Here is a 56,527-nt window from a genome sequence, read left to right on the forward strand (position 1 = left end):
AGCCTTACGCAACAAGCGGCCCAGCCCTACCTGGAACGGTGCACCGTTCACACAGCACAAACAGCCGCCAGCCACCTCGCCCAAGGCGATGCCGTCATCGTCTTGTGTGAGTAGGGCTGCGTCCAGGCCGATCTGGCCGAACTCGTTGATCAGCACCGCCCAGCGCTCGTTGGCCGGGCGCTGGGCAAGCAGGTGCTTGATCAGGCTGGTCTTGCCGGCGCCCAAGGGCCCTGCAATCACATGGGTAGGAATGTTCTGCAACATGAGAGGCATCGTTCAGGCCGTGTAGAGCGTTTGATCCTACGCGGTTATGTCAGCCAATCCAGCGTCAGGATCAACCGTCGCTCATCGGCCTTGAGCGCTGGCGAGCGGTGGATCAGCCCATGTCCTTCATTGCCGTGCCATTTGGTGCCTTTAAGCAGCGCCACTTCACCGCAATGGATCTGCTCGATGCGCTCAGTGGGCTCGGCATCCGCCTGGCTCAATCTGCGCCGGTCCATAACGCCTTCGCGCAACCATTGGCTTCCGATACCGGCGTAGGTGGTGATCAGCCGAACCGGCACGTGATCAACGTGAAAACGCGGACACATGGCCTTGTCCAATAGCCGTAAACGCACGCCGATGCGCTTGGCGCCCAACAGGCAGGCGAATGCACTGACCAGCCACGACACATCGGCGATAAACCCATCGTAGCCTTCAAGATCGCGACAGCTGGACGCAAAACCTTGCAAGTTCGGCACGGCGTCTTCGCTAGCCAACTCGACCACCAAGGACTCGGCCAACGGTTCATTGAGCGCCACCAGCAAAGCGCCAAACTCGGCGATATGCAGGGGCAATTGGCGCTGCCAGATCGCCAGGTTGACGCCATCATTGAGGATGTCGGACAGCGCCAGCGGCGTTTCTCCACAGCTTTGGCGGATGACAGGGCGTAGGGGAATGACCGGGGCCAGCATCAGGCGACCTGCTCGTACCAAGGGCCAAACGGGTCGGGTAGCTGGCGCCAACCTTCGACACCCAGGGCCATTTCTTCATCGGTGAGCAAGCAGGCGTCCAACTCGGTACGCATCTGGGCAAAGTCGATGTTTTGCCCGATAAACACCAGTTCCTGACGGCAGTCACCCGTGCTCAACTGCCAGTTAGCCATGATCGCCGCCACGCTTTCTTCGTCCTGAGGCCACTGGCTTTTCGGCACAAAGCGCCACCAACGCCCGGCAAACCCATGGCGCATCAACCCGCCCGCCTGGGACCAACTGCCCGCATCCTGATGTTTGCTGGCCAACCAGAAGAAACCCTTGGAGCGCAACAGCTTGCCGTTGACCCAGGGGCGGTCGATAAAGTCGAAAAACCGCTGTGGATGGAGCGGCCGGCGCGCACGGTAAGCCGTGGACGCTATGCCGTATTCTTCGGTTTCCGGCACATGCTCACCGCGCAATTCCTGCAACCAGCCCGGGGCCTGGGCGGCGCGTTCGAAGTCGAAACGGCCAGTGTTGAGGATTTTGTTCAGCGGCACTTCGCCCATAACCATCGGGATGATTTCCGCCTGGGCGTTGAGGCGCTCGAGGATGGCCATCAGTTCTTCGCGCTCACGGCTGCTGATCAGGTCGATCTTGCTGATCAGGATGACGTCGGCGAATTCGATCTGTTCGATCAACAGGTCGGTGACGGAACGTTCATCCTCCTCACCGAGGGTTTCGCCCCGTGAAGCCAGGCTTTCGGCGGCCTGGTAGTCGAGCAGGAAATTCATACCGTCGACCACAGTGACCATCGTGTCCAGGCGTGCAATGTCGGCCAGGCTTTGCTCGTTTTCATCGCGAAAAGTGAAGGTTTCGGCCACGGGCAAAGGTTCGGAAATACCGGTGGATTCGATCAGCAGGTAATCGAAACGACCTTCTTTGGCGAGTTTTCCCACCTCTTCAAGCAAGTCTTCACGCAAGGTGCAGCAGATGCAGCCATTGCTCATCTCCACCAGCTTTTCTTCCGAACGATTGAGCGTGACATCACGCTGCACCTCGCTGCCGTCGATGTTGATTTCGCTCATGTCGTTGACGATCACCGCCACCCGCAGGTTGTCGCGGTTGCGCAGGACATAGTTGAGCAGCGTGCTTTTACCGGCACCGAGAAAGCCGGACAACACGGTCACAGGGAGACGATTGGGCATCAGGTATTCCTCATCAAGGTTGGCCGGTCAAACTGCCCGTCTATGGCGTTCGCGCAGCTCTTCACGTTCTTTGGCTTCGATACATAAGGTGGCGGTGGGACGCAGCAGCAGGCGTTGCAGGCCGATGGGTTCGCGGGTTTCACGGCACCAGCCGTATTCGCCACGAGCCAGCAGCTCCAAGGCGTCGTCGATCTTGTCCAATAGCTTCTTTTCACGCTCCAGCAGGCGCAGTTGCCATTGGCGTTGCTCTTCGGCACTGCCGATATCCGCCAGATCGCTGTTGGTTTCCTGCTCGCGCAGCGCCTGGAACTCTGCGTCGATACGGGCTTGCAGGTCATCGCGCTGAGCCAGCAGCAGTTCGCGGAAAAAGCGCTGCTGGGCCTCATTCATGTAGTCGGCCGCTGGTTGGGCCAAAAGGTCGTGTTCGGTCATGGAAGCGGTTCGCGGGTCGGGCTGTGCATTTATGTTATAGTATAACAATACAAATAAGCCAATCCCTCTTGCTCGCCGCGACGAAGGGCGCAATGCTGGGTCACCTGCCTATGTTGAGAACCTCGATGAAATACCTGCTGTGCGCGCTGCTATTGGCAGTCGCCGGGCCTGCCTGCGCCCAGGCACCCAGCCTGTTGGCCAACTGCACACGCAGCGCCAACCTGCTCGCTTGTGTGGACCCGTTGGGCAATGCCTATAGCGTGGCAACCGTCGGCAGCACTACGTATCTGCGCGGTTTCGAAGTGATCGGCAAACGCTATTGGGCGCAGACCAACAGCCGTTATGGGCAACTGACGTTTTTTACCGGGTTGGCATCGGATGGCGAGGCGTGGGTCGGCTACACGCGGCGCGTGGGCTGGACCACCATCAACCGGTTTTCCAGCTCAGGGGGCGCCAGCGCCAAGTTCACTTGCAGCCGAATGACCGGCTGTTAGACCTGGCTGTTTTTCTGCGCCTGCACCCAGGCCATGTAGCTGTTCATGGGTGGGTTCTTCTGGAAGTAACGCTTGAGTCCTTCGAAAAGGCCATCCGCCACCGCCTGTTGATGGCGCGCCGTCACCAGCCGCTGGGCATCCCGAGGGTTGGAAATGAAACCCGTCTCCACCAGGATCGAAGGCACGTCCGGTGACTTGAGCACGGCGAACCCCGCCTGCTCCACACGTTTCTGATGCAGGCTGGTGATGTTTTGCAGGCTGCCCAATACCGAGCCACCCAGTTGCAGGCTGGAGGCGATGGTCGCATTCATCGACATGTCGAGAATGACCCCGGCCAGCATCGGGTCCTTGTCCTTCAGATTGAGCAAGGTGGTGGCGCCCAGCAAGTCGGCGCCATTTTCGCGCTGGGCCATGAAACGTGCCGTAGCCGAAGTGGCGCCCCCTTCCGACAACGCATACACCGAGGCGCCCGACGCGGTCAGCCGTGGCGCGGCGTCGGCATGCACTGAGATAAACATATCGGCCTTGTGCTGACGGGCGATGTCCACGCGCTTGCGCAGCGGCACGAAGAAGTCGTCGTTGCGCACCAGTTTTACGTCAAAACCCTTTTCGCGCTTCAAGCGTTTAGCCAACAACTGGGCAATCGACAGCACCACATCTTTTTCGCGCTGGCCCTTGGAGCCAATGGCACCTGGGTCTTTGCCGCCATGGCCGGGGTCGACCACCACGATGATGTCGCGCTTGGGATGCGCCTTATCTACCGGAGTTACCAAGGGTGCCGTCTCAGCGGCGATTTGACGGGGCACACGGGTCGCGTTGGTCAGGTCCAACACCAGGCGATGGCCTTGGCCATCCTGGGGCGGCAGCACGAAGCTGTTGAGCTGCATGGGCTCGATCAGGTCCAGCACGATGCGCGTATCGCTCTTGCCGAAATGCCCGGAACGGATCGAGGTAATCCCACTATTCTCCAACGCCAATTGGGAAAAGTCGCCGCTGAGCCCGGCGCCACTCAAGTCGATGATCAAGCGGTCCGGTGAGGTCAGGGAAAAGGTCTTGTATTGCACCGGGCCGCTGAGGTCGAACACCAGGCGCAGCTTGTCCTCCGAGCGCCACAGGCGTGCATTGCGAATCTGCGTGGCGTAAGCCCCCAAAGGCAAGGCGAACAAGGGGCTGACCAGCAGCAGGTTGAGGAGCTGACGTCGGTGCATGGCATATACCGCAGATAAAGGAGTGTCCCTACTCGATATGACTGAACAAAGGCTGGAGCAGAAAATTCATCGTAGCTCGTATTGTTATACTATAACATGTTGAATTATTTCCAACGATGGACCTGCTTATGAACGCGCTGACTCTGCCGGATATCGCCGCGCAGGCTTCACGCCAAGCCTTGCCACTCGACTGGGTGGGGATGTGCGGCATCGCCTTGCCGATCCAGATTGACGGTCAACGCCTGGCCGCCACCGCTGATGCGGGCGTAAGCCTGGACGACGGCACGGCCCGTGGCATTCATATGTCACGCCTGTACCTGGCTCTGGAAATGCTCGATCAACACCCGCTGACACCTGCACTGCTGCGTAATGTACTGCAGCGTTTTCTCGACACACATGAAGGTTTATCTAAGAACGCTTACTTGCGCATCAACACCCAGTTGCTGCTTAAACGACCCGCCCTGGTCAGTCCGCTAGCCGGCTGGAAGAGCTACCCGGTGAGCATCGAAGCGCGTCTGGAAAACCAGATGTTCCACGTGGAACTAAAAATTGACGTTACTTATTCCTCAACCTGCCCTTGCTCCGCCGCACTCGCCAGGCAGTTGATTCAGCAGCAATTTGTGGATGATTTCGCCAACACGCCGTTGCAGCACGAAGCGCTGTTGACCTGGCTCGGCAGTGCCAACGGCATCGTCGCCACACCCCATAGCCAACGCAGCAGCGCGCAGTTGCACGTTCAGTTGCAAGGTACTGACCTGCCGATAATCGACTTGATCAACGCTGCCGAAGCCGCGCTCGGTACCGCCGTACAAACCGCGGTGAAACGCGCAGACGAACAAGCCTTCGCCCTGGCCAACGGGCAGAACCTGATGTTCTGCGAAGACGCCGCTCGCCGCCTGAACCTCGCCTTGAAACGCTCGGATGCCATCAAAGCCTTCCACCTCAAAGTGATCCACGCCGAAAGCCTGCACGCGCACGATGCCGTGGCTGAAAGCCGCTGGACGAGAGACTTTGCATGATCACCTGTAACTCTTTGCGCTGGGGTGCCCCTGGGCAACCGCTCACCCCGGCACTGGATTTGACCCTGGAAAAAGGCAGCCTCACCGGCATCATCGGCGCCAATGGCACAGGCAAGAGCAGCCTGCTCAAAGTCATCGCCGGCCTGCAAAAGCCGCTGGCGGGAAAGGTCATTGTGGATGTTCCACGCCGTGGCGGCCTGGCATTCCTGCCCCAGCAGCAACACTTGGACCGCCAGTTCCCCATCAGCCTGCAAGAGCTGGTCGCTGCCGGTTTCTGGGGCACCCAACACACCGCGCAACAACGCAGCCAACGCCTGCACGCGGTACTCGAAGACTGGTGCCTGACTGGCTTGGAACACCGACCGTTGATGGCATTGTCCGGAGGCGAATTGCAGCGCGCCCTGCTGGCACGCATGAGCCTGGCCGACGCATCCGTCCTGCTGCTCGACGAACCTCACGCAGCCCTCGATGAGGACGGTCAGGCGCTGTGCTGGAAACACATCCACGCTTGGCACAACGAAGGCCGCACCTTGGTGATCGTCTGCCATGACCTGGCCTCCGTGCGTCACCACACCCAGCACGTACTGCAGATCAAAAACACCGGCTGCGTATTCGGCTCCAGCAAAGAGCTGATCCGCCCGCAACCGCAGATGCAGGTGGCCTGAATGCACTTCACTGCCCACTTATGGATGCCGTTTCATGAGTTCGTCTTTATGCGCCGCGCACTCATCGGCGGTTTGGTACTGGCTTGCAGCACCGCGCCGCTAGGTGTGTTTTTGATCCTGCGGCGCATGAGCCTGATCGGTGATGCGGTGGCCCACGGCATCCTGCCCGGCGCAGCCCTGGGTTTCTGGTTCGCCGGGCTGAGCCTGCCCGCGCTGACCCTCGGCGGCCTGGGTGCGGGCCTGAGCATGGCCGGCCTGGCCGCGTGGATCACTCGCCGCACCGGCCTGCGCGAAGACGCCAGCCTCGCCGCCATCTACCCCATCTCTTTGGCCGCCGGCGTGCTGATCCTGGGCCTTGCCGGCAAGCGTCTGGACCTGCTGCACCTGCTGTTCGGCTCCGCCCTGGCCGTGGATCAAACCACACTGACCGGCATGCTCTGGGTCTCGGGTTTTAGCCTGATCGCTATGGCGCTGATCTACAAACCGCTGCTGCTGGACACCCTCGACCCGCTGTTCCTGCAAACCGTCAGCCGCCTCGGGCCCCTCGCCCATGGCGTGTTCCTGACCCTGGTGGTGCTGAACCTAGTGATCGGTTTCCAGGCCATCGGCGCGTTGATGGTGGTCGGCTTGATGATGTTGCCGGCCATCGCCTCACGCTTCTGGAGTCGACGCCTGCCAGTGCTGATCGCGGTATCGGCGCTGCTGGGATGCCTGTCGGTGTGGTTGGGCCTGCTGCTGTCGTTCTACTACTCACTGCCCAGCGGCCCGGCGATCGTGCTGGTGGCAGGCGCTGGGTATTTGTTGTCCGTGGTATTCGGTCCGGTGCACGGTTTGTTGCGCCGCCCGCCTTTGCTCACATCCCAATGAGGTGTTTCCCGATGCGCGCTCTACTCGTGCTGTTCAGTCTGCTGTTGCCGCTTTCGATGGCCCACGCCGCCGACAAACTCCAAGTGGTCACCAGCTTCAGTATTCTCGACGACATCACCCACCAGATTGGTGGTGAGCATATCCAGATCAGCAACATGGTCGGCCCGGACGCCGACGCCCATACCTATGAACCCACGCCGGACGACGCCAAGGCACTGCTCAAGGCCAAGGTGATCATTAAGAACGGCCTCGGTTTCGAGCCGTGGCTGGACCGCCTGGTTACCAGCACCGAAACCAAGGCAACGGTGGTCACCGCCAGCAAAGGCGTGATTTCCCACACCATGGACGAGGATGGCGAAACCATTCCCGACCCGCACGCCTGGCACAACTTGGCCAACGCCGAGATTTATGTGAGCAACATCACCAAAGCGCTGGTAGCCGCCGACCCTGCCAACAAGACCGCCTACCTGAGCAACAGCCAGGCCTACCTCAAGCAAATCCATAGCCTGCTGGACGAGGCCAAGGCCAAGTTCGGCGCCCTGCCACCGGGAAACCGCCGCATCGTCACTTCCCATGACGCCTTCGGTTACCTGGGCCAGGCCTATGGCATCCAGTTCCTCGCGCCCCAGGGCTTGTCCACCGAACGTGACCCTTCGGCCGCTGAAGTTGCCGCGCTGATCACTCAGATTCGCAAGGACAAGGTCAAAGCCGTGTTCATGGAAAACATCAAGGACTCACGCCTGCTCAAGCAGATTGCTGACGAAAGCGGCGCACAGATCGGCGGCACGCTGTACTCCGACGCTCTCGCTGCAGAAGGCCCGGCCAGCACCTTTATCGGGCTGTTCGAATACAACCTCAACACCCTGTGCGCCGCACTGAGCCAACCATGATCCGCAAAAATCCTTCCGGCGACCTGCCGGTGATTGCCGAATCGGCCTACGTCGACAAGACCGCGATCATCTGCGGCAAAGTTATCATCGGTGAGAACGTGTTCGTCGGCCCTTACGCCGTGATCCGCGCCGACGAAGTGGATGCCAGCGGCGCCATGGACCCGATCACCATCGGCGCCAACTCCAACATCCAGGACGGCGTGGTCATCCACTCCAAGTCCGGCGCAGCGGTGACCATCGGCGAATTCACCTCCATCGCTCACCGCTCCATCGTCCACGGCCCCTGTACAGTGGGCAACCGCGTGTTTATTGGCTTCAACAGCGTGCTGTTCAATTGCGCCGTGGGCGATGGGTGCGTGGTGCGCCACAACTCGGTGGTCGACGGCCGTGACCTGCCCACCGCTTTCTACGTGCCCTCTACCACGCGTATCGGCCCCAACACCGACTTGTCGCACTTCCCGCCGGTGAGTGTCAGCGCCTCGGAGTTTTCCGAAGACGTGGCACGCACCAACGTCGACCTGGTGCGCGGCTACAAAGCCCTGCAAAACGAGTTCTGAACCATGAGCCGCCTGCTGATCCGCAACGCCCGCCTGGTCAACGAGGGCCAGGTATTCGACGCCGACGTACTGATCGCCAATGGTCGTATCGAGAAGATTGCCGCCAGCATTCAAGGCGATAACGAACCGGTGGAAATCGATGCCAACGGCCAGTGGCTGCTGCCAGGGATGATCGACGACCAGGTGCACTTTCGCGAGCCCGGCGCGCCGGAAAAAGGCAGCTTCTACAGCGAATCCCGCGCGGCGGTGGCCGGTGGAATCACCAGCTTCATGGACATGCCCAACACCCACCCGGCCACCCTGAACTTGGAAGCCCTGGCCGATAAAAAGCGCCGTGTCGCCCTGCACTCAGTGGCTAACTACGGCTTTCATTTTGGCGTGAGCAACGACAACCTCGACACCGTTGCCGCCCTAGACCCTCGTGAAGTGGCTGGGGTCAAAGTGTTCATGGGCCTCCACCGGCAATATGCTGGTGGACGACCCACGCATTCTGGAGCGCCTGTTTGCCGAGGTGCCAACCATTCTGCTCGCTCATTGCGAGCACACGCCCAGCATCCTGGCCAACGAGCAGCGCCTGCGCGAACGCTTCGGCGAGCATATTCCCGCCGTCGCCCACCCGCTGATCCGCGATGCCGAGGCCTGTTATCGCTCGTCATCGTTTGCCGTGGAATTGGCCAAACGCCATGGCACGCGTCTGCATGTGTTGCATCTGACCACCGCTCGCGAACTGGCGCTGTTCGAAGACAAGCCCCTGGCCGACAAGCACATCACCGCCGAGGTCTGCCTGCACCACCTGCTGTTCGATGACCGCGATTACCACCGCCTCGGCCACCAGATCAAATGCAACCCGGCGATCAAGACCCGCGCCGACCGCGACGCGCTGCGCCTGGCGTTATTGAGTGATCGTCTGGATGTGATTGGCACCGACCATGCGCCGCATACCTGGGCGCAAAAACAGTTGGGCTATCGGCAAGCGCCCTCGGGCTTGCCTCTGGTGCAGCATGCCCTGCCGGCGTTACTGGAGTTGGTGGCCGACGGGCATTTGCCCCTGACCACTCTGGTAGCCAAGACCAGCCACCGCGTGGCCGACCTGTTTGCCATTGCTGATCGCGGCTACGTGCGCGAGGGCTACTGGGCCGACCTGGTACTGATCAAACCGGAGCCTGCTGGCAAGCCGGTCAACAGCCAGCCTATCCTCGCCCGCTGCGGCTGGACACCCTTTGCAGAACGCAGCTTTCGCCACAGCGTGAGTACCACACTGGTCAGCGGCCACTTGGCCTGGCACAACGGCCAAGTGGTCAACAGTTGCCAGGGCTTGCCCCTGCAGTTTGGGCGTTAAGCGCGGGGTTTGACCGAACCGCAATCGTTGCCCAGCCACTGGGCGTGGCTGTCCAGGCTACCCTTCTGCTGGATCCCGGTGGCATTGAAGGTACCGTTGACGCTGGTGGTGAATTCTTTCTGGCTCTGGAACGTTGCCACGCCAGTGCCCTGGGCTTTCGGGCAACTGAAACGGAATTTCCACTGGTTGCCGCTCTTGTCGGTGACTTCCTGTTTGCAGCCCGATTGAGGGTCGGTCAGGGGGATCGAATCGGAGGCCACCTGAGCCGGGGTCAGGCACACCTGTACGCCTTTACCGGCCATGTTGATGCCTTGCTTTTCGAGCATGGCGCGCTGTTCAGGGGTCATCTGTTGCTTGAGTTGACCGAGGATCAGCGACAAGTCCGGCAGGTCCTGGTTATCGACTTTCATATTGCTGGTGGTCAATTCCCACAAGCCCGGCGCCAGCATCTGCGCCTGCGCCGCCACAGGCAGCGACAAACCAACAACCATGGCCAAACCAAGCAGACGAGCATTCATCGGGTAACTCCTGGGTAATTGTGGGCGTTAGACGTCGCAAAGCAGCCAGTGTTGCATGGCAAATAAAATAGCGACATTCACAGCCGTTCATGGTCTGTTACGCACTGGACTGCCTGGAGTTACGTCGTTCATGGATTTCTTTGGCCCGCACCTGCTCGCCTACGTCATTGCCACGCTGCACTTTCTCGGAACGCTCGCCGCGATCCACGCAGTACTGACCGTGCGCACCGCACAAGGCTCGATTGCCTGGGCGTTGTCACTGATGTTCATGCCCTACCTGACGCTGATCCCCTACCTGATTTTTGGCCGCAGCACCTTCGACGCGTACATCCAGGCCCGTCGCCAGGCCAACCAGGAAATGCACACGGCCATCACCGAACTGAACTGGCGCCCGTGGGTTGAGGAAGCGCTTGCGGCGCGCAACTCCAGCGCCTACGCCTCCTTGCGCGCCATGCCCAAGCTGGGCCGCATGCCCTGCCTGGCCAACAACGAAGTGCGCCTGTTGATCAATGGCGATGCCACCTTCGGCGCGATCTTCGAGGCTATTCGTAACGCAAAGACCGCCGTGCTGTTCCAGTTTTTCATCATTCACGATGATGAACTGGGCCGCCAATTGCAGGCCCTGTTGAAGGAAAAAGCCGCTCAGGGCGTGGCCATTTACGTCCTGTACGACCGCATCGGCAGCCACGCCCTGCCCCATCGTTATGTGCAAGCGCTGCGTGAGGCAGGCGTGCAGGTCAAGGCATTCGCCACCCGCAGTGGCTGGCTCAATCGCTTCCAGGTCAACTTCCGTAACCATCGCAAGATCGTCGTGGTGGACGGCATCACCGGTTTTGTCGGCGGGCATAACGTAGGCGATGAATACCTGGGTAAAAAACCGCCCCTGGCGCCATGGCGCGATACCCATGTGCAGGTCACAGGCCCGGTGGTGGCTTGCCTGCAGGAGTCGTTTGCCGAGGACTGGTTCTGGGCCGCACGGGAACTGCCGCCGCTGATCCTGCCGGATGCCTACCCGGAAGACGGCGTGCTCTGCCAGTTGCTCGCCAGTGGGCCAGCGGACCCTTATGAAACCTGCTCGCTGTTTTTCGTCGAGGCCATCCATGCGGCGACCGAGCGCGTGTGGATCACCAGCCCCTACTTCATCCCCGACGAGGCGGTATTTGCCGCCCTGCGCCTGGCGGTATTGCGCGGAGTCGATGTGCGCCTGCTGCTGCCGTCACGGCCCGACCACCGCATCGTATATGCCGCGTCCAGCCTGTATGCCAACGAAGCGGTGCGAGCGGGCGTGCGGGTGTTTCGCTACACGCCGGGCTTTTTGCATCAAAAGGTGGTGTTGGTGGACAGCGAAATCAGCGCAATTGGCAGTGCCAACATGGACAACCGTTCGTTCCGGCTGAATTTTGAAGTGATGCTGCTGACGGTGGATGAAGCCTTCGCCAGCCAGGTTGAGCAGATGCTGCTGGACGACTTTGCCCTGGCCCATGAAGTCAGTCAGGAAGAAAGCCGCGAGACCCGTCGCCTGCAACAACTGGGGATGCGCATTGCGCGCTTGATCTCACCCATCCTCTAACCGCCAACACACAACCAATAATGTAGGAGCGAGCTTGCTCGCGAAAAACTCACAGGCGCCGCGTTCATTCAGCTAGTACGCGTTATCGTTGACGTTTTTCGCGAGCAAGCTCGCTCCTACGGTTTTGAGCGTGATCAGCGGTAGAGGTCTTCCCGCGTCCACGGCAGTTCATGCCCGCCATCGGCATGGGGTTTCACTGCCAGTATCTGGTGCAGATTGATCCAGCCTCGGGCAAACGCATAAGCGCAGCCAGCCAGGTACAGCCGCCAGATGCGTAGCGCCTGTTCCGGTACCATCTTCGCCGCTGCTTCCAGGTTGTCTTCCAGACGTTCGCTCCAATGGTCCAATGTGCGGGCGTAATGCATACGCAGGCTTTCGACATCGACCACTTCCAGCCCTGCTTCACTGATCTCGGCGGTCATCATGGCCAGGTGCGGCAGTTCGCCGTTAGGGAACACGTAGCGCTCGATAAACTCGCCGGCGCCTCGGCCTACGGGGCGGCCATCGGTGTGCTTGGCGGTAATGCCATGGTTCATCACCAGACCACCTTCACGCACTGCGCCGAACAGGGTCCGGCAGTACTGCGCCAGGTTGGCGTGGCCGACGTGTTCGAACATGCCCACGCTCACCACTTTGTCGAAACGGCCGTCCTGGGGCAGGTCGCGGTAGTCGAGTAATTGCAGGTCGACCTGGTCTTCCAGGCCTTCGGCTTTCACCCGCTCCTTGGCCAGCGCCAGTTGTTCCTTGCTCAAGGTGATGCCGAACACCTTGACCCCGAACTCCCGCGCGGCATAGCGCGCCAGCCCGCCCCAGCCGCAGCCCACATCCAGCAGATATTCACCCGGCTGCAGCCGCAACTTGCGGCACAGGTGGCGGAATTTGTCTTGTTGGGCCTGGTCGATCGACTCGCTGCCGGTTTCGAAATAACCGCAAGAGTAGGCCATGTCCTGGTCCAGCCATAGCTGGTAGAACTCGTTGGACAGGTCGTAATGGTAGGAAATGGCCGCGGCGTCGGTGGCCTTATCGTGAATCGAGCGCACCGGACGACTCTCCTCGTCGTCATCGACCAAGGCGTGACTCAACTCGTCACATACCCTGATCACTTCGGTGATGGAGCCTTCCAGCTCCAGCTTGCCCTCGACGAAGGCTTCGCCCAGTGAGTCGAGCGTTGGATGGGTCAGCCTGGATACAACCGTGGGATCCTTGACCACGATGGTGACGCTGGGCTCGGGGCCCAAGTTGAATTCATGGCCGTCCCAGAGTCGAAGACGCAGCGGTAGCTGAAGATTCTGTAAGGCCGGTGGAAGTTGCGCGAGCATGAGTAGTCCCCCCTTGTTTCAGACGTCTGCTGTGAGGGTAGACCATGCCAAACAAAGTAGGAAGCTATCGAATGAATAGCCCCCCTTCTATGGCGCTCGGCGCTCGAGCAAACCTTCCTGGACCCACTGTTTCAGCCAAGTGGCCGCTTGCAGCGACGCCCCCTCTGAATAAGTGACCGCCAGCTCAATACACAGTTCTGAAAAATTCCAGCCCATGGTCACCATGCCCGACAGCGCACAGGCTTCAGCGGCTTCCAGGCTGCGGTAGTGGCAGCGGTTCTGGTTGCGCCACACCAGGCAGATTTGCGCCGGTTCCAGCGCCTGGCTGCCGGGGAAATCCGACTCATCCTTGCTGGCTCGCCAGATCGCCACCGTGTTGAAACGGCAAAGCAGCTGCTGCACCGAAGGCGTCAGCGCAACCTGCAAGGTGGGCCAGTCTTCAGGCGCCAAATGCGCCATGTCATTCAAGGTCAGCGGCTCCCCTTCGGCGGCGTCAAACGCCAAGGTGAATGCCCACTCCAGGCGTGCCAACTCAGCCAAAGGCGCACTTTGCGCAGCCATCAAATGCTCAACGATAAACATCGCAAAGCGCTCGCCCAACCAGCGCACGCTGTAATGGGCCGACGGATAACGGCGGATGTAGGCCTCGGTCAGTGAGCAAAACTGCTCATCTCCCAGCCAATACCAGATAGCACCGAAGTCATGTCGCAGCACCTCTTGCAGTCGCGACAGATAGGCGTTGTGGTAAATCGCCAGGCCGGTGTCCACATCAAACGTCGGCCCTCCCAGCAAGGTGGCGGCAAAGCCGCTGTTGGCCGCGGGCGCTTCGGATAATAGATGCTGTTCAAACGCCAACTGCCAGTCGATCAGGCGCATAACGCTCTCCGGGCCAAGGCGCTGGCACCCAACTCACGGGCTTTGTTCAACTCGGTGAGCAACTCTTCGAAGGGCGGAAAATGGTCATCGCGTTCCAGCAAGGTCGACACCGGGCCCAAATGCTCCAAAGTTTGCTGATAAAGCGCCCAAACGGGGTCGCACACTGGATGGTCATGGGTATCGACCACATAGTCGCCATAGTCCATATGCCCCGCCAAATGCAGCTGGCGAATGCTTTCGGGTGGCAGGTTGCGAATGAACGTCCAGGCATCAAAACCATGGTTGCGTGCGCTGACGTAGACGTTGTTGACGTCCAGCAGCAATTGGCAGCCGCTCAGGTGGGCCAAGGCGTTGAGGAACTCCCACTCGGTGAATTCATCCGCCTTGGAACGCACGTAGCTTGAGACATTTTCCAGCACCAGCGGGCGCTGCAACACGTCCTGCACCTGACGCACGCGGCCGGCCACGTGGTAGAGGCTTTCTTCGGTGTAAGGCAGGGGCAGCAAGTCATGTAACTGGTGCGCGCTGCCGCGGCTCCAGCACAGGTGATCGGAAATCCACGCCGGCTGAATGCGCTCTGCGAGCTGTTTAATGTGGTTCAGGTAATCCATATCGAGGGCATGTGGCCCGCCGATGGACAACGACACACCGTGCATCACCAAGGGGTAACGTTCGGCTATCGCATCCAGGTAATACAAGGCCTTGCCGCCCTGCACCAGGTAATTCTCGGAGATCACTTCGAACCAATCCACGGCCGGCGACTGTTCTAGGATCTGGTGGTAGTACTCACTGCGTAAACCCAGGCCGTAACCCAGACTTGGAAGGGACGCGGACATGACTCACTCCAGGGCAAAGTGTCCGCAGCGGTAGCAGGCAGCCGCCGCGGTTGCACTTGTTTGCCGGTTACTCGCCGACTTTACCGCCAGCGGCGTCGCAGGCCGATTTGGTCATGGCCTTGAAGCCCATCCCTTTACACTCGCCCTGGCCCTTGCACGCGTGGTCCTTGGTTTTGCAGTCGTTCATACCTTTGCAGGAGGTCACGCCGTAGCAGTGAACGGTGGCGTCTGCCGCTTGTACCTGGGTGGCCACACCCGCGAACAGAGAAGCAGCGGCCATTGCGAGGGCGGCACCAGCAGCAGCGGATTTAATGCTCATTGTTGTATTCCTCATGATCAGTAGTGGAGCCGGTCCGAACGGATTGTTCAGTCTCGACACAGCACTAGAGTGAGGCCTCCTGTCGGCGTTACAGCCGTGAGCAAATATTTCTGAAATTATTCGTCGAGTTTCAACAGCGGCTCCTGGAAGCGCAGTAAACGCCCGGCGTTCCCCAATACCAGCAAGGTGCTGAGGTTATGCAGCACCGCCGCGATCATCGCGCCCGCCGCCCCCAGCCAGCCAAATGCGGCGAACACCACAATGGCCAGTGTCCAGCCCAAGCCAATGATCACATTGACCTGCAACGTCTGCCGACACTGGCGACTCAAGCGCACACAGGTGCCCAGGCGGCGCAAGTCGCTGCCGATCAACACCACGTCCGCCGAGGCCAGGGCGATGTCCGCACCGCCCGCGCCCATGGCCACGCCGACCACGCCGGCCTTGAGCGCCAGGGAGTCGTTGATGCCGTCGCCCACCACCATTGGCCTGAAACCACTGCTGATTTCGCCCAACACGCGGTTGAGCTTGTCTTCCGGCAGCGCTTGGGCTTCGACATCACTGATGCCCACGTCCAGCGCCAGGCTATCGGCCACACTTTGGCGGTCACCGGTCAGCAGCAGTTGGCGGCCCAGGCCCAAGTCACGCAGCTCTTGCAGGGCCTGGCGCGCTTCGGGTTTGACGCTGTCGGCCAACAGCAGCCAGGCGAGGAACTCGCCGTTCAACGCCAGCCCGGCAATCGGGCCATCATGGGTGGGCACGGCGGTGGTGACGATGCCCAACTGTTCAAACAACTCCGGCCGTCCCAGCGCCGCTTCGCCCTGCTCGGTCTGGGCGACCACGCCCAGGCCCTGACGCTCGCGAATGTCGCTAAGCACCCGCATCTGCTCCTGGGTCGCCAACCCCGCCAACGCTCGGCTGACCGGATGACTGCTTGCCGAACCGAGGCTGGCCGCCAGGTTCAGCAGCTTTTGGCGATCCGGCGCGGCGGTCTCGATGGACTGCAAACGCAGGGTGCCAAAGGTCAGGGTGCCGGTCTTGTCGACCACCAGTGATGTCAGGTCGGCCAGTTCTTCCAGGAACGCCGAGCTGCGAATCAGAATGCCATGGCGCGCCGCCACGGCGATCCCCGCAATAGCGGTGGCCGGCGCCGACAGCACCAAAGCGCACGGACACGCCGCCACCAACACCGCCAGCATCGCCTGCGCATCGTTGGTGACAAACCAGGTGACCGCCGCCAGCAACAGCACCAACACCATATAGCTGCCGGCGTAGCGCTCCAGCAGCCGGGTGATCGGCGGCTTGGAACGCTCGGCGTTCTGCATCAGCGCAATGACTTTGCCCAACGTCGATTCGTTGCCGGTACGCGTGACCTCAAGGCGCAGCAGGCCATCGAGGTTGATCGCCCCACCAAACACCTGCACGCCCACGCTGGCTTCCAACGGCACCGACTCGCCGGTGATCGGCGCCGTGTCCAGGCTCGCCTGGCCGGACAACACCACGCCATCGGCCGGCACGCGGTCACCGGCACGCACTTCGACGATATCGCCGGTGTTCAAGGTGCCGTTATCCACTTCGGTGATGCTGCCGTCCGCCTGCACCAGGCGGGCGTGGCTGCGGGTGAGTTTGCCCAGGGCATGGATCGCTTCCTGGGAGCCAATCACGCTGCGCTCTTCCAGCACATGGCCAAAGATCATGATGATCGGCAGCAACGCGGCGGTGAGCAGATCACCGGTGGCCCAGGCGCCGAGCATGGCCAGGGCGATCAATTGGTCGGTGATGCCGTGCAGGCTCGGAAAGCGCAGGCTGTACCAGGCCGAACGCATCACCGGCACCGCCACCAACAGGGATGCCACGCCAAGCAGCAGCTGGCTGACGCCGCTCTGGTCGGGCGCGAGCCAGCGCCACACCAGGCCCAGCACGAGCAAGCCCAGGGCGAGCATCGCCAAGGTCAATTGCCGGGCAGCGCTGCGCTGCTCGGCTGAGGTCAGCATGGGTGCGCTCATTGCTCGGCTCCCTGGATGATCAAACGGGAGTCGTCTTTGGGATCGACGGTGGTCACGGAACCGGCCTGGCCGAGAATCTTCGGCAAGCGCTCACGGTACAGGCGCAACAGCAAACCGGGGTCTTTGACCTGGGCGAGGCTGGCAACGGTAGCGGTCTGCGCCTGGGCATTGGCCAAGCGCTCACTGGCCTGGGCATGGGCGACTTGCACCTGGCGATCAGCTTCCTGGTTGGCGGTCTGGGTGAGTTTTTCCGCTTCAGTGCGGGCGTTGGCCACGGCTTTATCGGCTTGCTGGCTGGCGGTCAGTACCGCGTTGAACGCATTCACCGCAGGCCCAGGCAGGCTCGATTGCACATCGACGCGGGTGGCTTCGATACCCAGCCCCAAGCCGCTGGCCGCCAACTCCGCCAGGCGTTTGTTGATGCCTTGCACCAGGTCGCCGCGCAGCCGCTCACGCCGTTCGGCGGCGCCATTGTCGCTGCCGATCAGTTCCGGGCGGGCTACCAGGATGGTGTCCAGATCCCGCGCAGCGGTGAGGGCCACGGCGCTGCGTGTCACCAGCCGATCCAGGGCCGGCAGCACGTGGTCGCCCTGCAACACAAAGGCGTAGGGTTCGGTCACCTTGTAGAACACCCGCACGTCCAACTGCACCACCCCGGCATCGCCGGTCAGCAGGTAGCCGGAGCCGGCCAGGGCATCGCTCAAGGGGGTGGCGAAACTGGCCACGCGATCGGCCTGCAGCGCCGCATCGGAACGCAGCAGGTTTTCCACCCGCCGTTCGATCACCCGGTCGGCCGCTGGCAGCAGGACGACTTGTTCGAAAGGCTGCGGCCAAGCCAGCAACAATCCGGCGTTCTGAATGCGATCGAGGGCGCCAAAATGCAGGACCACGGCGCGATTCTGCGGGTCGATCTGGCGCACATTGGAAAAGGCCCAGGCCAACGCCGCCAATACAGTGACCGCGTACAGTGCCAGGAACGTCAGGCGCCCGGCCTGGATCCACGGGCTGTCCGGGCTTTCAGGCTCGCTCATGGCTGCAGGTCCTTCGGCCCATCCACCAGTGCGCGAAACGGCGCGGCGTCGGTGCGCAGGATGATCTTGGTCCCCGGCGTGACCACCGTGCCCAAGGTATCCAGCGAGCGCAGCAGGTTGTACAGCTGCGGATTGCCAGCGTAGGCGCGGCCATAAATCTGCGCAGCTTCAACCCGCGACTGCGCTTCGATGTCGGCGGCTTTCACGGTGGCATCGGCCTGCATGATGCGCGCATCTCGCTCGGCAGCGGAGCGGATCTGCGCCGCTTCGCGCTTGCCCACGGCGGTGCGTTCGGTGGCGATGGTTTCACGCTCGGCGCGCATGCGGTCAACCGTGGCGGTGAGGGTCACCGATGGCAACGTCAAGCGCTCGATACCGACCTGCGCCACGCGCACACCATAGGTGGTGAGCAATTGTTGATCAATCTGCTGGCGCAACTGCGCTTCAAAATCAGCAATGCGCACTTGGCTGGCGTCGGTATTGATCAAGCTGGAGAGGTCAAAACTGGCCGCCGTGGTTTCCAACGCCGAGCCGACGAAGGTACGAATCTGCCGCGCCGCCTCATCCGGCTGGTTCTGCACCGCACGCATAAAACGCTGCACGTTGTCGGCATCGCCCTGCACCTGCCACGCCACATAGGCCTGCACAATAATCCGCAAGCCATCGCGGGTGCCCACATCCTGCAAGCCGCTGGACGTAGTGCGCAGGCGCAGGTCCACCGGGATCGCTGCTTCGAACGGTGCCGGCCAGCGCCAGCCCAGGCCCGGCTCCAGCAGCACGCGCGCAGGGTTGCCGAAGCGGGTAATCACCGTGGCCTCGCCGGAACGCACTTGCACCAGGCTCGCCGCTGCCACGGCAAACAGCACCAGCAACACCGCCCACGCCATGCGCCGCCAGGGAAAAGGCCCGGTCGCCTGCTCATCGCCGTGATGGTGATGGTGGTGGCCGTGATGGTGGTGATGACCGTGATCATGATCGTGGGAATGAGCGCTCAACAGACGAACTCCTTATTGAACGGCTTTGCGCGGCGCCGACGGGTCGGCGGGCAAGGTAAAAGAACGTAGATCGATCGTCGGCGCACTGTCGGCACCCAAACGATGATCCAGAATAAGCAGCTTGGCCTGGGCCAGGCCCTGGCTCAGTTGGCCCAGGTACTGTTCCAGCACGAAGGCTTGGCCCGCAGCGGCGTAGGCTTTTTGTTCGGCGGCAAAGCGCAGGTTCGCTGCTTGGGCGCCGGCATTCACTTCGCGGGCACTGGCCTGGGCCTGATCGCGGGCGGTACTGGCTTGAAGCAGCGCCTGGTTGGTCTGTTCGCTGGCGGCACCGCGTTCACGGGCGATCAAAGCCTGGGCGCCGATCTGCGCGGCTTGCACACCGTGGTAAGCGTTGGCGGCACCGGCCGGCGGGTGGATCGCCTCGACCACCGTGGCAAGAATTTCCACGCCGCTGTCGAGGGTTTGCAGGTCGGCTTGCACGCTGCGACCAATCTCGTCGGCGAGGCTGGTGCGCTCCTCCCCGAGCAATTCATCCAGGGTGCGCGAGGCAAAATCGTGCACCAGGATGCGGCTGGCGGTGCTGCGGATCAGGGTCGGGATATCCGCGCTGTTGTAGGTGGCGGCAAGCGCGGCCTGATCGGTGAGGCCGATGCGGTAGACAAAGCGCACGTCCATATTGACTATCTGGAAGCCCTGCTTGTCGCCGCTGCTGCTGGCAATAACCTGGGATTTGTCATTCACATGGCTGGCGTCCCACAGGCGGTTGGCGATCAACGGCGCCGGGCCTTCGGCTGCGGCCAACTGCGGTGTGGCGGCGTCACTGACGCTGGTCGCCAGCTCATGCACCACGCCGTTTTCAACATTCAGTACGCGGCCCAACGGCCACGGCAAACCCGCATGCAGCCCGGGGCCGAACACCTCGACCGGTTTACCAAAACGCTCATAAATCCCACGGCCTTGCAGGGGCACTTCATGCACACCGGTCAGCGCCCAACCTACTGCCAGCACCACCAGCAGCACCGGGAAAAAAGCTCGGCGCATATAGGTAAAGGCCCAGATTTGGCGCAGGTCGATGCCAAAGCGGTTGTGCAATTCATGCTGCAACGCCAGCAACGGCTGCGGCGGCCAACGCAGCAGGCCGGCAATAAAACTCTGCGCCATCAAGCGCGGTTCGAGGCGCGGCTGGCGCGGGCTGAACAACGAGAGCACGCCCCTGAGCAGGAATTCCAGCGCTACCAGCGCCGGCAGGAGCCCGATGAAGGTGGCCAGGCGCAGCGGCCAGACCGACTCCGCATTGGCAAACAGCAGGCAGATCGCGCTGAGCACCAGGCAGATAATTGCCATCCGGCTCAATTGCGCCAACTGTGAGGCTTCCGGCCATTGGGCAGCGGTTTCCTGGCCCAGGCGGCGTTCGAATACCAGCAGGCCAAACGCCAGAGCCAAAGCGAGCGCTGCGCCAATACTTGCCGATTGCCCGATGGCAGCAGCGGGCAAGCCCAGGTTCCAGAACTGCAGGATGCTGACCAGCGCCAGCAACGACCAGCCGCCCAACCACAGCACCGGTGCGCCAATCTGCGCCAACAGGCCGTTGCCAAACCGGTTGATCAGGCCCCTATGCCAGGGTGTAGGCTCGATGGATTGTTCGACCGCTTCACCGCTCGGCGCTTCCAGCGCCTGGGCACGCCAATCGGCCACCCACCAGGCCGACTGCAAGCCGGCCACCAGCAGCAGCAGGGCCGACGCGCAATTGATCAATACCACCGGCCAGATCGACACGGGTGCAAACAACGCTACGAACAGCGCCAATATCCAACCACTGAGAGCCAGGGTTGTCAGGCCTATACCGGCCTGGCGCAATCGACGGGCGTGGAACAGCCCCTGCTGAAAACGCGCGAGGCCTTCAACCGAAGACCCGTCAGCCTCTAGATCCACTTGCATCTGCTCAACGCCCATTTGCACACAATTCGTTACGATATAACACGAAGCGTGAAATTTTTGTTCTCAACCCCGTTCGCACATTTAGGTCGAGGAGCACTCGCAAAATATCCGTCGGCTGTCCGGCCTTCACAGAGTTACCTCAGGGCACGTCGGGCACTGCTACCTTGAATGACTCTACGCATGTTTCGCCAAACACGATGGGCAACCCGTGAGACAGGGTTGCGCGCCGCACGGCGCAAGTCTCGCTCTACTGCTCGAGTCAAAGCCTCCAGGGACGGGCTCCTAACCATCGGAGCGGGTTCGAGAACAGGCTGAGGCTCGACATGAACCTCTATGATGTCAACGTCCGCCCCCAGTTGATAATCGTAAACTTCCTGTCGCGTGATACCCGTAGCACGCAGGCCGAAAGCAGTCATGATTCTCTGAGTTGAACGGCCATTGCCCTCACTGGCCAAAAACCGCTCCAGCATGCCTTCCTGCTGCTGCGTAGCAAGCAGAGCCTCATTGTTTTGAACGTTCCAGCGCACAATGGCTTGCGGTAAAACACCGTAAAAATTGTTATGCCTTGAAATCATTTCATACTGATGCCAGGTAACGTCGGTAGCATTGGGCCCCTCTACTGGCGCACGGTAGTTTTCCATCAAGCGCCAGCGGCCGGGCAAGAATTCGTTTCTGAACCGATACCTGCCTGGGATTGAAGCAGACGTGTAAGTAGACTCAACGCGGTGCTCGCCATACATACGGTGAGTCATGCTCCTCTCCACGGCGTCCCGGCGCTCGGCGGCGACGTGAGCATCCACGTCACGACGCCGGAATGTCTCTGGATTCTGTCGATAAGCCGGAACATGGGCACTGGAGGAATTATCCGAATAGTCGTCGGCGACTTCCGGAGCCCTGCCATCGTGGTCTCGATACCGGAGCGGATTATTTCGGACCATTCGATACAGATTCAGCCCATCGATTTCGCCCGAGGGATCCGGGTTGATCCAGCGCATCAGCCATGGCGCATAGTAACGCGAACCGTAATAGTACAATCCGGTCGCATCCCGCTCTTGGCCTGAATAACGGATGGTCTTGCCATTAACATGAGTCTGACTTCTGGCCGCCCACCACGCCGTACCACCGAAGGGGTAATACCCCTCATGACTGATCACGTCACCATATTCATCGAGTTCCAACGCAACGCTGCCCAGATGGTCATCAACGTTGTAGCGCCACTGTGGGACAGGTAGTCTCTTGCGACCGTTCGCTCGCCAGTTTAACCGTCGAACTTGACTGCGCCCTAACGCCACGCTGATGACATGCAGGACTTCTCCCGTCGCCGTATCGCTGTGTATCTCCAAACCCGGCAGATACATGACCTGGGCCACATGCTCAACAGACTTTGCCTGCCACACTCGTACCTTGCGTCCACGCTGCCCAGTGCCATGGTAGAAATACCGTTCGTTATCCGCAGGCCCCGCCTTGCGCAGCACCTGGGTGACTTGGTGCAATTGATTACGGGCGTCCCATGTCATCCTCTGCGCGCCGTCCAACATCAACAAATTGCCGTTTGCATCAAACCCATTGGCTAAATCCGGTGGATTCATCTCATCGGCCATGTACATGCTTCGATTACTACGCTCGGCTGTCTTCATCATGCGCAAGGGTTCGCTGCCATGCTTGAGCGTGATTAGATTTCCGCCGAGGTCATAGGTGTAAACCTGCGTGTAGTTACGCAACCGACTCGCGTCACCTCCTCCTGGTAGTACAACACCGGGCAGGCCAGGCTGAATGCCGGCCAGGACGCTTTCCCGTCCGGTGGCCTCAATCAAATGGTAAAGCGTGTCGTAGCGATAAGTGCTAACGGGGACAATTCGTTGAGAATCAAACCATTGGGTTGGTTGTGCCCGGTCCTCCAAGCATTGCAGGTTACCCACGGGGTCCCACTGATAATGTAGGTCCTGGAGTACTTTATCCTGCCGGATTGTGTTCAGTCGTAATAGTCGCCCACTGCGGGCGTCGTAGCCGGGCCGGGAAATGACACCATTACCCGCCAGCTGGGATTCGACTTGACCACAAGCGTTATAGCGGACCGCGCTGAGCAGCAATTGCTCCGGTTTTCCATCCTCAGTCAGACTGGATTGAACCAGTTCACCCGCCACGTTGTAGCAATGGCTCTGCACATTCGCCAACGCATCGGTTTGGCGGAGCAACTGATTCAACGCATCGTGATGCCATTGCGTGAGATACCGCATTGCCGCGCCTTGGTGATCTGTCTCCAATAACGCGTCGCGCTCATCCAAAGACTCAGGCCAATCCGCGGGTACCAATGCCTTGAGAAACTGTTGAGTCTGGCCTGCAACGTGCCCCAGCAAACCGTAATCGACAAAAACCTGGCTGCCGACCCCATCGTCATGCCGAACCAGCCGACCGCAACGATTGCCCATTTCAGTCGATGATCCGTACGTCAGCCGCTCGACGAAGGTCTGGAGAGTGGTCGCTGACTCTTCGCTCACACTAACCTGACGTATTTGGGAGTCATAGCACACCCGCCGGACAGTACCCCGCCCATCCCAACTATGCAGCGTTTGAGCTGCGTCGCCCACAAGGTTGACACGCCAGCCCGCATCTACGCTTTCAACACGCAACAGCTGGCCCGACAGACTATGGGTCATAACTTGGTTGGGCTCCCCTGTTTCACCACCGTTGCCCACAATCGCGTGTCCCATTGTGCATGCACTCGACCAAGGACATCGCGCGAATACCTTTCGGTACGTGCCTGCAGTGCCTCGTCTAATGTCTGTCGGTGATACGCAACGACCGCTACTTGCAACCTACGCGCGTCTGTCACCCTCAGAGTCGGTGTCTGTCGGTGCAAAGTCGAAGACATTTGCGACCCTCTGCGTGTGTAGAGATGTAACTATAGACACGAACTCGATCACCTGCTGTTGAGGCCCCATAGGACGCTCCCACAAGCGGTGATTGATTATGCTCAAGAGCGTGACTAATCCCCTATAAACACGAGCCATCACTGGTGTCGGCTGCGATTAGTCGGCACACTTCAGACAGTTTTTCGCGGGTTCACGGACAAGGAAGCGCCACCCCCCATGATTTCCATCTACCAACTCAAACCGCGTTTTCAAAACCTGCTGCGGCCTCTCGTGCAGCGCCTTTATGACAACGGCACCACCGCCAACCAGATCACCGTGCTGGCCGGGGTTGTTTCCCTGCTGGTGGGGCTGTTGATCGCGGGCTTTGCCCAACACCTCTGGCTGTTTGCACTGATCCCGCTGTGGATGATTGTGCGCATGGCGCTCAATGCCATCGATGGCATGCTGGCCCGGGAATTCGGCCAACAGTCGCGCCTCGGTGCTTACCTCAATGAATTGTGCGATGTGATCGCCGACAGTGCGCTGATCCTGCCCTTTGCATTGATCCCCGATATGAGCCTGGCGCCGGTGCTGCTGGTGACGCTGCTTGCGGTATTCAGCGAATACGCCGGAGTGCTGGGGCCGATGGTGGGCGCGTCGCGCCGTTATGACGGGCCCATGGGCAAGAGTGATCGGGCGTTCGTGCTCGGGGTGCTGGCCACGGGCGTGGCGCTGGGCTGGCTCGGCGCCGGTTGGGTGGAGGCGGTGATGTGGCTGGTCGCCGCCCTGCTCGCCTATACCTTGGTCAACCGGGTGCGTCAGGGCCTCAAAGAACAACAATCTCTCCCTTCTGCATAAGGATTTTGCGATGCGCGAACAGCAACAGCACACCTTCAGTACCCATGATGGCGTCGAGCTTTTCTATCGGCACTGGCCGGCCACGGCAGGTGTCGGGCCGCGCAAGGCGATCCTGTTGTTCCATCGCGGCCATGAGCACTCGGGGCGTATTGCCCACCTGGTGGATGAACTGGGCCTGCCTGAATTCGACTTCTTCGCCTGGGACGCCCGTGGCCACGGCCAATCCCCAGGCGAGCGCGGCGACAGCCCCAGCTTTGCCACCAGCGCCCGCGATGTGCAGACTTTCTGTGACCACATCAATGCCACCTACGGCATCGAGGAGGAAGGCATCGCCGTCATCGCCCAAAGCGTCGGCGCGGTGATCGCGGCCACCTGGGTTCATGATTACGCGCCAAAAATCCGCGCCCTGGTGCTCGCCTCGCCAGCCTTCAAGGTCAAGCTGTACGTGCCCTTCGCCCGCCCCGGCCTGGCACTGATGCGCAAGTTTCGTGGCAACTTTTTCGTCAACAGCTACGTCAAGGCCAAGTTCCTCAGCCATGACCCCGAACGCGTGGCGTCCTACGACAGCGATCCACTGATCACCAAGGCCATTTCGGTGAATGTGCTGCTGGGCCTTTACGAAGCGGCCGCCCGGGTTGTCGCCGACGCCCAGGCGATCCAGGTGCCGACCCAACTGCTTATTTCGGGCTCCGACTTTGTGGTGCACCGTAAACCCCAGCAGCAGTTCTTCGACCGCCTCGGCAGCCTTAAAAAAGAGCTGCATATCCTCCCCGGCTTTTTTCACGACACCCTCGGCGAACGTGATCGCGCCGTGGCTGTGAGCAGCGCCAAGCGCTTTATCTTGCAGAACTTCGCCCACCCGCTGGACCGCGCTTCTTTACTGGATGCAGACAAACTTGGCGCCACGTGCGCCGAATCCGAATCCCTCGCCGCGCCGTTGCCACGCAATTCACTGCGCGACCTGTACTGGCGCATGACCCGCGCCAGCATGGGCCTGGGCAAGAACCTGTCGGATGGGGTGAAGCTGGGCTTCGACACCGGCTTCGATTCCGGCAGCACCCTGGACTACGTGTATCGCAATAAGCCTACCGGCAAGGGCGGGCTGGGGCGGATGATCGATACCAACTACCTCAATTCCATCGGCTGGCGTGGTATTCGCCAGCGCAAGCTGAACGTCGAAGAGCTGCTGCGCCTGGCCATGGCCAAGCTGCGTGATGATCACCGCGAAGTCCGTATCGTCGATATCGCCGCCGGCCACGGCCGTTACATTCTTGAAGCCTTGCAGGGCGTCTCGCCGTTGCCGGAGTCGATCCTGCTGCGCGACTACAGCGATATCAATGTGCGCGACGGTGGCGCGCTGATTCGCGAAAAGGGTTTGGGGGACATCGCCCAGTTCGTCAAAGGCGACGCGTTCGACCGCGCCGACCTGGCCGCCCTCGACCCCAAGCCGTCCCTGGCCGTGGTGTCTGGCCTGTACGAATTGTTCGCCGATAACGCCATGGTCGGCGGTTCACTGGCGGGCCTGGCCGAAGCCGTGGAGCCAGGTGGTTACCTGGTCTACACCGGCCAACCGTGGCACCCGCAGTTGGAGCTGATTGCCCGTGCGCTTACCAGCCACCGTCAGGGTCAGGCTTGGGTGATGCGCCGGCGCAGCCAGGCGGAAATGGACCAACTCGTCGAAGCAGCGGGCTTTCGCAAGATCACCCAGCGCGTGGATGAGTGGGGCATTTTCACCGTGTCCCTGGCACAGAAGATCTGAACATGCGCGAAACCGGTTTATTGAAACCTGCGGTGCTTTGGCTGCTGCTGTTGGCGCCGCTGTTTTTCAGCACCTACGGCTTCGCCACCTGGGTCACCAGCCAGCGCAGCGACGTCGGCACCCTGGTGTTCGGCTGGGAAACACACATGCCGTTCTGGGCATGGACAATCGTGCCCTACTGGTCCATCGACCTGCTTTACGGCTTCTCGTTGCTGCTACCCAACACGCGTCATGAGCTCAAACAGCATGCGCTGCGCCTGCTGAGTGCGCAGGTGATAGCCGTGAGTTGCTTCCTGATCTGGCCACTGCGCTTCACGTTTGAGCGGCCGGAACTGGACGGTGTGTTCGGTTGGTTGTTTGCGGTGCTGGCCGGTTTTGACAAGCCCTTCAACCAGGCGCCTTCGCTGCATATCGCGCTGCTGGTGATCCTGTGGGTGATGTACCAACGGCATACTCAAGGATTCTGGCGTTGGGTGGTGCACGGCTGGTTCGCGCTAATCGGGGTTTCGGTGCTGACCACTTATCAACATCACTTTATCGACTTACCCACAGGCGCCCTCGCGGGGTGGTTGTGCGTGTGGTTATGGCCGATGGAGCACCCGAGCCCCTTACTGAATGCACGGCTGACGCGGGATAACCAACGATGGCGGCTAGGGATACGCTATGGGCTGGGCGCAGTGATACTGACAGTGCTGGCCTGCTTATGCGGTGGCGCTTGCCTGTGGCTGCTATGGCCTGCGGTTTCTCTGGGGTTGATCACGGCCAACTACCTCGTACTCGGCGCGTCGGGCTTTCAAAAACGTGAGGATGGCCACCTTACGCCTGCGGCACGCTGGTTATATGCACCTTATCTGGCGGGCGCCTGGATCAATTCGCGGCTGTGGACGCGCAAACATCCTCAGGCCGATCCGATTGTGGATAACGTCTGGCTCGGGCGTATTCCTGCCACCCGCGAGCTGGGTTCATTCAAGGCCATTGTCGACTTATGCGCCGAACTGCCGATTAATCCACAGGGCCGTGCTTACGCCTGCGTGCCCGTGCTGGACCTGATCGCCCCAACCCCCGACGAATGCTTGAAAGCGGCCCACACCATTGAACGCCTGCAAGCGAGCGGCCCCCTGTTGGTGTGCTGTGCCCTCGGTTACTCACGCAGCGCCACCGCCGTCGCCGCCTGGCTGTTGAACACGGGGCGAGCCACCACGGTTGAGCAAGCGCTGGCTATTATTCGTACAGCGCGGGCCGATGTGGTCCTGCACCCCGAACACCGTCAAGCATTGGAGGGTTTGCCAAATGCCTGCTGATATGGAACTCCAGGTCGTCGCCAGCCTGTTGCGCCGCGGCCGCTCCCTGGATCAGTTATCCACAGGCCTGACGCTGCTAGGCGTGCTGTTTGGCCTCGCCCAGCTGCTGTTGGCCAGCATTTCCACCATTTGTCTGCTGTTGGCCCTGTGGATGATCGTGCTGGGCCTGCTGCAAAAGTATTGGGCGCTGCGGGTGGCCTTTGACGCCGACCTGTTCGCCCTGCTCGCTCGCGACACCACCCGCACGCCAGACCTGGACCAGGCCCTGCAAACCCTTGGCCTGCAATCGCCCAAGCGAGCCGGTCGGCCATGGACTGAACGCCGTCGCGGCGCCCTCAAACTGCTGCGTAAACAAGCCTGGCTGCTGGGCGCGCAAGCGCTGTTGACCCTGGGCGTCATTCTCGCCAGCCCTTGGCTACCTTTCGCCGGATAAGGAATTCCCATGTTCGAACCCGTGGTCGCCACGCTGATTACTTCCATGGCCCGCACCGTCACTGGCGCCCGCAGCCTGTGGCTGGGGTGCGCGCCGGTCCCGGTGCAGCGGATCTACTTCGCCAACCACAGCAGCCACGGCGACTTCGTCCTGGTGTGGGCATCACTGCCGCAGAACCTGCGCAAATTCACACGCCCGGTGGCTGGCAGTGATTACTGGAACAAGAGTGCGCTGCGCCGCTACATCATCAATCGAGTGTTCAATGGCGTGCTGATCGACCGTGAGCGCAAGGACCCTGTGGACAACCCATTGCAGCCCATGCTTGCGGCGTTGGAGGGCGGCGATTCGCTGATCATTTTTCCCGAAGGCACGCGCAATCTGGAGGATGGCTTGCTGCCGTTCAAAAGCGGTTTGTACCACCTGGCAAAGAGTTACCCACAGGCCGAGCTGGTCCCGGTGTGGATAGCCAACCTGAACCGGGTTATGCCCAAGGGCCGCGTATTGCCACTGCCCTTGTTATGCACCACCAGCTTCGGTGCCCCCCTGCAACTGGAAGAAGGCGAAGACAAAGCCGACTTCCTTGCCCGCAGCCGCGACGCCCTGCTCGCCCTTGCCCCGGAGCATTCCTGAGATGGATAGCCAAACCCTGATGTTATTTGGCGGCATCGGCGCGATCCTGGTCATCGCCTCGCTGATCGGCCTGATCCTCAAGCTGCGCACCCGTGGCAGCCCGAATGCCGTGATCGACAACCTCAACGCCCGCATCAACGCCTGGTGGGTGATGGTGGTGGTGATCGGCATCGCGTTCTGGCTCGGCACCGGCGCGGTGATCCTGCTGTTCTACGCGGTGTCGTTCTACGCCCTGCGCGAGTTCCTCACCCTCACGCCCACCCGACGCAGCGACTACCCGGCCCTGGTGGCCGCGTTCTACCTGGCCCTGCCGCTGCAATACCTGCTGATCTACGCCGACTGGTACGGGCTGTTCTCGATCTTCATCCCGGTGTACGTGTTCCTGCTGCTGCCGATCCTCGCCTCCCTGGGCGGCGACAGTACGCACTTTCTGGAACGGGCATCGAAGGTGCAATGGGGGCTGATGATCGCCGTGTTCTGCGTGTCTTTCGTCCCGGCACTACTGACCTTGGACATACCGGGCTACGAAGGCCGCAACCTGCTGCTGATCGCCTATCTGGTGATCGTGGTGCAACTGTCGGATGTATTGCAGTACGTGTGCGGCAAGCTGTTCGGCAAACGCAAGATCGCGCCCAACCTGTCGCCGTCGAAAACCGTGGAAGGATTTGTGGGCGGAATTCTGCTGTCCTCCTTGATCGGCGCGGCGCTGTGGTGGACCACACCGTTCAATCCCTGGCAGTCGTTTCTGATCGCGCTGCTGATCAACTTGCTGGGGTTTGCGGGAGGGATTGTGATGTCGGCGATCAAGCGTGACCGCGGTGTGAAGGACTGGGGGCACATGATCGAAGGACACGGCGGGATGTTGGATCGGCTGGATTCGGTGTGCTTTGCGGCGCCGATCTTCTTTCATCTCGTGCGCTACTGGTGGACCTGACCCACCCCTTTCACAAACCCGATGGAGATCAAAATGTGGCAGCTGGCTTGCCTGCGAAAGCGGTAGTGCAGTAACAGATGCAGCGACTGACACGCCGCCTTCGCGGGCAAGCCCGCTCCCACAGGGGATATGCGCCTACCTGTAGGTTTTATGGTGCTTTCAATGCCTCTAGCCAGTGATCTCGATATAGCTAGACTCTCCGCCTCCGGTCGCACCCGATAGCCAGCCCCAAACGAAACTCAGGGTAGTGCGCCCGGCGTGATCAACACCTACCGTGCCTCGTGACCACCCTGCGAGCAGCTCCCCGTCCAGGGTGACGCACTGATAAAGCAGCTCGATAGTATCTGGGCCGGTCACCCGCCCGACCTGCGTTCCCAGGCGAATTCGGCCACCCTGATAAATGCTCGAAATCACCCCGTCTTCGACTTTGTAATGAAACACGGTGCCGGTACCGGACAGGCCTTGCGCGTTATTCGCGACCACAAACCGACGATTGTGCAGACGTGCGTGGACGGTAGCAGAAGGGCTTTGCATCAATACGCATCCTTGAATTGAGCGAATCCAGAACGAAAAAAGGGGCTGTTTAAAACAGCCCCTATTGGGTACGTCAGTAAGGCTTATTCCACCGTCACCGACTTCGCCAGATTACGCGGCTGGTCAACGTCGGTGCCTTTGAGCACGGCGACGTAGTACGACAGCAACTGCAGCGGGATGGTGTAGAGGATCGGCGACAGCGTGTCGTGGATATGCGGCATGTTGATGACGTGGGTGCCTTCACCGTTGGTCATGCCGGCTTTTTCATCTGCGAAAACGATCAGTTGGCCGCCACGGGCGCGTACTTCCTGCAGGTTGGATTTGAGCTTCTCCAGCAGTTCGTTGTTCGGCGCCACGGTAACCACCGGCATGTCGTCGTCCACCAGGGCCAACGGGCCGTGCTTCAGCTCGCCGGCCGGGTAGGCTTCGGCGTGGATGTACGAGATTTCCTTGAGTTTCAGCGAGCCTTCCATCGCCACCGGGTATTGCGCGCCACGGCCCAGGAACAGGGTGTGGTTCTTGTCAGCGAACAGCTCGGCGACTTTTTCCACGGTGCTGTCCATGGCCAAGGCTTCACCCAGGCGGGTCGGCAGGCGACGCAGTTCTTCCACCAGGGTGGCTTCGACACCTTCGGCGAGGGTGCCGCGCACTTGGCCCAAGGACAGGGTCAGCAGCAACAGGCCCACCAGTTGGGTGGTGAAGGCTTTGGTGGAGGCCACGCCGATTTCGCGACCGGCCTGGGTCAGCAGGGTCAGGTCGGATTCACGCACCAGGGAGCTGATGCTGACGTTGCAGATCGCCAGACTGCCGAGGAAGCCCAGCTCCTTGGCGTTGCGCAAGGCAGCCAGGGTGTCGGCGGTTTCACCGGACTGGGAGATGGTCACGAACAGGGTGTCGGGCTGCACCACCACCTTGCGGTAGCGGAACTCGCTGGCGACTTCGACCTGGCAGGGGATGCCGGCCAGTTCTTCCAACCAGTAACGCGCCACCATACCGGCGTGGTAGCTGGTGCCACAGGCGACGATTTGCACATTGCGCACTTTGGCGAACAGTTCGGCGGCTTGCGGGCCGAAAGCGTTCACCAATACTTGGTTCTGGCTCAGGCGACCTTCCAGGGTGCGCTGTACCACGGACGGCTGCTCGTGGATTTCCTTGAGCATGAAGTGGCGGAACTCGCCTTTGTCGGCGGCTTCGGCACCGTCGCGGTATTGCACGGCTTCGCGCTCGACGGACTGACCATTCACATCCCAGATCTGCACGCTTTCACGGCGGATGTCGGCAATGTCGCCTTCTTCCAGATACATGAAGCGGTCGGTCACTTGGCGCAGGGCCAGTTGGTCGGAGGCAAGGAAGTTCTCGCCCAGGCCCAGGCCGATCACCAATGGGCTGCCACTGCGTGCGGCAACCAGGCGGTCAGGCTGGCTGGCGCTGATCACGGCCAGGCCGTAGGCGCCATGCAGTTCCTTGACCGTGGCCTTGAGGGCGGTGGTCAGGTCGCTTTGATCCTTGAGCTTGTGGTTGAGCAGGTGGGCGATCACTTCGGTGTCGGTGTCCGAGGTGAAGACGTAGCCCAGGCCCTTGAGTTGTTCACGCAGCACTTCATGGTTTTCGATAATGCCGTTGTGCACCACGGCCAGGTCGCCGGAGAAGTGCGGGTGAGCGTTACGCTCGCACGGTGCACCGTGGGTGGCCCAACGGGTGTGGGCAATGCCCAGGCGGCCTGCCAGCGGCTCACCGGCCAGGGCTTGGTCCAGTTCGCTGACCTTACCCGGGCGGCGCATGCGCTCCAGCTTGCCGGCGTTGGTGAAGAGGGCCACACCGGCGCTATCGTAGCCGCGGTATTCGAGGCGCTTGAGGCCTTCGATCAGGATGGCAGTAACGTTACGTTCGGCGACTGCGCCAACAATTCCACACATGGTGTTTCTCCTAGATGATTGCCGCGCATATCAGCGTAATGCCGCGGGCTTGGATCTGGTCGCGGGCCTCGAGCGGCAGGCGATCATCGGTAATAAGGGTATGGACGCTGCTCCAGGGCAGTTCCAGGTTGGGAATCTTGCGGCCGATCTTGTCGGATTCGACCATCACCACCACTTCACGGGCGACCTCGGCCATCACACGGCTCAAGCCCAGCAGTTCGTTGAAGGTAGTGGTACCGCGCTGCAGGTCGATGCCATCGGCACCGATGAACAGCTGGTCAAAGTCATAGGAACGCAGCACCTGCTCAGCGACCTGGCCCTGGAACGAATCCGAATGTGGGTCCCAGGTACCCCCGGTCATCAACAGCACCGGCTCGTGTTCCAATTCGCTCAAGGCGCGGGCCACGTTCAGGGAGTTGGTCATCACCACCAGGCCCGGCTGATGGCCCAGTTCGGGGATCATCGCGGCGGTAGTGCTGCCGCTGTCGATGATGATGCGCGCATGTTCACGCAAACGCTTCACGGCCGCACGGGCGATGGCGCGCTTGTAGGCCGAGATGGGCTGGGCAGCGTCGCCCACCAGCTCTTGGGGCATAGTGATTGCACCGCCGTAGCGACGCAGGAGCAAGCCGTTACTTTCGAGGGCAGCAAGGTCCTTGCGGATGGTCACTTCCGAAGTTTCGAAATGTTTGGCCAACTCGTCCACGCTGACTTCGCCCTGCTCGTTGAGCAAGGTGAGGATATTGTGGCGTCGCTGGGGGGTGTTTCGTTTCGACATGGTAGTGATAAGTTTCGTTTCGAAAGATAACGAAGGCAATCAAAACCTATTGGGGAAAGATCGTCAAGAGGCGGAAGGCATTTTTGTAGAGCTTTCGGACATGCCACTAAACAACTGTGGGAGCTGGCTTGCCTGCGATAGCTGCGTGTCAGGCGACATCATGATGAATGTCAGACCGCTATCGCAGGCAAGCCAGCTTCCACAGGAGTGAGTCTCAACCTATCGAGTTGTGGATAACTCAGCTCTTTTTGATCTTGACTGGGCGTTTCCAGCCGTCGATGTTGCGTTGGCGGGCGCGGGCAACGGCCAGTTGGGACTTATCCACATCCTGGTTGATGGTCGAGCCCGCTGCGGTGTTGGAACCATCACCGATGGTCACGGGAGCAACCAGCGAGTTATTGGACCCGATGAACACGTCTTCACCAATGGTGGTCTGGTACTTGTTGGCACCGTCATAGTTGCAGGTGATGGTGCCAGCGCCGATGTTGGTGCGTGCGCCGATGACGGCATCCCCCAGATAAGTCAGGTGGCCGACTTTGGCGCCTTCGCCGAGGTGAGCGTTTTTCAGTTCGACAAAGTTACCCACATGGGCCTGGGCCCCCAGCTCACTACCCGGACGCAAGCGCGCAAACGGCCCGGCATCGCTGCCCTCACCCATCACGGCACCGTCGATATGGCTGTTGGCCTTGACCACCACGCCTTTGCGCAAGGTGCTGTCCTTGATCACGCAGTTCGGACCGATGACCACACCGTCTTCAATGATCACGCGGCCTTCGAGGATCACATTGATATCGATCAGGACGTCGCGGCCCACCGTGACTTCGCCACGTACATCGAAACGCGCCGGGTCTCGCAGGGTCACGCCCTGGGCCATCAGGCGCAGGCCTTCGCGCAGTTGATAGTGACGTTCCAGCTCTGCCAGTTGTTTGCGGTCGTTGGCGCCCTGCACTTCCATCGGATGGTGGGGCTGCTCGGTGGCGACCAGCAGGCCATCGCTGACGGCCATCTCGATGACGTCGGTGAGGTAGTACTCGCCCTGAGCGTTGTTGTTGGACAGGCGGCTCATCCAGTCGGCGAGCTTGTTGGCAGGCACGGCGAGAATGCCGGTATTGCCTTCAGTAATCGCGCGCTGGGCTTCGCTGGCATCTTTGTGTTCAACGATGGCAGCCACCTTGCCGTCGGCGTTGCGCACAATGCGGCCGTAGCCCGTAGGGTCATCCAGCTCAACTGTCAGCAGGCCCATCTGGCCAGGCACCACGTGCTTGAGCAGGCGTTGCAAGGTTTCCACTTCAATCAGCGGGACATCGCCGTAGAGGATCAATACCGTGTCCGCAGTGATGAAAGGCACAGCCTGCGCGGTCGCGTGGCCGGTGCCCAGTTGCTTGTCTTGCAATACGAAATTCAGATCGTCCGCAGCCAGACGCTCACGGACCACGTCGGCACCGTGGCCAATCACCACATGAATACGTTGTGGGTCCAACTGGCGGGCACTGTGGATAACATGGCCCAGCATGGAGTTGCCGGCAACCGGATGCAGTACCTTGGGCAGGGCTGAACGCATGCGGGTGCCCTGGCCTGCGGCGAGAATGACGATTTCAAGAGACATGAATGGCTACCAATCCTGGGCGGTCCGGGTTCAGACCAAAGAAGTGTTTTGCAAAAAAAGAAAAAGGGTAGCCGAGGCTACCCTTTTTAATCAATCACGCATGAAACAAAACGGCGACGCCGCTTACTTCTTGCGGATCTGCTGGAGAGTACGCAGCTGGGCTGCGGCCTCGGCCAGACGGACTGCAGCAGCGCTGTAGTCGAAGTCTGCGCCTTTTTCGTTCAGCGCCTTCTCGGCAGCCTTGACGGCTTCCTGAGCGGAGGCTTCATCCAGGTCGCCAGCACGTTGCACGGTGTCGGCAAGTACCTTGACCATGTTCGGCTGAACCTCGAGGAAACCACCGGAGATGTAAAACACCTCACGTTCCCCGCCTTGCTTGGTCAGAGTGATCGGACCTGGCTTCAAGCTTGTGATCAGCGGGGCGTGACCCATGGCGATACCAAGATCACCCAGGTCACCGTGCGCTGTTACAAACTCGACCAGACCGGAGAAAATTTCTCCTTCCGCGCTGACGATATCGCAATGGACTGTCATAGCCATCTGATTGCCTCAACCTGATGAGCGCCCGTTTCCGGGCGCCAGGATTACAGTTTCTTGGCTTTCTCGATCGCTTCTTCGATGCCGCCGACCATGTAGAACGCTTGTTCTGGCAGGTGGTCGTAGTCACCGTTGAGGATGCCTTTGAAGCCAGCAATGGTGTCTTTCAGGGAAACGTATTTACCCGAGGCACCGGTGAAGACTTCAGCCACGAAGAACGGCTGCGACAAGAAACGCTGGATCTTACGAGCACGGTTTACCAACTGCTTGTCGGCTTCCGACAGCTCGTCCATACCCAGGATCGCAATGATGTCCTTCAGTTCTTTGTAACGCTGCAGCACGTACTGAACACCGCGAGCGGTGTCGTAGTGCTCCTGGCCGATCACGTTCGGGTCCAGCTGGCGCGAAGTCGAGTCGAGTGGATCGACCGCTGGGTAGATACCCAGGGAAGCGATGTCACGGGACAGAACGACGGTGGCGTCCAAGTGGGCGAAGGTGGTGGCTGGCGACGGGTCGGTCAAGTCATCCGCAGGTACGTATACCGCTTGGATCGAGGTGATCGAACCTTCCTTGGTCGAAGTGATACGCTCTTGCAGAACGCCCATCTCTTCAGCCAGGGTCGGCTGGTAACCTACTGCCGAAGGCATACGGCCCAGCAGTGCGGATACTTCAGTACCGGCCAGGGTGTAACGGTAGATGTTGTCGACGAACAGCAGAACGTCGTTACCTTCGTCACGGAACTTCTCGGCCATGGTCAGGCCAGTCAGGGCTACGCGCAGACGGTTTCCCGGCGGCTCGTTCATCTGACCGTAAACCAGTGCCACTTTGTCCAGAACGTTGGAGTCCTTCATCTCGTGGTAGAAGTCGTTACCCTCACGAGTACGCTCACCAACACCTGCGAACACGGAATAACCGCTGTGCTCGATGGCGATGTTACGGATCAGTTCCATCATGTTTACGGTCTTGCCTACACCGGCACCACCGAACAGACCGACTTTACCGCCTTTGGCGAACGGGCAAACCAGGTCGATAACCTTGATGCCGGTTTCCAGCAGGTCGTTGCCGCCCGCTTGTTCTGCGAACGAAGGTGCTGCGCGGTGAATGCCCCAGCGCTCTTCGGTGGCAATCGGGCCAGCTTCGTCGATCGGGTTGCCCAGTACGTCCATGATCCGGCCCAGAGTCGCTTTACCGACCGGTACGGAGATGGCAGCGCCAGTGTCGACAACGTCCAGACCGCGCTTCAAGCCTTCGGTGGAACCCATCGCAATGGTACGAACTACGCCGTCGCCCAGCTGCTGCTGAACTTCCAGGGTAGTTTCCGCGCCTTGTACTTTCAGCGCGTTATAGATGCTCGGTACGCTGTCGCGTGGAAATTCCACGTCGATAACGGCGCCGATGATTTGAACGATACGTCCGCTACTCATAGCTGGATCCTCTGAATATTTGAACCGTTAAACCGCGGCAGCGCCGCCGACGATTTCCGAGATCTCTTGGGTGATCGCAGCCTGACGCGCCTTGTTGTAGATCAGCTGCAAATCGCTGATCAGATCACCGGCGTTATCGGTAGCGTTTTTCATCGCGATCATCCGCGCCGCTTGTTCAGCTGCGTTGTTCTCGACCACCGCCTGGTACACCTGCGACTCCACGTAGCGCACCATCAAGCCGTCAAGCAGCTCTTTGGCGTCTGGTTCGTAGAGGTAGTCCCAGTGGTGCTTGAGTTCCTGATCCGGAGTCGCCACCAGTGGAATCAACTGCTCCACGGTTGGCTGCTGGGTCATGGTGTTGATGAACTTGTTGGATACCACGGAGAGGCGGTCAATACGGCCTTCCAGGTACGCATCCAGCATCACCTTCACACTGCCGATCAAATCATTGATCGACGGCTCTTCACCCAGGTGGCTGATAGCTGCAACGACGTTACCGCCGAAGTTGCGGAAAAAGGCCGCACCCTTGCTACCAACAACACACAGATCAATCTCGACGCCGTTTTCGCGGTTTACCGCCATGTCCTTGACCAGGGCCTTGAACAGGTTGGTATTCAGACCACCGCACAAACCACGGTCACTGCTCACTACCACATAACCCACACGCTTGACGGCGCGGTCGATCATGAACGGGTGGCGGTATTCCGGGTTGGCGTTGGCCAGATGCCCAATTACCTGGCGGATACGCTCCGCATAAGGACGGCTAGCAGCCATGCGCATTTGTGCCTTGCGCATTTTGCTGACCGCCACTTTTTCCATGGCGCTGGTAATTTTTTGCGTGCTTTTGATGCTCGCAATCTTACTGCGAATCTCTTTTGCGCCTGCCATGTAACACCTATCAGGTTAGCAAGCGGGAGCCTTGCGGCTCCCGCTGCGGCTTACCAGGTTTGGGTGGCCTTGAACTTCTCGATACCGGCTTTCATGCCAGCGTCGATATCGTCATTGAAGTCACCCTTCACGTTGATCTTCGCCATCAATTCGGCGTGATCGCGGTTGAAGTAAGCAATCAGCGCTTGTTCAAAGCTGCCGACCTTGGCGATTTCAACGTCGGTCAGGAACCCACGCTCAGCGGCATACAGCGACAACGCCATGTCAGCGATCGACATTGGGGCGTATTGCTTCTGCTTCATCAGCTCGGTAACGCGCTGACCATGCTCAAGTTGCTTACGGGTCGCTTCGTCCAGGTCAGAAGCGAACTGGGCGAATGCCGCCAGTTCACGATACTGAGCCAGAGCGGTACGGATACCACCGGAGAGCTTCTTGATGATCTTGGTCTGAGCGGCACCACCCACACGGGATACCGAAACACCGGCGTTCACTGCAGGGCGGATGCCCGAGTTGAACATGGCCGATTCCAGGAAGATCTGACCGTCGGTGATGGAAATCACGTTGGTCGGAACGAACGCGGAAACGTCGCCAGCCTGGGTTTCGATGATCGGCAGTGCGGTCAGGGAACCGGTTTTGCCGGTCACTGCGCCGTTGGTGAACTTCTCTACGTACTCTTCGGAAACGCGGGATGCGCGCTCCAGCAGACGGGAGTGGAGATAGAACACGTCGCCTGGGTAAGCTTCACGGCCTGGTGGACGGCGCAGCAGCAGGGAAATCTGGCGATAAGCCACTGCTTGCTTGGACAGATCGTCATAAACGATCAGCGCGTCTTCACCGCGGTCGCGGAAGAATTCACCCATGGTGCAGCCGGAGTACGGTGCCAGGAATTGCAGCGCAGGAGATTCCGAAGCACTGGCAGCCACGATGATCGTGTTGGCCAGGGCGCCGTTTTCTTCCAGCTTGCGAACTACGTTGGCGATGGTCGATTGCTTCTGACCGATGGCTACGTAGACGCAGAAAATGCCGCTGTCTTTCTGGTTGATGATCGCGTCGATCGCCAGAGCGGTTTTACCGATCTGACGGTCACCGATGATCAGCTCACGCTGGCCACGGCCGACTGGGATCATGGCATCGACAGCCTTGTAGCCAGTCTGTACAGGCTGGTCTACCGACTTACGCCAGATCACGCCTGGAGCAACTTTCTCGACCGCGTCGGTCTCGGTGTTGCCCAGTGGACCTTTACCGTCAACAGGGTTACCCAGTGCGTCGACTACGCGACCCAGCAGTTCCTTACCAACCGGAACTTCCAGGATGCGGCCTGTGCACTTGGCGCTCATGCCTTCAGCCAGACTGGTGTACGCGCCCAATACAACGGCACCTACGGAGTCTTGCTCCAGGTTGAGGGCCATACCGTAGACGCCGCCCGGAAACTCGATCATCTCGCCGTACATTACGTCGGCCAGACCGTGAATCCGCACGATGCCGTCAGATACGCTGACGACAGTGCCTTCGTTACGGGCTTGGGAGGTCACATCGAGCTTGTCGATGCGGCCCTTGATAATTTCACTTATTTCGGAAGGATTGAGTTGCTGCATTGCTCTGCTGCCCCTTCAAACTCAAGATTTCAATGCTTCGGCAAGTTTCGCGATTTTGCCGCGAATCGAGCCATCGATAACCAGGTCGCCGGCACGGATAACAACACCACCAATAAGCGATGCGTCCTCCGAAGCTTGCAGGCGCACTTCCCGATTGAGTCGTGCACTGAGAACCTTGGCGAGTTTGTCTTGCTGTTCTTGGTTCAATGCGAAAGCACTGGTCACTTCAACGTCTACCGATTTCTCTGCTTCGGCCTTGTACAGGTCGAACAGAGCGGCGATCTCCGGCAATAGCGGGAGACGGTCGTTTTCGGCAATGACGTGGATGAAGTTCTGCACCTTCACATCAAACTTGTCGCCGCACACTTCAATAAAAGTGGCGGCCTTGTCTGCGCTCGTCAGGCGCGGGGCCTTGAGCACGCGCTGCATTGTGTCGTCTTGCGACACTGCTGCAGCCAGGCCGAGCATGGCTGACCAAGAGGCCAGCTGCTGGTGGGCCTGGGCGTGCTCGAAGGCTGCCTTAGCGTAAGGTCGGGCCAACGTGGTCAGTTCTGCCATGATCGCCCTCGCTTAAATTTCAGCAGCCAGTTTGTTAACCAGCTCCGCGTGCGCGTTTTGATCGATTGTGGCACCGAGGATCTTCTCAGCACCGCCAACGGCCAGAGCACCCAGTTGGGCACGCAGCGCGTCTTTGACACCGTTCAGTTCCTGTTCGATCTCGGCATGAGCCGAAGCCTTCACACGGTCAGCTTCGACGCGGGCTTTTTCAACAGCCTCTTCGACGATCTGGTTACCGCGTTTCTTGGCTTGCTCAATGATCTCGGCTGCCTGTGCTTTAGCTTCGCGCAGTTGCTGACCCACTTTCTCGTGGGCCAACTCCAGGTCGCGAGCTGCACGGCTGGCAGCGTCCAAACCATCCGCGATCTTCTTCTGACGTTCGTGCAAAGCCGCGATGACCGGAGGCCACACGAACTTCATGCAAAACACTACAAAAATGAAGAACGCAACGGATTGGCCAATCAGGGTTGCATTAATGTTCACGCCAACACCTCGCTCATTCGTTGTCCATCACCCCAATCACTCGAAAAGTCGAGTGATTAGCCAGCGAGTTGACCAACGAAGGGGTTCGCGAAGGTGAAGAACAGTGCGATACCAACGCCGATCATGGTCACGGCGTCGAGCAGGCCGGCGACGATGAACATTTTAACTTGCAGCATTGGGACCATTTCTGGCTGACGCGCTGCGCCTTCCAGGAATTTGCCGCCCAGCAGGCCGAAACCAATGGCAGTACCCAGGGCGCCCAGGCCGATCAACAGTGCAACAGCGATAGCGGTTAGACCAACTACAGTTTCCATCTTTCCTCCCGACTTTTACGTCGTATGGTTTAGGTTTTTTAGATTTTAAAGCGGTAAAACAAATCGTTTCATAGCCCTGTTGGGCCACCTTCCCGTTTGACCGGGAAGGACATCAGACTAGTCGAGACTGGTCTTAATGGTTCTCTTCGTGCGCCATCGACAGGTAGACGATGGTCAGCATCATGAAGATGAAGGCCTGCAGGGTAATGATCAGGATGTGGAACACAGCCCACGCCCACTGCAGAACTACGCCCAGGCCGCTAAGCCAGAGCAGACCGCTGCCGAACATCACAGCGATCAGAATGAACACCAGCTCGCCGGCATACATGTTGCCGAACAGTCGCAGAGCCAGGGAAATCGGCTTGGCGATCAGGGTGACGAATTCCAGCAGGAAGTTCACCGGGATCAGCAGGGCTTGAACGAAGATGTTCTTGCTGCCGAACGGGTGCAGGGTCAGTTCGCCGATGAAGCCGCCGATGCCCTTGACCTTGATGCTGTAGAAAATGATCAGCGCGAATACCGACAGAGCCATGCCCAGTGTGGCGTTCGGGTCAGTGGTGGATACGGCGCGGAATGGAATGTGCGGGTCGCCGGAGATCGCCATGGCCAACTGAGGAATCCAGTCCACCGGAATCAGGTCGACGGCGTTCATCAGGAACACCCAGACGAAGATGGTCAGTGCCAGCGGTGCAATCACCGGGCTACGGCCATGGAAGCTGTCTTTCACGCTGCCATCGACGAATTCGACCAATACTTCAACGAAGTTCTGCAAAGCACCTGGCTGACCGGAAGTCGCCTTCTTTGCCGCCATGCGGAAAATCAGAACGAAGATCAGGCCCAATGCGACCGACCAACCCAGAGTATCCAGGTGGAAAGCCCAGAAACCCATTTCTTTGGCTTCTGCTGCGGTGTGGGCAAAGCCCCAGCCGCCATTAGGAAGCTGACCGAAGGTCAGGTTCTGCAAGTGGTGCTGGATATAGCCCGAAGCGGTTGTTTCTGCCATGGTTGCCTCAAACGCCCTAAGGTTTCGAAAGTCTTGTTTTCATTAGCAGGGGAGCGAACCAGCTGACCAGTTGGGTCAACACGAAGACGCCGAATACAGCCAGCGGCGCCAATGGCTTCACACCTGCAAAGGTCAGTGCAAACAGCACTGCCGTCAAAATCAGTTTCCCCGCCTCGCCGGCATAAAAAGACCGGACGATAGCCTGGGCTGCTCGGGCGCCGGAAAACCGAAAGGCCCTGTGAGCAAAATACATATTGGGCAGCAAGGCTATCAGGCCTCCGCAGAGTCCTGAATACCCGGCTACGACTCCATGCCAATACCAAAGCGCCAATGCGGCGATCAGCAAAATGACAAATTGAGCCAGTAGAACCGGAAAAACAGCCAAGCGATGGAACGGCAACGTGTTTGGCGTGCGGGTTTCCATCACTCTTGCTCCTCAATGGTCGGCTGCCGGAAATCAATAACTTGGCATAATTTGTGCCGACAAAATGCGCGCAGAGTATAGGGGCGGTTCAGCCCCTATTCAACTGTCGGGTAGTGATTTCCGATCACGCGCTACATAAGCAAATGTTTCAGCGGATGTGGGCAAGGACACCTTGAAGCTCGTCAAGGGAGTTATATCCGATGACCAATTGCCCTTTGCCCTTCTTGCCGTGACGAATTTGCACCGCAGAGCCCAGGCGCTCGGCCAGGCGCTGCTCGAGTCGTGCGATATCGGGATCAGGTTTGGCGGTTTCGACCGGTGCAGGTTTGCCGCTGAGCCACTGGCGCACCAGCGCTTCAGTCTGACGCACGGTCAGGCCTCGTGCGACAACGTGTCGCGCCCCTTCAACCTGTTGATTTTCCGGCAAACCGAGCAACGCACGGGCATGGCCCATTTCCAGGTCGCCGTGGGACAACATGGTCTTGATCACTTCCGGCAGCGCGATCAAACGCAACAAGTTGGACACGGTGACGCGGGACTTGCCCACTGCCTCGGCCACTTGTTGCTGGGTGAGCTGGAATTCCTGCTGCAAACGCTGCAACGCAATCGCTTCTTCGATCGGGTTGAGGTCTTCACGCTGGATATTCTCGATCAACGCCATGGCGATCGCGGTTTCATCCGGCACATCGCGCACCATCGCCGGGATGGTTTCCTTGCCGGCCTGCTGGCTGGCACGCCAGCGGCGCTCCCCGGCGATGATCTCAAAGCGGCCACCGCCAATGGGGCGCACCACGATGGGCTGCATCACGCCCTGGGCCTTGATCGAGTTGGACAGTTCTTCCAGGGCCTGGGGGTCCATGTCCCGACGTGGCTGGTATTTGCCCCGCTGGATCAGGTCCAGCGGCAAGTGCTGCAGCTCGCGCTCGTCGGCCTGCACCGCTTGTTCTTCAAGCGATGTGACGGTCGGACCACTCAACAGTGCATCCAGTCCACGTCCGAGACCTCGTTTCTTGACGGCCATGGGGATTCCTTAATTTGGCTGGGCTGCAGCGGTGCGTGAATTACGGCGTTGGCGGCGAACCATCTCGCCAGCCAATGCCAGGTAGGCAATGGCACCACGCGAGGATTTGTCGTACGCCAGCGCGGGCATGCCATAGCTTGGCGCTTCGGCCAGGCGGATGTTGCGTGGAATCACGGTGTCGTACAACTGATCGCCAAAGTGTTCCTTGAGCTGCGCCGACACATCGTTCATCAGGCTCAGGCGCGGGTCATACATCGTACGCAGCAGGCCTTCGACTTTCAGGTTCGGGTTGAGCAACTCGGCAATTCGCTTGATGTTATCCACAAGGTCGCTCAAGCCTTCGAGAGCGAAGTACTCGCACTGCATGGGGATAATTACCCCATCGGCGGCAACCAGCGCGTTAAGCGTGAGCATCGACAGCGACGGTGGACAGTCGATCAAAATGTAATCGTAGTTTTCGCGAATGGGCGCCAGGGCGCTGCGCAGACGGCTTTCTTTCATCTGCATTTCCAGCAGCACCACTTCCGCCGCGGTCAGATCGCGGTTGGCCGGCAGCAGTTGGTAACCGCCGTGCTCGGAATAGTGCATGGCCTGGGCCAGGTCGCATTCGCCAATCAGCAAATCGTAGACCGAGTTTTCCAGGCCGTGTTTATCCACACCGCTACCCATGGTGGCGTTGCCCTGTGGATCGAGATCGATCAACAGCACCCGACGCTTGGTCGCGACCAGGGATGCTGCGAGGTTGATACAGGTGGTGGTTTTACCCACGCCACCTTTCTGGTTCGCTATCGCGAATACCTTAGCCATTCTTGCTTGTGTTCCCAATCATGCCGTGCGGCGCAGTATCAGCAGATGGCGTTGGCCTTGGCAACCAGGTACGGCCAAGGCGTGTTCGCTATCGAGGTGGAAGTCTGCCGGCAATGCTAACAGCTCGTCGCTTGGATGAACGCCCTTCATTGCCAACCAGCGGGTATCACGGTCGCCCAGGTGGCGTGTCCAGTTGCTGAAGTTCTCCATGCTGCTGAACGCCCGAGACACGATCCCGTTGAAAGGCAGTTCAGGCGTGAATGCTTCGACACGACTGTGGATAACTTGCAGGTTATCCAGCTTGAGTTCGAGTTTGACCTGGGTCAGGAAGCGGGTTTTCTTGCCGTTGCTGTCCAGGCAGGTCACGTGGGACTCGGGAAACAGGATCGCCAACGGGATGCCAGGCATGCCGCCGCCGCTGCCCACATCGAGCCAACGGCCATTTTCGATAAACGGCATCACGCTGAGGCTGTCGAGCAAATGCCGCGACACCATCTCGTCTGGGTCACGCACTGCTGTCAGGTTGTAAGCCTTGTTCCATTTGATCAACAGGGCCAGGTAGCCCAGCAGTAGCTCATGCTGGGGTTCGGTCAGGGCTACGCCCAACTGGCGCGCTCCTGTGGATAACTCTTCGGCGTGTTGCGAGGTGACCAACGAACTCAAGCGCTTTGCTCCAACTGACGGCCCGCGCCGCGTTTTTTCAAATGAATCATCAACAGCGAGATGGCTGCCGGAGTGACGCCAGGGATACGTGAAGCCTGCCCGAGGGTTTCCGGCCGAGTTATCCCCAACTTGCTTTGAATTTCTTTCGATAACCCGGAAATTCCGGTGTAGTCGATATCCACAGGAAGTTTGGTGTCTTCACTGGCGCGCAGCCGAGCGATCTCGTCCTGCTGGCGATCAATGTAGCCTGCGTATTTGGTCTTGATTTCAACCTGTTCGGCAACCTGTGGGTCTTCTGCGCCCTGGCCAGTCACTTCGACCAGACCAGCGTAGTCGATTTCCGGGCGGGAAAGCAGGTTGAGCAAGTTGTATTCATGGGTCAACGGCGTGCCGAATTTTTCTGCAATGGCGTCGCCTTGCTCCGTGCCCGGGCGAACCCAGGTACTTTTCAGACGCTGTTCTTCGAGCGCAATGCTTTCGCGTTTTTTGCAGAAGGCCGCCCAGCGGGCGTCATCGACCAGGCCCAGCTCGCGACCTTTTTCGGTCAAGCGCAGGTCGGCGTTGTCTTCGCGCAGGATCAGACGGTATTCCGCCCGAGATGTGAACATCCGGTACGGTTCCTGGGTACCCAGGGTAATCAGGTCGTCGACCAATACGCCGATGTAGGCTTCATCGCGACGCGGGCACCAGCTGTCTTTGCCTTGTGCACGCAATGCTGCGTTGGTCCCGGCCAGCAAACCTTGGGCCCCGGCTTCTTCATAACCGGTAGTGCCGTTGATTTGGCCGGCGAAGAACAGGCCGCCGATCACTTTGGTTTCCAGGCTGTATTTCAGGTCGCGCGGGTCGAAGTAGTCGTACTCGATGGCGTAGCCCGGACGCACGATGTGCGCGTTTTCCATACCGCGAATCGACTGCACGATCTGGATTTGCACATCGAACGGCAGCGAAGTGGAAATTCCGTTGGGGTACAGCTCGTGGGTGGTCAAGCCTTCGGGTTCGATAAAGACCTGGTGGCTTTCCTTGTCGGCAAAGCGGTGGATCTTGTCTTCGATCGACGGGCAATAACGCGGGCCAATGCCTTCGATCACCCCGGAATACATCGGCGAACGATCAAGGTTCGCGGCAATGATTTCGTGGGTTCGGGCGTTGGTGTGGGTAATCCAGCAGCTGACCTGTTTCGGGTGCTGTTCTTTGGAACCCATGAACGACATGACCGGGATCGGCGTGTCGCCGGCTTGCTCGGTCATCATCGAGAAATCCACAGAACGCCCATCAATGCGTGGCGGGGTTCCGGTTTTCAAACGGCCGACGCGCAGCGGTAGTTCACGCAGACGTTTTGCCAGGGCAATTGACGGCGGGTCACCGGCACGACCACCGGAATAATTTTGCATACCGATGTGGATAAGTCCGCCGAGGAACGTGCCCGTGGTCAGTACGACCGAATCTGCATGAAAACGCAGACCCATTTGCGTAACGACACCGCGTACCTGGTCCTGCTCGACGATCAAGTCATCGGCGGCCTGCTGAAATATCCACAGGTTCGGCTGGTTTTCCAGGGTTTCGCGTACCGCTGCCTTGTACAGGATGCGGTCGGCCTGAGCCCGGGTAGCACGTACGGCCGGGCCTTTTCGGCTGTTGAGCACGCGAAATTGAATACCACCCTTGTCGGTGGCCATCGCCATTACCCCGCCAAGGGCATCGATTTCCTTGACCAGATGGCTTTTGCCAATCCCGCCAATTGCGGGGTTGCAACTCATGGCACCGAGGGTTTCCACGTTATGCGTCAGCAACAGGGTTTTTACGCCCATGCGTGCTGACGCCAGTGCTGCCTCGGTACCGGCATGACCGCCGCCGATGACGATCACTTCAAAACGGGAAGGGAAATCCACCACGCACCTCGTGCCTGCTTATGTAGGTAATCAGGAATTGTTTGTTGAAAGGGTTCTACAGCTTTGGCGGCAAGTATAGGGACTTCGCCCTTCCTAAAGAACCCTTTGCACAAAATTTAACCAGCTGTGGATGAATCACAGACAATAGAAATTAAAAGAGAGAAATTTATTAAATCTTTGTTTTTATGTTTATTTATACTGAGCAACATTTCTGTGGATAGATCTCTGCAGGCCTTTATTTTCAATGTGTACAGAGATTCAAAACGTTGTGGTCATCTGCCGATGAGGCCCTTGGATAAGTGCTTTAAGCCTGTGGATTAAACGACTGGTTATCCACAGGTGGGTTTTTGCTCAGGTTTCAGGCCCTGTTATCAACTGGGCACAACCGCGGTTATTCACAGGGCTTAATCCACAGAAACGGCCGATTTCGTCCACGGCAAAGCTGGGAATTAATCCCGGGTGGGACAAAAACAGATCTATTGTGGGAAAACACTGGGCCAGTTAATAATAGCGATTATCATTAACCTACCTTGTCGCGACTATGCCTTCCTCCTCACATACCGCAGCGGTCCAGCACATCTATGAACAGCACCATTCGTGGTTGCGCGGATGGCTCAAGGGAAAATTGCATAACGCCAGCGATGCAGCCGATGTGGCCCACGATACGTTCGTGCGCATGCTCGGTGGATGTCACGCAGCGCAGATCCGTGAACCACGGGACTATCTGACGACCATCGCCAGGGGTCTGGTGATTGACCGCTACCGGCGGCACGCCATCGAGCAGGCCTACAGGCAAACCCTGGCAGAGCGTCCCGAAACCACAGCTATCAGTGAAGAAGACAAGGCAATCATCATCGAAACCCTAGTGGCTGTGGATAAAGCGCTGTCTGGCCTGGGTGAGCGGGCACGGCGAATTTTCGTGCTCGCACAGATTGAAGGGCTGACTTATCAACAGATCGCCGATCAACTGCAGGTATCGCTGACCACGGTGAAGAAACACATGATCCGCGCCCTCACCGAATGCTCCCTGATCATGGCCAGCCGGTAATGGTCAGCCCCGACCGCAAGACGTTCGAGGCCGCTGCCAGTTGGTACGTGCAATTTCAGTCGCAACCACCGACGCCCGCACAACATCAAGCCTGGCAGCAGTGGCTTAATCGTGACCCATCCCACCAGGCGGCTTGGAACCAGATGGAGCAGTTGCAGCGCAGCCTTGGAGCCCTGTCCCCTGACCTCACACGCCGCGCGTTGTCCACCACGCAACAGCGGCGCCAGGTCCTCAAGTGGATGCTGGTGCTCGGCGGCAGTGGCTATCTGGGGTGGAACGTCCAGCAACATACGTCGCTGGGCAACATATGGGCTGATTACCGCACGTCGGTGGGCCAGAGGCGACGCATCGAGCTGGCGGATGGCACGCAGATCAATCTCAATACTCATACCGCTATCGATGTGGCATTTGATGGGCGACAACGTTTGATCCGTCTGCGCGAGGGTGAAGTACTTATCCACACCGGCACACGGGGTGGGCACTTACCGTTTTATGTCGAAACTCGCCAAGGCCGGGTCCAGGCGCTGGGCACTCGGTTTACTGTGCGCCAACTGCCGGACGCCACGCGGGTTGGTGTCTTGGAAGAACGGGTTGAGATATCCCCCGGCGACCAACCCGAACTTCGCCGCACTATTGGCGCGGGTGAGAGCGCAGAATTTGATCGGCGCAATGTGCGCCCTGCCCAGCGATATGGCGGAGTACAGGCCGCCTGGGTCGATGGCCAACTGATCGTGCTCGATGCTCGGCTGGGAGAGGTTATCGATGAGTTGGCGCGCTATCGGCCAGGCGTATTGCACTGCGACCCAGCCTCTGCGGGCCTACGCGTTTCCGGGACCTTCCGTCTGGACTCAACCGATGCCGTCCTCGCTAACCTGCAAGCGAGCCTGCCGATTCAAGTGAAATACTTTACGCGCTATTGGGTGTCGGTCACCCGGATCGGCTGATCGAAAAAATAATCCACAGAGGGTTATCTTTTTTTGACCTGGTGCGGCCCTACAGGTAATCACGACGCTACCTTCAGGGCTTACTCACCTATGCGCCTTCCCACCCCGCTCCGCAAACGACTTTCCTGCCACAGCATGACCTACGGTCTGCAGTTCATCACCGCTACCACCGGTGTGTTGTTAGCCACCGCCGTCATGGCCGCCAGCGCAACGCAACACTATGCAATTGCCGCTGGCCCGCTGGACAATGCGTTGAGCCAGTTTGCTGCCAGGGCCAATGTGATTCTGTCCTTCTCCCCCCAGCAAACCGCGCGTTTGATTACGCCGGGGCTGCAAGGTGACTATTCGGTGGACCAGGGCTTTGCGCTGCTGCTGCAGAACTCGGACCTGCAGGCGGTCGCACAAGCTCCCGGCAGCTATGTATTACAGGCGGCCCCTGCTGGCCGACTCACCTTGGCACCCACCACTGTGAGCACTTATCAACAGGGCGGCTTCAATCAAGAGATCGCCGGGGATGTAGGCTACAAGGCGCAGAACAGCCGGATCGGCACGAAGACCAGCACACCGCTGTCCGAGACTCCGCGTTCGGTGTCCGTTGTCACTGGCCAGCGTATCAAGGACCAGAAATCTCAAACCCTGACAGACGTGTTGGGCTACGTACCGGGAATCTTCGCCCCACCGTTCGCGGCGGGCGACGGCTTGGCAGGCGATCTGTTTTTCATTCGCGGTTTCAACGCCACGGATTACGGCTACGGCCTGCTGCGAGATGGCCTGCGGGTGCAAGGCAATCGATACGACACCACCAGCGAACCCTACGGCCTGGAACGGGTCGAGATTTTCCGCGGCCCGTCTTCCCTGCTCTACGGTGAAAACGCACCCGGTGGTTTGGTTAATCTGGTGAGTAAACACCCGACTGCAACCCCGCAAGGCGAGGTGCAGGTGAGTTATGGTTCGAATAATCGACGCCAGTTGGGTGTGGATATCTCGGGCCCGCTCAACGACAGTGACAATATTCTGGGCCGGGTGGTGATGCTGGGGCGTAAATCCGACACACAGACCGATCACGTCCCGGACGATCGTCTATATATCGCGCCATCCCTGACCCTGAACTTCGACGACTACAACACCCTGACGCTGCTGGCCAACTACCAGAAAGACCATACCAACCTGGAACTTGGCCTACCCGCCGCCGGTACGCTGCTTACAAATCCCAACGGGAAGCTGTCCAAACACACCCTGCTGGGCAATCCGGACTGGAACACCTTTGAACGCGAAGCGTGGAGCACCGGCTATGAGTTCAGCCACAGCTTCAATGATGACTGGCAGTTCCGTCAGAACTCGCGCTATATGCAGTCACGCATCAACCGGCACGAAACCTGGCCTGGATCATTGAATAACGGTGGCTTCGGCACCCGGCTGAACATGAACGCCTATGACCGCTACAACAAATCGATGGTCTATTCCCTGGATAACCAGCTCGAAGGCAAGTTCCAGTTGGGCAGTGTGGAAAACACAGTGCTATTGGGCGCCAGCTATGACCGAACCTCGTTCAATCAAGACTGGGATGCGGGTTTCGCCGGCACCATCGATGTGTATAACCCGGTGTACCTGCGCGACCCGCTCACTCCCCTGGCAGTGCAAAACACTTTGCTTGAACAGCAGATGAAAGGGGTTTATGCACAGATCCAAAGCAAATACGACCATTGGCTCTTTCTGCTCGGAGGCCGCCAGGATTGGGTCGACAGCAATTACCGAGACAAGGTCAAGCCATCGAGCAATATCAACTCACAGGATCGTAAATTCACTTACCAGGGCGGGGTGATGTACCAGTTCGACAACGGCCTTACGCCGTATGTCAGCTATTCCACCGCGTTTGTCCCCGTGCAGCAGATCTCCAACGCCGGCTCGCCGTTGAAACCGATCACCAGCAGCCAATATGAAGTGGGCGTTAAGTACGAACCGATCGGCTGGGATACGGCGATGACCGTGTCGGTGTATGACCTGCGCAAGCAGGACGATACCTACCTCGATGCCACCACCAACAGCTATCGCCAAGTCGGTGAAAGTCGCGCCAAGGGCGTGGAAGTCGAGGTCAACAGCAACATCAGCTCCAACTTCAACGTGACGGCGGCCTATACCTACACTGACGCCCGGATAACCAAGGATTCGGCCACTTCGCTGGTAGAAGGCCGTCAGATGACAGGCGTGCCGCGTAACCAGGCTTCGGTGTGGGGCAAATATCGCTTTCTCGACGGCGAACTCAAGGGTTTCTCCCTGGGCGGAGGGGTGCGCTATTTCGACAGTACCTTTTCCTACACCCCGCCTACGCTCTACGGGAAGCTGGACGCAGGAAGCGTCACCTTAGTGGATGCGGCACTGGGTTATCAGATCAACCCACACTGGTCGGTGGACCTGAACGCCAAGAACCTGTTCGACAAGGAATATGTATCCGGTTGCAACGATGCGGGGCGTTGCTATTGGGGTGACAGCCGTACCTTGCTCGGTACGGTGTCTTACAACTGGTAGCCGAGGTGGATAACTCGGCTATTTGCCAATGCAAAAGCTGGAGAAAATCCGCCCCAGCAAATCATCCGAGCTGAAAGCGCCGGTGATTTCACCCAGCAGCTGCTGCGCCTGACGCAAATCTTCAGCCAGCAGCTCCCCAGCCCCCGCCAAGGTCAGCTGGGCCCGCCCGTGCTCCAGGGCCGCGCTGGCATGACGCAGCGCTTCCAGGTGCCTGCGCCGCGCACTGAAGCTGCTTTCCGAGGTCTGTTCGTAGCCCATGCATGCTTTAAGGTGCTCGCGCAGCAATTCCAGACCCTCGCCGGCCGATTTCGCGCTCAAGCTGATAGTGACGTGGCCATCTTCACTGGTTTCCAGGGCGATGGCTTCACCCGTAAGGTCGGCCTTGTTACGAATCAAGGTGACTTTGGCCGAGTCTGGCCGTTGTTCAAGAAATTCCGGCCACAAGGCAAAAGGATCCACAGCTTCAGGTGCAGTGGCATCCACCACCAGCAACACACGATCGGCTTCGCTGATCGCCTTGAGCGCACGTTCCACGCCGATCTTTTCCACCTGGTCGTCGGTATCGCGCAGACCTGCGGTGTCGACCACGTGCAGCGGCATACCGTCGATGTGGATATGTTCACGCAAGATATCCCGGGTAGTGCCGGCGATCTCGGTGACGATGGCCGCCTCGCGCCCTGCCAGAGCATTGAGTAGGCTGGATTTGCCGGCATTGGGCCGGCCGGCAATCACCACCGTCATACCATCGCGCAGCAAGGCGCCCTGCCCGGCTTCGCGCAGCACTGTGGATAACTCATCGCGGACTTTATCCAGCATCGCCAATACATGGCCATCCGCCAGGAAGTCTATTTCTTCTTCCGGAAAATCAATCGCGGCTTCGACGTAGATGCGCAGGCTGATCAGTTGCTCGGTCAAGTTATGCACACGCAGGGAAAAAGCCCCCTGCAATGAACGCAATGCGTTACGTGCAGCCTGTGCAGAACTGGCTTCGATCAAATCGGCGATGGCTTCGGCCTGGGCCAGGTCGAGCTTATCGTTCAAGAATGCGCGTTCGCTGAATTCCCCTGGTCTGGCCAGGCGGCAACCCAATTGCAAGCAGCGCTGCAGCAGCATGTCCAACACCACAGGACCACCGTGCCCTTGTAGTTCAAGGACATCCTCACCGGTGAACGAGTTTGGCCCTGGAAAATAGATGGCCAGCCCCTCGTCCAATACGCTGTGGTCGGCATCCAGGAACTGGCCGTAATGGGCATAACGAGGTTTCAGCTCCCGGCCGCTGATAGCCTTGGCTGCCACGCCCGCCAATGGCCCGGAAATTCGAACGATGCCGACGCCGCCCCGACCTTGAGCGGTAGCGACAGCAGCGATGGTTTCACGAGGAGCGCTCATCAGCAGGTTTCCAGAACAAAAGTGACGGAAAGCAAAACGCCCCACTAGGGGGCGTCTTGAGTGGTTATCCACAGAGTAAATTACGCCTCGGCTTTTTTGGTAGCCGCTTCGATTTTACGTGTGATGTACCACTGTTGAGAGATCGACAACACGTTGTTGACCACCCAGTACAGTACCAAGCCAGCAGGGAACCACAGGAAGAAGAAGGTGAAGATGATTGGCATCATTTTCATTACCTTGGCCTGCATCGGATCCGGCGGGGTTGGGTTCAGACGCTGCTGGATAAACATGGTCGCGCCCATGATGATCGGCAGGATAAAGAACGGGTCTTTGATCGACAGGTCAGTTATCCACAGCATGAACGGCGCCTGGCGCATTTCAACGCTTTCCAGCAATACCCAGTAAAGCGACAGGAACACCGGCATCTGTACCAGAATCGGCAAGCATCCACCCAGCGGGTTGATCTTCTCTTTCTTGTACAACTCCATCATGGCCTGCGACATTTTCTGCCGGTCATCGCCATGTTGTTCTTTCAGCGCGGCCAGTTTCGGGGCCACGGCACGCATACGCGCCATCGACTTGTAGCTGGCTGCCGACAGAGGGAAGAAAAGCCCTTTGATCAGCATGGTCAGGAAGATGATCGACCAGCCCCAGTTACCGACGATGCTGTGGATATGTTGCAACAGCCAGAAGATCGGCTGGGCAATGAACCACAGAAAGCCGTAATCCACAGTCAGTTCAAGACCTGGGGACAACTCTTTCAATACGGCCTGGCTTTTAGGGCCGGCATACAGGGTAGCGCTGGTTTCAGCCTTGGCACCTGGAGCGACGGTCAATGCCGGGCCAGTGAAGCCAATGATGTAGTTGCCCTGGCTATCCTTGCGGGTCTGAACCAGGTTCGCGTCACCCTTGTTAGGAATCCAGGCAGTCACGAAGTAGTGCTGCAACCACGCTACCCAGCCACCTTGAACGGTTTCTTTCAGCGTGCCCTTGTCGATATCTTTCATCGACACTTTTTTGTACGGCTCGTTACTTGTCCACAGGGCGGCGCCCAGGTAAGTGGCGGTGCCGGTGGCGGTGCTGGAAGACGGATCGGAGCTGGCGTCACGCTTGAGCTGGGCAAACAGGTTGCCGCTCCAGGCTTTGTCGCTGGTGTTGTCGATCAGGTAAGTGACCTTCAAATCGTACAAACCGCGGGTAAAGCTGAAACGCTTGATGTAGTTGACACCGTCGAGGCTGAATTTCAGGTCGACGTTCAACTGGTTCTGGCCGTCTGCCAGTTGATAAGTCTTTTGTTCGGTCGAATAAACCGGACGACCGGTAGCACGTGCATCCGGACCATTGGTACCGGTCAGGCCGCTTTGTGCCAGATAAGTACGTTCACCGCCGTTATCGAACAGTTGGAACGGCACATCTGGATGGTCTTGGCGACGTGGATACAGCGGCAGCTTCAGCTGGGCGATATCACCACCCTGTGGGTCGATAGCCAACTCGAGCACATCCGTTTTCACGTGGATGAGGTCTTTGTTGGTGACCACTGGCGTTTCTAACGGGGCACTTGTCTCGCCATTCGCGCTGGGTACATCGGCACTCGCGGACGCATTGTTACCCAGCGGGGTGTCCGGAATAGCCGGCGCAGCCTGATTGGTAGCAACATTCTGAGTCGGCAGGGCAGCCTGACCGTAGTCCTGGTTCCATTTAAGGACCATGACATAGGACACGATTGCCAGGGCGACGATCAGGATTGTGCGTTTAATATCCATGATTACTCGGCCATCGAAGAAGAACGGGAGGTAGGGATAGGTGGAACCGGGTCATAACCACCGGGATTCCACGGATGACAGCGACCTAAACGACGAAAGGTCAGCCAGCCACCGCGCAGAAGACCATGATTTTCTATGGCCTCTAACGCGTAGCAGGAACAACTGGGGTAGAAACGACAGTGACTGGCCATCAGAGGACTAATGGCATAGCGATAAAACTGGATCGGAACGATTGCCAGTTTACGCATCAAGGCTGTCTACCCCTACAGTTTCGGTGCTGACTGCTGGTGCTGGCTTGTGGGTACGCGCCAAACGTTTCCAGAGCTTGCCGAAATGCTGAATCAATTCGGGGTTTTCTACATCACCCAAGCCTTTGCGCGCGACGATAACAATATCCCAACCAACCAGAGTGTCCTGGTGGAGGCGAAACGATTCGCGCATCAGACGCTTGAGGCGATTGCGCTCAACGGAGAGCTTTACGCTCTTCTTGCCGATCACCAACCCGAGACGGGGGTGATCAAGATCGTTGTTACGCGCAAGGAGCAGGAGATTTTTCCCCGGAACCTTGCCGGTGGGGGAGTCAAAGACTGCCTTGAAATGCCGGGGGGTTAGCAGACGCTTTTCCCGACTGAAGTCCTGACTCACCACCAGTACCGGATTATCAAACTGCCAGACGCGCACGACCTTTGGCGCGGCGACGCGACAGGACAGCACGGCCGTTCTTGGTAGCCATGCGAGCACGGAAGCCGTGAGTACGGGCGCGTTTGATGGTGCTTGGTTGGAAAGTACGTTTCATGGCGTTGTTACCTGGTTCGTCCACAACGGGCCGGAATGGCCCCCGTTTTAAGAGACCGGCGATTCTAGAGAAAGCAAGCCTCTAGGTCAATTTCCAACCAGCTTTTCCTTTAATTAGATGTCGACGGGGTCCTGACGCCCTTCTCCCCGCTTGGCTTCCATCCGGCATGCGATAGATATAAAAATAAAGAAGGAAGTTATTTAAAGCTTTTCTGTAAAGCTTATAAAAGCTAGGAGCGCGATCATCTGTGGATAACTGCCTTTAGACCTTGTTCCGCGTGGTGTACAGAGAATGACAACACGGGGGAGAAGCAGTGCTCTGCCTGTGCTGCGCTATCGGATAAGCTGTGTGTGGAACGGGCAGTTATCCACAGGCCAGTTACCCACAGACTTTTGACCCCACTTGTGCAACGAGCTCAGGTGGGTTTATCCACAGAGCTTATGCACAGACCACTGGTCGCCTTTTTAGCGGTTAAAGCATTGATTTTGGGTGGCCTGTGAGCAACCTACATGTGGATAAGTGGACGGCTGGTCGCTACAATGGCGGCTGTTTTTGCCTCACCGGCTTTCAACTTAGGGGATATCCGTGTCAGTGGAACTTTGGCAGCAGTGCGTGGAGCTTTTGCGCGATGAGCTGCCTGCCCAGCAATTCAACACCTGGATCCGTCCGCTACAGGTCGAAGCCGAAGGCGACGAGTTGCGTGTCTATGCGCCCAATCGTTTTGTCCTCGACTGGGTCAACGAGAAGTACCTGGGCCGCGTTCTCGAATTGCTCGATGAACATGGCAACGGTCTGGCGCCTGCTCTCTCCTTATTAATAGGCAGCAAGCGCAGCTCGGCTCCCCGCGCCGCGCCGAATGCGCCATTGGCCGCCGCTGCGTCGCAAGCCCAGGCCGCAGTGGCGCCTGTCGCCGCAGCACCTGCACCGACAGCTGCGCCGTCCAAGCCGTCCTCGCGCAAAAATGCGCCAGAGAATGAGGAGCCGTCCCGCGACAGCTTCGACCCGATGGCTGGTGCCAGCTCCCAACAGGCGCCTGTGCGCTCCGAGCAACGTACTGTGCAGGTAGAAGGCGCGCTCAAGCACACCAGTTACCTGAACCGCACCTTTACCTTCGAGAACTTTGTCGAAGGCAAGTCCAACCAACTGGCCCGAGCGGCCGCCTGGCAGGTCGCCGATAATCCCAAGCATGGTTACAACCCGCTCTTCCTTTATGGCGGCGTGGGCTTGGGTAAGACGCACTTGATGCACGCCGTCGGTAACCACCTATTAAAGAAGAACCCGAATGCCAAGGTGGTTTACCTGCATTCGGAGCGCTTCGTGGCCGACATGGTCAAGGCCTTGCAGCTCAACGCAATCAACGAGTTCAAACGTTTCTACCGCTCCGTTGATGCCCTGTTGATCGATGACATTCAGTTCTTCGCCCGCAAGGAACGTTCCCAAGAGGAGTTCTTCCACACCTTCAACGCCCTGCTCGAAGGTGGCCAGCAGGTCATCTTGACCAGTGACCGTTATCCGAAGGAAATCGAAGGCCTGGAAGAACGTCTGAAGTCGCGTTTCGGCTGGGGCCTGACGGTTGCAGTCGAGCCACCGGAGCTGGAAACCCGTGTTGCCATCCTGATGAAGAAGGCCGACCAGGCTAAAGTCGATCTGCCGCACGATGCTGCGTTCTTCATCGCCCAACGCATACGTTCCAACGTGCGTGAGCTGGAAGGCGCGCTCAAGCGGGTCATCGCTCACTCGCACTTCATGGGCCGCGATATCACCATCGAGCTGATTCGCGAGTCCTTGAAAGACTTGTTGGCCTTGCAGGACAAGCTGGT

54 protein-coding genes and 1 pseudogene (2 of these 55 running past the window's edge) are annotated in these 56,527 nt (G+C 59.3%); 18 read left to right on the top strand and 37 right to left on the bottom strand.

Features of this window, described 5'->3' with window-relative positions; all coding sequences use genetic code 11:
* The 4 genes in view from ACP7CZ_RS14720 to dksA are tightly spaced (at most 44 nt apart) and all read right to left on the bottom strand, a layout consistent with a single transcriptional unit that may run on beyond the window.
* Positions 1-264, bottom strand: partial view of a CobW family GTP-binding protein gene (locus ACP7CZ_RS14720; protein ID WP_054896082.1) — the 5' end (the start) only. 699 nt of this gene lie to the left of the window's left edge; only the first 264 of its 963 coding nucleotides appear in the window; it begins with the start codon at positions 262-264; its stop codon lies off the left edge, out of view.
* A 44-nt stretch (positions 265-308) separates the two neighbouring features.
* Complete coding sequence (locus ACP7CZ_RS14725; RefSeq protein ID WP_070415423.1) at positions 309-953, bottom strand: DUF1826 domain-containing protein; 645 nt, start codon at positions 951-953, stop codon at positions 309-311.
* A complete protein-coding gene (gene zigA / locus ACP7CZ_RS14730) occupies positions 953-2,158 on the bottom strand; it encodes a zinc metallochaperone GTPase ZigA (protein WP_294188563.1) in 1,206 nt (401 codons plus the stop codon). The genes ACP7CZ_RS14725 and zigA overlap by 1 nt, the downstream gene beginning before the upstream one ends.
* 27 nt (positions 2,159-2,185) lie before the next feature.
* A complete protein-coding gene (gene dksA / locus ACP7CZ_RS14735) occupies positions 2,186-2,590 on the bottom strand; it encodes an RNA polymerase-binding protein DksA (protein WP_197900100.1) in 405 nt (134 codons plus the stop codon).
* 125 nt (positions 2,591-2,715) lie between these two features.
* Between dksA and ACP7CZ_RS14740 the strand changes: the two genes are divergently transcribed.
* A complete protein-coding gene (locus ACP7CZ_RS14740) occupies positions 2,716-3,084 on the top strand; it encodes a hypothetical protein (RefSeq protein ID WP_034129159.1) in 369 nt (122 codons plus the stop codon).
* Here the strand turns inward: ACP7CZ_RS14740 and ACP7CZ_RS14745 are convergent.
* Entirely contained in the window at positions 3,081-4,292 is a 1,212-nt protein-coding gene (locus ACP7CZ_RS14745) for an N-acetylmuramoyl-L-alanine amidase (RefSeq protein WP_054896085.1), read from the bottom strand. The two genes, ACP7CZ_RS14740 and ACP7CZ_RS14745, sit on opposite strands and share 4 nt — an antisense overlap.
* A gap of 128 nt (positions 4,293-4,420) precedes the next feature.
* Between ACP7CZ_RS14745 and folE2 the strand changes: the two genes are divergently transcribed.
* From folE2 to ACP7CZ_RS14775, 6 genes and pseudogenes are all read left to right on the top strand, one after another.
* Positions 4,421-5,311, top strand: coding sequence for a GTP cyclohydrolase FolE2 (folE2, locus tag ACP7CZ_RS14750; RefSeq protein WP_054896086.1), 891 nt, complete (start codon positions 4,421-4,423; stop codon positions 5,309-5,311).
* On the top strand, positions 5,308-5,976 hold the full coding sequence (locus ACP7CZ_RS14755; protein WP_054896087.1) for a metal ABC transporter ATP-binding protein: 669 nt from the start codon (positions 5,308-5,310) through the stop codon (positions 5,974-5,976). Before folE2 ends, ACP7CZ_RS14755 begins: the two co-directional genes overlap by 4 nt.
* The gene (locus ACP7CZ_RS14760; protein WP_054916968.1) at positions 5,977-6,843 is read left to right on the top strand and encodes a metal ABC transporter permease; all 867 of its coding nucleotides are present in this window, start codon (positions 5,977-5,979) and stop codon (positions 6,841-6,843) included.
* 11 nt (positions 6,844-6,854) lie between these two features.
* Positions 6,855-7,733 carry a metal ABC transporter substrate-binding protein gene (locus tag ACP7CZ_RS14765; protein ID WP_034129164.1) on the top strand — a complete coding sequence of 293 codons (879 nt, stop codon included), beginning with the start codon at positions 6,855-6,857 and terminating at the stop codon, positions 7,731-7,733.
* Complete coding sequence (locus ACP7CZ_RS14770) at positions 7,730-8,290, top strand: DapH/DapD/GlmU-related protein (protein ID WP_089041552.1); 561 nt, start codon at positions 7,730-7,732, stop codon at positions 8,288-8,290. The genes ACP7CZ_RS14765 and ACP7CZ_RS14770 overlap by 4 nt, the downstream gene beginning before the upstream one ends.
* A gap of 3 nt (positions 8,291-8,293) precedes the next feature.
* A pseudogene (locus tag ACP7CZ_RS14775) lies at positions 8,294-9,629 on the top strand (dihydroorotase).
* Here ACP7CZ_RS14775 and ACP7CZ_RS14780 read toward each other — a convergent pair.
* Positions 9,626-10,147, bottom strand: a complete 522-nt coding sequence (locus tag ACP7CZ_RS14780; protein WP_014720569.1) for a DUF3617 domain-containing protein — start codon at positions 10,145-10,147, stop codon at positions 9,626-9,628. The pseudogene ACP7CZ_RS14775 and the gene ACP7CZ_RS14780 overlap by 4 nt on opposite strands.
* Positions 10,148-10,277: 130 nt before the next feature.
* Here ACP7CZ_RS14780 and cls point away from each other — a divergent pair, with 130 nt between their 5' ends.
* On the top strand, positions 10,278-11,717 hold the full coding sequence (cls, locus tag ACP7CZ_RS14785; RefSeq protein WP_034129166.1) for a cardiolipin synthase: 1,440 nt from the start codon (positions 10,278-10,280) through the stop codon (positions 11,715-11,717).
* Between the two features lie 134 nt (positions 11,718-11,851).
* On the opposite strand, the gene cfaB is transcribed toward cls, so the two are convergent.
* The 9 genes from cfaB to ACP7CZ_RS14830 form a co-directional block, all read right to left on the bottom strand.
* Positions 11,852-13,036, bottom strand: a complete 1,185-nt coding sequence (cfaB, locus tag ACP7CZ_RS14790; protein WP_014720571.1) for a C17 cyclopropane fatty acid synthase CfaB — start codon at positions 13,034-13,036, stop codon at positions 11,852-11,854.
* 87 nt (positions 13,037-13,123) lie between these two features.
* Positions 13,124-13,912, bottom strand: a complete 789-nt coding sequence (locus ACP7CZ_RS14795; RefSeq protein ID WP_294188581.1) for a DNA-binding domain-containing protein — start codon at positions 13,910-13,912, stop codon at positions 13,124-13,126.
* Positions 13,903-14,748: a DUF692 domain-containing protein gene (locus tag ACP7CZ_RS14800; protein ID WP_014720573.1), complete on the bottom strand. Its 846-nt coding sequence runs from the start codon at positions 14,746-14,748 to the stop codon at positions 13,903-13,905. Before ACP7CZ_RS14800 ends, ACP7CZ_RS14795 begins: the two co-directional genes overlap by 10 nt.
* Before the next feature lie 67 nt (positions 14,749-14,815).
* Positions 14,816-15,067, bottom strand: a complete 252-nt coding sequence (locus ACP7CZ_RS14805; protein WP_003195792.1) for a membrane protein — start codon at positions 15,065-15,067, stop codon at positions 14,816-14,818.
* A 116-nt stretch (positions 15,068-15,183) separates the two neighbouring features.
* Entirely contained in the window at positions 15,184-17,070 is a 1,887-nt protein-coding gene (locus tag ACP7CZ_RS14810; protein WP_294188590.1) for a cation-translocating P-type ATPase, read from the bottom strand.
* Positions 17,067-18,101 (bottom strand): protease modulator HflK, encoded by a 1,035-nt coding sequence (hflK, locus tag ACP7CZ_RS14815; RefSeq protein ID WP_003195796.1) that lies wholly within the window; start codon positions 18,099-18,101, stop codon positions 17,067-17,069. Before hflK (ACP7CZ_RS14815) ends, ACP7CZ_RS14810 begins: the two co-directional genes overlap by 4 nt.
* Positions 18,098-19,099, bottom strand: a complete 1,002-nt coding sequence (gene hflC / locus ACP7CZ_RS14820; RefSeq protein ID WP_161793234.1) for a protease modulator HflC — start codon at positions 19,097-19,099, stop codon at positions 18,098-18,100. The genes hflK (ACP7CZ_RS14815) and hflC overlap by 4 nt, the downstream gene beginning before the upstream one ends.
* A 9-nt stretch (positions 19,100-19,108) precedes the next feature.
* Positions 19,109-21,034 (bottom strand): protease modulator HflK, encoded by a 1,926-nt coding sequence (hflK, locus tag ACP7CZ_RS14825; RefSeq protein ID WP_294188593.1) that lies wholly within the window; start codon positions 21,032-21,034, stop codon positions 19,109-19,111.
* Positions 21,035-21,168: 134 nt separating this feature from the next.
* Complete coding sequence (locus ACP7CZ_RS14830) at positions 21,169-23,691, bottom strand: RHS repeat-associated core domain-containing protein (RefSeq protein WP_052200009.1); 2,523 nt, start codon at positions 23,689-23,691, stop codon at positions 21,169-21,171.
* Positions 23,692-24,123: 432 nt separating this feature from the next.
* Here ACP7CZ_RS14830 and ACP7CZ_RS14835 point away from each other — a divergent pair, with 432 nt between their 5' ends.
* From ACP7CZ_RS14835 to ACP7CZ_RS14860, 6 genes are read left to right on the top strand one after another with little or no spacing between them, the layout of a single operon-like run.
* Positions 24,124-24,744: a CDP-alcohol phosphatidyltransferase family protein gene (locus ACP7CZ_RS14835; protein ID WP_057975210.1), complete on the top strand. Its 621-nt coding sequence runs from the start codon at positions 24,124-24,126 to the stop codon at positions 24,742-24,744.
* Between the two features lie 10 nt (positions 24,745-24,754).
* Positions 24,755-26,503 carry a bifunctional alpha/beta hydrolase/class I SAM-dependent methyltransferase gene (locus ACP7CZ_RS14840; RefSeq protein WP_072445677.1) on the top strand — a complete coding sequence of 583 codons (1,749 nt, stop codon included), beginning with the start codon at positions 24,755-24,757 and terminating at the stop codon, positions 26,501-26,503.
* Between the two features lie 2 nt (positions 26,504-26,505).
* Entirely contained in the window at positions 26,506-27,804 is a 1,299-nt protein-coding gene (locus ACP7CZ_RS14845; protein WP_072445678.1) for a phosphatase PAP2/dual specificity phosphatase family protein, read from the top strand.
* Complete coding sequence (locus tag ACP7CZ_RS14850; protein ID WP_054896098.1) at positions 27,794-28,237, top strand: hypothetical protein; 444 nt, start codon at positions 27,794-27,796, stop codon at positions 28,235-28,237. The genes ACP7CZ_RS14845 and ACP7CZ_RS14850 overlap by 11 nt, the downstream gene beginning before the upstream one ends.
* 9 nt (positions 28,238-28,246) lie before the next feature.
* Positions 28,247-28,867: a lysophospholipid acyltransferase family protein gene (locus ACP7CZ_RS14855; protein WP_034129175.1), complete on the top strand. Its 621-nt coding sequence runs from the start codon at positions 28,247-28,249 to the stop codon at positions 28,865-28,867.
* A 1-nt stretch (position 28,868) separates the two neighbouring features.
* The gene (locus tag ACP7CZ_RS14860; RefSeq protein WP_034129176.1) at positions 28,869-29,801 is read left to right on the top strand and encodes a phosphatidate cytidylyltransferase; all 933 of its coding nucleotides are present in this window, start codon (positions 28,869-28,871) and stop codon (positions 29,799-29,801) included.
* Positions 29,802-29,969: 168 nt separating this feature from the next.
* Here the strand turns inward: ACP7CZ_RS14860 and ACP7CZ_RS14865 are convergent, their stop codons facing one another.
* From ACP7CZ_RS14865 to mnmG, 17 genes are all read right to left on the bottom strand, one after another.
* Positions 29,970-30,335, bottom strand: a complete 366-nt coding sequence (locus ACP7CZ_RS14865; protein ID WP_054896099.1) for a hypothetical protein — start codon at positions 30,333-30,335, stop codon at positions 29,970-29,972.
* Positions 30,336-30,418: 83 nt separating this feature from the next.
* Entirely contained in the window at positions 30,419-32,251 is a 1,833-nt protein-coding gene (glmS, locus tag ACP7CZ_RS14870) for a glutamine--fructose-6-phosphate transaminase (isomerizing) (RefSeq protein ID WP_294188606.1), read from the bottom strand.
* A gap of 10 nt (positions 32,252-32,261) precedes the next feature.
* Complete coding sequence (locus tag ACP7CZ_RS14875; RefSeq protein WP_003195822.1) at positions 32,262-33,029, bottom strand: DeoR/GlpR family DNA-binding transcription regulator; 768 nt, start codon at positions 33,027-33,029, stop codon at positions 32,262-32,264.
* A gap of 238 nt (positions 33,030-33,267) precedes the next feature.
* Positions 33,268-34,635, bottom strand: coding sequence for a bifunctional UDP-N-acetylglucosamine diphosphorylase/glucosamine-1-phosphate N-acetyltransferase GlmU (gene glmU, locus ACP7CZ_RS14880; protein ID WP_054898304.1), 1,368 nt, complete (start codon positions 34,633-34,635; stop codon positions 33,268-33,270).
* Between the two features lie 123 nt (positions 34,636-34,758).
* Positions 34,759-35,175 (bottom strand): F0F1 ATP synthase subunit epsilon, encoded by a 417-nt coding sequence (locus ACP7CZ_RS14885; RefSeq protein ID WP_003195825.1) that lies wholly within the window; start codon positions 35,173-35,175, stop codon positions 34,759-34,761.
* 44 nt (positions 35,176-35,219) lie between these two features.
* On the bottom strand, positions 35,220-36,596 hold the full coding sequence (gene atpD, locus ACP7CZ_RS14890; protein WP_003195827.1) for a F0F1 ATP synthase subunit beta: 1,377 nt from the start codon (positions 36,594-36,596) through the stop codon (positions 35,220-35,222).
* 27 nt (positions 36,597-36,623) lie between these two features.
* Positions 36,624-37,484: a F0F1 ATP synthase subunit gamma gene (gene atpG / locus ACP7CZ_RS14895; protein ID WP_003233565.1), complete on the bottom strand. Its 861-nt coding sequence runs from the start codon at positions 37,482-37,484 to the stop codon at positions 36,624-36,626.
* Positions 37,485-37,534: 50 nt separating this feature from the next.
* Positions 37,535-39,079: a F0F1 ATP synthase subunit alpha gene (gene atpA, locus ACP7CZ_RS14900; protein ID WP_003195831.1), complete on the bottom strand. Its 1,545-nt coding sequence runs from the start codon at positions 39,077-39,079 to the stop codon at positions 37,535-37,537.
* Positions 39,080-39,100: 21 nt separating this feature from the next.
* Positions 39,101-39,637, bottom strand: coding sequence for a F0F1 ATP synthase subunit delta (locus ACP7CZ_RS14905; protein WP_003195833.1), 537 nt, complete (start codon positions 39,635-39,637; stop codon positions 39,101-39,103).
* Positions 39,638-39,649: 12 nt separating this feature from the next.
* The gene (locus tag ACP7CZ_RS14910; RefSeq protein ID WP_003195835.1) at positions 39,650-40,120 is read right to left on the bottom strand and encodes a F0F1 ATP synthase subunit B; all 471 of its coding nucleotides are present in this window, start codon (positions 40,118-40,120) and stop codon (positions 39,650-39,652) included.
* Positions 40,121-40,176: 56 nt separating this feature from the next.
* The gene (atpE, locus tag ACP7CZ_RS14915) at positions 40,177-40,434 is read right to left on the bottom strand and encodes a F0F1 ATP synthase subunit C (RefSeq protein ID WP_002555987.1); all 258 of its coding nucleotides are present in this window, start codon (positions 40,432-40,434) and stop codon (positions 40,177-40,179) included.
* 133 nt (positions 40,435-40,567) lie between these two features.
* Positions 40,568-41,437, bottom strand: coding sequence for a F0F1 ATP synthase subunit A (gene atpB, locus ACP7CZ_RS14920; protein WP_003195886.1), 870 nt, complete (start codon positions 41,435-41,437; stop codon positions 40,568-40,570).
* 16 nt (positions 41,438-41,453) lie between these two features.
* On the bottom strand, positions 41,454-41,861 hold the full coding sequence (locus ACP7CZ_RS14925) for a F0F1 ATP synthase subunit I (protein ID WP_010565865.1): 408 nt from the start codon (positions 41,859-41,861) through the stop codon (positions 41,454-41,456).
* 148 nt (positions 41,862-42,009) lie between these two features.
* Positions 42,010-42,882 (bottom strand): ParB/RepB/Spo0J family partition protein, encoded by an 873-nt coding sequence (locus ACP7CZ_RS14930; RefSeq protein ID WP_003195890.1) that lies wholly within the window; start codon positions 42,880-42,882, stop codon positions 42,010-42,012.
* A 9-nt stretch (positions 42,883-42,891) separates the two neighbouring features.
* Positions 42,892-43,689 (bottom strand): ParA family protein, encoded by a 798-nt coding sequence (locus ACP7CZ_RS14935; RefSeq protein WP_054898307.1) that lies wholly within the window; start codon positions 43,687-43,689, stop codon positions 42,892-42,894.
* Between the two features lie 18 nt (positions 43,690-43,707).
* On the bottom strand, positions 43,708-44,352 hold the full coding sequence (gene rsmG, locus ACP7CZ_RS14940; protein ID WP_197900095.1) for a 16S rRNA (guanine(527)-N(7))-methyltransferase RsmG: 645 nt from the start codon (positions 44,350-44,352) through the stop codon (positions 43,708-43,710).
* Positions 44,349-46,241, bottom strand: coding sequence for a tRNA uridine-5-carboxymethylaminomethyl(34) synthesis enzyme MnmG (mnmG, locus tag ACP7CZ_RS14945; RefSeq protein WP_014720591.1), 1,893 nt, complete (start codon positions 46,239-46,241; stop codon positions 44,349-44,351). The genes rsmG and mnmG overlap by 4 nt, the downstream gene beginning before the upstream one ends.
* Before the next feature lie 541 nt (positions 46,242-46,782).
* On the opposite strand from mnmG, the gene ACP7CZ_RS14950 reads away from it, so the two are divergent.
* The 3 genes from ACP7CZ_RS14950 (at position 46,783) to ACP7CZ_RS14960 (ending at position 50,759) form a co-directional block, all read left to right on the top strand.
* The gene (locus tag ACP7CZ_RS14950) at positions 46,783-47,289 is read left to right on the top strand and encodes a sigma-70 family RNA polymerase sigma factor (RefSeq protein WP_057975203.1); all 507 of its coding nucleotides are present in this window, start codon (positions 46,783-46,785) and stop codon (positions 47,287-47,289) included.
* The gene (locus ACP7CZ_RS14955; protein WP_294191231.1) at positions 47,289-48,233 is read left to right on the top strand and encodes a FecR domain-containing protein; all 945 of its coding nucleotides are present in this window, start codon (positions 47,289-47,291) and stop codon (positions 48,231-48,233) included. Before ACP7CZ_RS14950 ends, ACP7CZ_RS14955 begins: the two co-directional genes overlap by 1 nt.
* A 135-nt stretch (positions 48,234-48,368) precedes the next feature.
* Positions 48,369-50,759 carry a TonB-dependent siderophore receptor gene (locus ACP7CZ_RS14960; protein ID WP_294190305.1) on the top strand — a complete coding sequence of 797 codons (2,391 nt, stop codon included), beginning with the start codon at positions 48,369-48,371 and terminating at the stop codon, positions 50,757-50,759.
* Positions 50,760-50,777: 18 nt separating this feature from the next.
* Here ACP7CZ_RS14960 and mnmE read toward each other — a convergent pair whose 3' ends face one another.
* The 5 genes from mnmE to rpmH form a co-directional block, all read right to left on the bottom strand.
* Positions 50,778-52,148 (bottom strand): tRNA uridine-5-carboxymethylaminomethyl(34) synthesis GTPase MnmE, encoded by a 1,371-nt coding sequence (mnmE, locus tag ACP7CZ_RS14965; protein WP_294190307.1) that lies wholly within the window; start codon positions 52,146-52,148, stop codon positions 50,778-50,780.
* A gap of 80 nt (positions 52,149-52,228) precedes the next feature.
* Positions 52,229-53,911 carry a membrane protein insertase YidC gene (yidC, locus tag ACP7CZ_RS14970; protein WP_054898311.1) on the bottom strand — a complete coding sequence of 561 codons (1,683 nt, stop codon included), beginning with the start codon at positions 53,909-53,911 and terminating at the stop codon, positions 52,229-52,231.
* Positions 53,912-53,913: 2 nt separating this feature from the next.
* Complete coding sequence (gene yidD, locus ACP7CZ_RS14975) at positions 53,914-54,159, bottom strand: membrane protein insertion efficiency factor YidD (RefSeq protein WP_019816912.1); 246 nt, start codon at positions 54,157-54,159, stop codon at positions 53,914-53,916.
* Positions 54,152-54,559, bottom strand: coding sequence for a ribonuclease P protein component (rnpA, locus tag ACP7CZ_RS14980; protein WP_020302575.1), 408 nt, complete (start codon positions 54,557-54,559; stop codon positions 54,152-54,154). The genes yidD and rnpA overlap by 8 nt, the downstream gene beginning before the upstream one ends.
* Before the next feature lie 13 nt (positions 54,560-54,572).
* Entirely contained in the window at positions 54,573-54,707 is a 135-nt protein-coding gene (gene rpmH, locus ACP7CZ_RS14985) for a 50S ribosomal protein L34 (RefSeq protein WP_003213577.1), read from the bottom strand.
* A gap of 585 nt (positions 54,708-55,292) precedes the next feature.
* Between rpmH and dnaA the strand changes: the two genes are divergently transcribed.
* On the top strand, positions 55,293-56,527 hold the 5' portion of the coding sequence (gene dnaA, locus ACP7CZ_RS14990; protein WP_032894380.1) for a chromosomal replication initiator protein DnaA. Its footprint extends 283 nt past the window's final position; 1,235 of the gene's 1,518 nt are visible here — the first part of the coding sequence; it begins with the start codon at positions 55,293-55,295; the stop codon falls past the right edge of the window.

Origin of the sequence: Pseudomonas sp. DWP2-2, assembly GCF_049897065.1 — a bacterium.
GTDB classification, from domain to species: domain Bacteria; phylum Pseudomonadota; class Gammaproteobacteria; order Pseudomonadales; family Pseudomonadaceae; genus Aquipseudomonas; species Aquipseudomonas paracarnis.

What these genes read in the sequence shown, in the direction of transcription:
- ACP7CZ_RS14725 (WP_070415423.1), bottom strand. Translation starts at nt 953, where the DNA reads ATGCTGGCCCCGGTCATTCCCCTACGCCCTGTCATCCGCCAAAGCTGT.
- zigA (WP_294188563.1), bottom strand. Translation starts at nt 2,158, where the DNA reads ATGCCCAATCGTCTCCCTGTGACCGTGTTGTCCGGCTTTCTCGGTGCC.
- dksA (WP_197900100.1), bottom strand. Translation starts at nt 2,590, where the DNA reads ATGACCGAACACGACCTTTTGGCCCAACCAGCGGCCGACTACATGAAT.
- ACP7CZ_RS14740 (WP_034129159.1), top strand. Translation starts at nt 2,716, where the DNA reads ATGAAATACCTGCTGTGCGCGCTGCTATTGGCAGTCGCCGGGCCTGCC.
- ACP7CZ_RS14745 (WP_054896085.1), bottom strand. Translation starts at nt 4,292, where the DNA reads ATGCACCGACGTCAGCTCCTCAACCTGCTGCTGGTCAGCCCCTTGTTC.
- folE2 (WP_054896086.1), top strand. Translation starts at nt 4,421, where the DNA reads ATGAACGCGCTGACTCTGCCGGATATCGCCGCGCAGGCTTCACGCCAA.
- ACP7CZ_RS14755 (WP_054896087.1), top strand. Translation starts at nt 5,308, where the DNA reads ATGATCACCTGTAACTCTTTGCGCTGGGGTGCCCCTGGGCAACCGCTC.
- ACP7CZ_RS14760 (WP_054916968.1), top strand. Translation starts at nt 5,977, where the DNA reads ATGCACTTCACTGCCCACTTATGGATGCCGTTTCATGAGTTCGTCTTT.
- ACP7CZ_RS14765 (WP_034129164.1), top strand. Translation starts at nt 6,855, where the DNA reads ATGCGCGCTCTACTCGTGCTGTTCAGTCTGCTGTTGCCGCTTTCGATG.
- ACP7CZ_RS14770 (WP_089041552.1), top strand. Translation starts at nt 7,730, where the DNA reads ATGATCCGCAAAAATCCTTCCGGCGACCTGCCGGTGATTGCCGAATCG.
- ACP7CZ_RS14780 (WP_014720569.1), bottom strand. Translation starts at nt 10,147, where the DNA reads ATGAATGCTCGTCTGCTTGGTTTGGCCATGGTTGTTGGTTTGTCGCTG.
- cls (WP_034129166.1), top strand. Translation starts at nt 10,278, where the DNA reads ATGGATTTCTTTGGCCCGCACCTGCTCGCCTACGTCATTGCCACGCTG.
- cfaB (WP_014720571.1), bottom strand. Translation starts at nt 13,036, where the DNA reads ATGCTCGCGCAACTTCCACCGGCCTTACAGAATCTTCAGCTACCGCTG.
- ACP7CZ_RS14795 (WP_294188581.1), bottom strand. Translation starts at nt 13,912, where the DNA reads ATGCGCCTGATCGACTGGCAGTTGGCGTTTGAACAGCATCTATTATCC.
- ACP7CZ_RS14800 (WP_014720573.1), bottom strand. Translation starts at nt 14,748, where the DNA reads ATGTCCGCGTCCCTTCCAAGTCTGGGTTACGGCCTGGGTTTACGCAGT.
- ACP7CZ_RS14805 (WP_003195792.1), bottom strand. Translation starts at nt 15,067, where the DNA reads ATGAGCATTAAATCCGCTGCTGCTGGTGCCGCCCTCGCAATGGCCGCT.
- ACP7CZ_RS14810 (WP_294188590.1), bottom strand. Translation starts at nt 17,070, where the DNA reads ATGAGCGCACCCATGCTGACCTCAGCCGAGCAGCGCAGCGCTGCCCGG.
- hflK (WP_003195796.1), bottom strand. Translation starts at nt 18,101, where the DNA reads ATGAGCGAGCCTGAAAGCCCGGACAGCCCGTGGATCCAGGCCGGGCGC.
- hflK (WP_294188593.1), bottom strand. Translation starts at nt 21,034, where the DNA reads ATGCAAGTGGATCTAGAGGCTGACGGGTCTTCGGTTGAAGGCCTCGCG.
- ACP7CZ_RS14830 (WP_052200009.1), bottom strand. Translation starts at nt 23,691, where the DNA reads ATGACCCATAGTCTGTCGGGCCAGCTGTTGCGTGTTGAAAGCGTAGAT.
- ACP7CZ_RS14835 (WP_057975210.1), top strand. Translation starts at nt 24,124, where the DNA reads ATGATTTCCATCTACCAACTCAAACCGCGTTTTCAAAACCTGCTGCGG.
- ACP7CZ_RS14840 (WP_072445677.1), top strand. Translation starts at nt 24,755, where the DNA reads ATGCGCGAACAGCAACAGCACACCTTCAGTACCCATGATGGCGTCGAG.
- ACP7CZ_RS14845 (WP_072445678.1), top strand. Translation starts at nt 26,506, where the DNA reads ATGCGCGAAACCGGTTTATTGAAACCTGCGGTGCTTTGGCTGCTGCTG.
- ACP7CZ_RS14850 (WP_054896098.1), top strand. Translation starts at nt 27,794, where the DNA reads ATGCCTGCTGATATGGAACTCCAGGTCGTCGCCAGCCTGTTGCGCCGC.
- ACP7CZ_RS14855 (WP_034129175.1), top strand. Translation starts at nt 28,247, where the DNA reads ATGTTCGAACCCGTGGTCGCCACGCTGATTACTTCCATGGCCCGCACC.
- ACP7CZ_RS14860 (WP_034129176.1), top strand. Translation starts at nt 28,869, where the DNA reads ATGGATAGCCAAACCCTGATGTTATTTGGCGGCATCGGCGCGATCCTG.
- ACP7CZ_RS14865 (WP_054896099.1), bottom strand. Translation starts at nt 30,335, where the DNA reads ATGCAAAGCCCTTCTGCTACCGTCCACGCACGTCTGCACAATCGTCGG.
- glmS (WP_294188606.1), bottom strand. Translation starts at nt 32,251, where the DNA reads ATGTGTGGAATTGTTGGCGCAGTCGCCGAACGTAACGTTACTGCCATC.
- ACP7CZ_RS14875 (WP_003195822.1), bottom strand. Translation starts at nt 33,029, where the DNA reads ATGTCGAAACGAAACACCCCCCAGCGACGCCACAATATCCTCACCTTG.
- glmU (WP_054898304.1), bottom strand. Translation starts at nt 34,635, where the DNA reads ATGTCTCTTGAAATCGTCATTCTCGCCGCAGGCCAGGGCACCCGCATG.
- ACP7CZ_RS14885 (WP_003195825.1), bottom strand. Translation starts at nt 35,175, where the DNA reads ATGGCTATGACAGTCCATTGCGATATCGTCAGCGCGGAAGGAGAAATT.
- atpD (WP_003195827.1), bottom strand. Translation starts at nt 36,596, where the DNA reads ATGAGTAGCGGACGTATCGTTCAAATCATCGGCGCCGTTATCGACGTG.
- atpG (WP_003233565.1), bottom strand. Translation starts at nt 37,484, where the DNA reads ATGGCAGGCGCAAAAGAGATTCGCAGTAAGATTGCGAGCATCAAAAGC.
- atpA (WP_003195831.1), bottom strand. Translation starts at nt 39,079, where the DNA reads ATGCAGCAACTCAATCCTTCCGAAATAAGTGAAATTATCAAGGGCCGC.
- ACP7CZ_RS14905 (WP_003195833.1), bottom strand. Translation starts at nt 39,637, where the DNA reads ATGGCAGAACTGACCACGTTGGCCCGACCTTACGCTAAGGCAGCCTTC.
- atpE (WP_002555987.1), bottom strand. Translation starts at nt 40,434, where the DNA reads ATGGAAACTGTAGTTGGTCTAACCGCTATCGCTGTTGCACTGTTGATC.
- atpB (WP_003195886.1), bottom strand. Translation starts at nt 41,437, where the DNA reads ATGGCAGAAACAACCGCTTCGGGCTATATCCAGCACCACTTGCAGAAC.
- ACP7CZ_RS14925 (WP_010565865.1), bottom strand. Translation starts at nt 41,861, where the DNA reads ATGGAAACCCGCACGCCAAACACGTTGCCGTTCCATCGCTTGGCTGTT.
- ACP7CZ_RS14930 (WP_003195890.1), bottom strand. Translation starts at nt 42,882, where the DNA reads ATGGCCGTCAAGAAACGAGGTCTCGGACGTGGACTGGATGCACTGTTG.
- ACP7CZ_RS14935 (WP_054898307.1), bottom strand. Translation starts at nt 43,689, where the DNA reads ATGGCTAAGGTATTCGCGATAGCGAACCAGAAAGGTGGCGTGGGTAAA.
- ACP7CZ_RS14950 (WP_057975203.1), top strand. Translation starts at nt 46,783, where the DNA reads ATGCCTTCCTCCTCACATACCGCAGCGGTCCAGCACATCTATGAACAG.
- ACP7CZ_RS14955 (WP_294191231.1), top strand. Translation starts at nt 47,289, where the DNA reads ATGGTCAGCCCCGACCGCAAGACGTTCGAGGCCGCTGCCAGTTGGTAC.
- ACP7CZ_RS14960 (WP_294190305.1), top strand. Translation starts at nt 48,369, where the DNA reads ATGACCTACGGTCTGCAGTTCATCACCGCTACCACCGGTGTGTTGTTA.
- mnmE (WP_294190307.1), bottom strand. Translation starts at nt 52,148, where the DNA reads ATGAGCGCTCCTCGTGAAACCATCGCTGCTGTCGCTACCGCTCAAGGT.
- yidC (WP_054898311.1), bottom strand. Translation starts at nt 53,911, where the DNA reads ATGGATATTAAACGCACAATCCTGATCGTCGCCCTGGCAATCGTGTCC.
- yidD (WP_019816912.1), bottom strand. Translation starts at nt 54,159, where the DNA reads ATGCGTAAACTGGCAATCGTTCCGATCCAGTTTTATCGCTATGCCATT.
- rpmH (WP_003213577.1), bottom strand. Translation starts at nt 54,707, where the DNA reads ATGAAACGTACTTTCCAACCAAGCACCATCAAACGCGCCCGTACTCAC.